Source organism: Pseudomonas sp. NY15181 (assembly GCF_048068055.1).
Classification (GTDB): Bacteria; Pseudomonadota; Gammaproteobacteria; order Pseudomonadales; family Pseudomonadaceae; genus Pseudomonas.
In genome coordinates this window covers 671,596-726,199 of sequence record NZ_JBLUPT010000001.1, presented here as the reverse complement: position 1 = coordinate 726,199, position 54,604 = coordinate 671,596, and the positions used below count along the sequence as shown (strand labels likewise).

Genomic DNA, 54,604 nt, shown 5'->3' with positions numbered 1-54,604 from the left:
CGCCCATGGGCGCGCTCGACCAGGGCCGTCGGGCTGAGAAGTCCGTCGGACGCGGTGCTGTGGCAGTGCAGGTCAACTCGCATGCAGGGGTTCCGTAGGCTGGGGGCGGTTTATTTCTGTATAGACGCTTATGCGCGCCCGCTCTCCCGGTAATCGATTGAAACCATGAGCGGGTGCGGCGTTGGGCGGATGAGGCTTTCAGTTCACCGGCAGGTTGGTATTATGCCGGCTCTACCAGGCTCTGGCTGACGTAATGAAGCAATTCATCGATTTCATCCCCCTCATTCTGTTCTTCTTCGTCTACAAGCTCGACCCGCGCAACGTCGAATTCGCCGGCCAGAGCTTCTCGGTCGGCGGCATCTACAGCGCCACCGCCGTGCTGATCGCCGCCTCCGTGGTGGTCTACGGCGTCCTGCTGATCAAGCAGCGCAAGCTGGACAAGGGCCAGTGGGTCACCCTCGCCGCCTGCCTGCTGTTCGGCGGCATGACCCTGGCCTTCCACAGCGAAACCTTCCTCAAATGGAAGGCGCCGGTGGTGAACTGGCTGTTCGCCCTGGCCTTCGCCGGCAGCCATTTCATCGGCGGCCAACCGCTGATCCAGCGGATCATGGGCCACGCGGTGCAGCTCACCGATTCCCTCTGGGCGAAACTGAACGTCGCCTGGGTGCTGTTCTTCCTGATCTGCGGCTGTGTCCAGCTGTTCGTCGCCTTCACCTTCCAGAGCATCTGGGTGGACTTCAAGGTGTTCGGCAGCCTGGGCATGACCCTGCTGTTCCTGATCGGCCAGGGCGTGTTCCTGGCCCGCCACATGCACGACGAACCTACCGGCGAAAAACCCAAGGACTGACATGCTCTACGCGATCATTGCCCGTGATATCACCGCTTCCCAAGAACGTCGCCTGGCCGCTCGCCCCGCGCACATCGCCCGCCTGGAGCAGCTGAAGGAAGAAGGCCGCCTGGTACTGGCCGGCCCGCACCCGGCGATCGACAGCAACGACCCGGGCGCCGCCGGCTTCACCGGCAGCCTGATCGTCGCCGAGTTCGACTCCCTGGCCGCAGCGCAAGCCTGGGCCGACGCCGACCCCTACCGCGCCGCCGGCGTCTATGCCGAGGTCGTGGTCAAGCCGTTCAAGAAAGTCCTGCCGTAACCGCATCCCCCGTTGCAGCCCCGCGGCAAGGACGTTCGCGGGGAATCGCAGCCGGACACCGCCGGGACGGCCGTGTACGGCGGACCATCATCGAACAAGGAGTCCCGATGCGCCGTCTGCCTCTGCTCGTCTGTCTCGCCCTGCCCCTGGTGGCCCAGGCCGAAGACCCCACTCCGGAACAGCCGCCGGCCGCCGCTGTCGAAGTCATCGACGCGGCGAGCACCAGCGCCCATAGCGACCTCGAACGCCGCCTGGCCGAGAGCGAGCAGCAACGCCAGGCGCTGGCGGCCCGACTGAGTGCCCAGTCCGCAGATCGGGACAACCGGCAGGACGAAGCCGCCATCGGCCGTCTGCGCCAGGAGAACCAGCGGCTGAAGCTGCAACTGCGCGAAACCCAGTCGCAACAGCCGCCGCGCCTGCTGACCGAGCAGCAGACCTGGTACGTCACCGGTGGCGCCACCGCCATGCTCGCCTTCCTCCTCGGCGCGCTGAGCCGTGGCAGTCGCCGCCGGCAACGCCGCGAATGGATCAACTGAAAGAACCGATTTCATGAGTGAACTGCTGCTGATCGACGACGACCGCGAGCTCTGCGAGCTGCTCGGCACCTGGCTGGTCCAGGAAGGCTTCAGCATCCGCGCCGCCCATGACGGCGCACAAGCTCGCGCCGCGCTGGCCAGTCGCGCCCCGGACGCGGTCGTGCTCGACGTGATGCTGCCCGACGGCAGCGGGCTGGAGCTGCTCAAGCAATTGCGCGGCGAGCACCCGGACCTGCCGGTGCTGATGCTCTCCGCCCGCGGCGAACCGCTGGACCGCATCCTCGGCCTGGAACTGGGCGCCGACGACTACCTGGCCAAACCCTGCGACCCGCGCGAACTCACCGCCCGCCTGCGCGCCGTATTGCGCCGCAGCCACCCCGCGCAGCCCAGCGCCCAGCTGGAACTGGGCGACCTGGCGCTGAATCTGTCACGCGGCGTGGCCACCATCGGCACGGAAGAGATCAGCCTCACCCTCTCCGAGAGCCGCATCCTCGAAGCCCTGCTGCGCCAGCCGGGCGAGCCGCTGGACAAGCAGGCCCTGGCGCAGCTCGCGCTGGGCCGCAAGCTGACCTTGTACGACCGCAGCCTCGACATGCACGTCAGCAACCTGCGCAAGAAGCTCGGCGGCCACCACGACGGCCGCCCGCGCATCCTCGCCCTGCGCGGCCGCGGGTATTTCTACGCGCCCTGAAGCGCCCCGAAGCGCCCCGGCGGGAGCTTTCGTAAAGTTCGTAGCGACACCTCACGTAATCTTTACCGAAGCTTTACCTGTGACTGACCGCCCTTGACCTTGCCGACCCTAGACTGGGCCCATCCGGTAACGACCGGTCCCTGAAAGGAGAAACACCATGCGCAAGACCCTGACCGCCCTGCTGATCGCCGCCGCCCTGCCGACCGTCGCACTGGCGGCCACTCCCGCGCCGACCGACGCTCCGCCGCCGGCCCCGTACATGAAAGACCATGAACACGGCATGATGCGTGGCGAACGCGGCGGTATGTTCCGCGAACTGAACCTGACCCAGGACCAGCGCCAGCAGATCGGCAAGCTGATGGGCGACTCCATGAAGAATCGCCACGAGATCACCGAGAAGTACTGGAACAAGCTGCCCGAAGCCGACCGCAAGGCCATGCAGGAAGAGCTCAAGGCCAACCGCGAAAAGTCTGAAGCCAGCATCCGCGGCCTGCTGACGCCCGACCAGCAGAAGAAGTTCGACGAACTGAAACAGCAACGCGAGCAGCGCCACGCCGAATGGGAGAAATCCCAGAAAGGCGCCACGACCAACTGATCGTCCAGCCAAGGCACAGGCGCCGGGATATTCCCGGCGTCCTGCTGTCGATGGCGCCCCTAAGAGTCTGCTCACGATCTCGCGAGCTAGAGCAGAACAAGGCAAAAACAGGCGAGGAAGCGGAGTTTACGAATTGTAAATGAGCATTCCGAGCCTGTTTTTAACGCAGTTATGCCGACGCGCAGCAGATCGCGAACAGGCTCTTACGGATACCCCATGCGGCTGAACAGGAAAACCATGCGCTCACTCTTCTGGCGGATCCTCGCTGCCTTCTGGCTCGCCCTGCTGCTGGTGGCCGGACTGTCGATCCTGCTGGGCCGCGCCCTCAACCAGGACACCTGGGTCATCGCCCGCTACCCCGGCCTGCATGACCTCGCCCGGCAATGGACCCTGCTCTACGAGACGCAAGGTCCGGGCGCCGCGCAGCAATTGCTGGAGAGCCGCCGGCAGCAGTACGAACTCTCGGTGCAGGTGCTCGACGAGAGTGGCCAGCGCCTGGTCAACGGCACCTACCTGCCGCGCCCGCCCCGACCGGATGGCTCGTTCAACCGGGAAAACCTGCCACGCTTCCCCTGGCGCCAACTGAGCCAGGAATACGTCAGCCCGCGCACCGACCAGACCTTCCTGTTCATCTACCGCATTCCCCACCCGGCATTGCAGGCCTGGCATCGCAGCAGCCTGCTCTGGCCGCTCAGCGCGCTGGGCATCGCCCTGGTGGTGCTGACCGTGTTCAGCCTGCTGCTGACGCTCTCCATCACCCGCCCGCTGAACCGCCTGCGCCGCGCCGTGCATGACCTCGGCCAGACCGCCTACCAACAGGACAGCCTCGCCCGCCTGTCGCGCCGTGGCGACGAACTGGGCGTGCTGGCGCGCGACTTCAACCGCATGGGCGCCCGCCTGCAGCGCCTGATCAGCAGCCAGCGCCAATTGCTGCGCGACGTTTCCCACGAGTTGCGCTCGCCGCTGGCGCGCTTGCGCATCGCCCTGGCCCTGGCCGAGCGCGCCACGCCCGAGGAGCGCGCCAACATGTGGCCGCGCCTGGAACAGGAATGCGATCGCCTCGAGGCACTGATCAGCGAAATCCTCGCCCTCGCCCGCCTTGACGCCGACCCCGGTCCGGCCAGCCGGATCGACGTGCTGCCGCTGTTCGAACGCCTGCGCGACGATGCCCAGCTGCTTTACCCGGACCAGCGGATCCAACTGGATATCGCGCCGGACCTGGCGCTGGACGGCTGGCCCGACATGCTCGAACGCGCCCTCGACAACCTGCTGCGCAATGCCCTGCGCTTCAATCCCGCCGAGCGGCCGCTGGAGGTGCACGCCCAGGTCGACGGCGAACGCCTGCACATCAACCTGCGTGACCACGGCCCCGGCGCCAGCGAGGAGCACCTGGCGCAGCTGGGCGAGCCCTTCTTCCGCGCGCCCAACCAGAGCAGCCCCGGCCATGGCCTGGGCCTGGCCATCGCCCGCCGCGCCATCGAACGCCACGGCGGCCGGCTGCGCCTGGGCAATCATCCCGACGGCGGCTTCCAGGCCAGCCTCGACCTGCCTCTTCACCGGCCTGCCGCCTGAGCGACACCCCGATTTCCGGAGACCCAGCATGAGCTTTCCCGCCCTGGCTACCCCGTTCCCGCAAGCCCCCGTGCCGCCCGTCGCGCGGCCATTCGGCGCCCCGCCGGACGACCCGCAGAGCCTGGTACTGGCCGTTGAACTGGCGCGCCTGGCCGCGCAGTGGCGCGAGCGCTGGCCCGGCCTGCGCCTGAACCTGCCGCAATCGGGCACCTGGCCACTGGAAAGCTGGCCCGAGGCCCTGCGCGGGGCACTGGACGCGCTGTTGCAGGCCGCGCTGCAGCGACGGCCGAACGCCGCGCTGGAGCTGACGCTCAGCTCAACGCGGGGGCTCTTGAGAGTGGATCTGCAGGGCCACGACCCGCAGGCGCGGGCCTGGCTGCCGGACGCCCTGCGCCCGGCTCAGCGCCTTGCCGTCTGGCAGGGCGGACGCCTGCTGTGGCGCGCCCACGGCAAGGGCTGGAAGATTCGCCTGGGGCTGCCGCTCAGCCCTGCCAGGCGCTGACGAAGGCCGCCGGGTCGAGCGGTGTCGGCCGGCGCAGCTCGCCGATCGGCGTGCCCAGGTAGATGAAGCCGACGATGCGCTCGTTGGCCGCCAGCCCCAAGCCTTCCCGCACGAACGGATCGAACGCCATGGCGCCGGTGCGCCACATCGCGCCCAGCCCCTGCGCATAGGCAGCCTCGACGATGCCGTAGGCGGCACAGCCGGCGGCCAGCCACTGCTCGATTTCCGGCACCTTCGGGTGCTCCTGCAGGCGCGCCACGGCAACCACCAGGGTCGGCGCGCGCATCGGCATGGCCCGCGCCTTGGCCAGCGCCTCGGGTGCCGCGTCAGGCTGCTCCGCCTGCAACGCACGGGCGAACAACTCGCCCAGGCGCGCGCGCGCATCCCCTTCCACGGTCAGGAAGCGCCAGGGGCGCAGCTGGCCGTGGTCCGGCGCACGCAGCGCGGCACGGAACAGGCCATCCAGCTGTTCGGCGGACGGCGCCGGCTCACCCAGGCGAGCGTGGGATACACGGTTGTGCAACGCGTCGAGAGCCTCCATGGGCTACCTCCAGACAAACTCGAAAGGCGCCATTGTAGACGCAAAGGGTTCGCATTTTCCCAGCGCTCGATGCGCCATCAGGCTACCCGGTCCGGCGACAGTGTCGGCATCACCGGCGGCGTCAGCGGCGGCAACCCGTAGGCGGCGCGGGCGGCATCGCAGTTGGGGTTGTGGACGCCATCGGTCCAGGACGCTTCGAATTCCCGGCAGGTCGAGGAGCGCTGCTCGTACATCGTGCAGCGTACGCCGCAGCCGACGTCGCCGAGCAGGCCGACACAACGCACCGGGCGAACTTCGGTGCCGCGCATGGCGACCATGTGGGGGCTGACCTGGACGACCTGATCATCCGGCACGACGCCACCGGAGGATTGGCACTCGCCAAAATAGAAGGACACACGGAAATGCGCGCAGCAGGCGCCGCAATTCAGACACGGATTGTTATTGGACATGGATGCGGATGCACCAGAGAAACCGGCGAGCGCCGGCGGGCTGCGCAAGATTCTATCCATCCCGTTGCGCTTGTGAAGAGGGCAGATTCACTCGGTTTACACTTGCCCGACGGCAGGTAGAATGGCCGGTTCCCCCGACACCCGAGCTCCGCCGCATGGCCCTGCCGACACTACGCACCCTAGGATTCATCATCGGCATCTTCGTGATCACCCTGGCCGTCGCCATGCTGATCCCGATGGCCACCCTGCTCTACTACGGGCGCGGCAGCGAACTGCATCCCTACATCTGGTCCGCGATCATCACGTTCACCTGCGGACTGGGCATGGTCCTCCCCGGCCGCCCGGAGCAAGTGCACCTGCGCCCGCGGGACATGTACATGCTCACGGTGTCGAGCTGGGTGATCGTCTGCTTCTTCTCCGCCCTGCCCTTCATGTTCGCCCGGCACATCAGCTTCACCGACGCGATCTTCGAGAGCATGTCCGGCATCACCGCCACCGGCTCCACCGTGCTCAGCGGGCTGGACAGCATGTCGCCGGGCATCCTGATCTGGCGCTCGCTGCTGCACTGGCTGGGCGGCATCGGCTTCATCGGCATGGCGGTGGCGATCCTGCCGATGCTGCGCATCGGTGGCATGCGCCTGTTCCAGACCGAGTCCTCGGACCGCTCCGACAAGGTCATGCCGCGCTCGCACATGGTGGCCAAGTACATCGTCGGGGTGTACGTGGGCATCACCATCCTCGGCGCACTGGCCCTTTGGTGGGCCGGCATGGGCCTGTTCGACGCGGTGAACCACGCCATGTCGGCGATCTCCACCGGAGGCTTCTCCACCTCCGACCAGTCGCTGGCCAAGTGGCACCAGCCGGCGGTGCACTGGGTGGCGGTGGTGATCATGATCCTCGGCAGCCTTCCCTTCGTGCTCTACGTGGCCACCCTGCGCGGCCACCGCAAGGCGCTGCTCAAGGACCACCAGGTCCATGGCTTCCTCGCGATACTGCTGTTCACCTGGCTGGTGATGGGCACCTGGTATGCGGTGAACTCCGACCTGGCCTGGCAGGACGCCTTCCGCATCGTCGCGGTGAACGTCACCTCGGTGATGACCACCACCGGCTTCGCCCTGGGCGACTACAGCCTGTGGGGGCATTTCTCGATCATGCTGTTCTTCTACCTGGGCTTCATCGGTGGCTGCTCCGGCTCCACCGCCGGCGGCATCAAGATCTTCCGCTTCCAGGTCGCCTTCACCCTGCTGCGCGCCAGCCTCTACCAGCTGATCCACCCGCGCGCGGTGATCAAGCAGAGCTACAACGGCCACCGCCTGGACGAAGAGATCGTCCGCTCGATCCTGACCTTCTCGTTCTTCTTCGGCGGCACCGTCGGCATGCTTGCACTGGGCCTGTCGTTCCTCGGCCTGGACTGGATGACCGCGCTGACCGGCGCGGCCAGCACCGTGGCCGGCGTGGGGCCGGGCATGGGGCCGATCATCGGCCCGTCGGGCAACTTCGCGCCGCTGCCGGATGCCGCCAAATGGCTGCTCAGCGCCGGCATGCTGTTCGGCCGGCTGGAGATCATCACCGTGCTGGTGCTGTTCACCCCGGCGTTCTGGCGGCACTGAGTTCTGGGAACCCACGCGTAGGGCGTACAACCGTTCGCGGTTGTACGCCGATACACCTGATGCCATCGCTGGTGCCAAGACCAGGCTCGGAGCGCCTTGGGACCAGGGTCAATCGGCGTATAGCGTCGAACGTTATACGCCCTACGCTCTTCCCTACCGGCGCCTAAAGCCCCTCCCGGTACTCCCCCGGCGTCATCCCGAACCAGCGGCGGAACGCCCGGAAGAAATTGCTCGGCTCGGAAAACCCCAGCAGGTACGCGATCTCCAGCAGCGTCATGCGCGGCGTGGCCAGGTACTGCTGGGCCAGTTCGCGGCGGGTATCGTCGAGCAGTTGCTGGTAGCTGGTGCCCTCCTCCTGCAGGCGCCGCTGCAAGGTGCGCTCGGACAGGTACAGCGCCTGCGCCACGCTCTCGCGCCTGGGCTCGCCCTGGGGCAGCAGGCGGCACAGCACCTGGCGGGTCTGGTGGCTGAAGCGGCTGCTGACGAAGCGGGCCAGGTACTCCCCGGCGAATCGGTCGTGCAGGCGCGCCAGCTCCTCGTTGGCGGTAGGCAGCGGCGCGCCCATGTCCTCGTGGGAGAACAGCATGGCGCAGTGCGTGTGGCCGAAAACCAGCGGCGCCTGGAACAGCTCGCGATAAGGCGCGGCATCCCGCGGCGGCTCGCCGGCCAGGTGGACTTCCAGTGGTTTGATCGGGCGCCCGGTGATCCAGCGCAGCATGCTGATCAGGCTGGCCAGCGCACACTCGGCGCTCTGCCTGGGCACCGGCAGGCGGTCGCCATGCACCACGATGCGGTACAGGCAGCCTTCGGGCAGGCGGCGGAAGGTCAGGTCGGCGCCCTCGGCGATGATCCGCTGGTAGCGCTCCAGGCGTTCGAAGCCCTCGCCCAGGTTGCGGCTGGACATCAGCGCATAACCCACCACCGGAAACGCCGGGGTGTGCACGCGGGCGATGTTCAGGCCGATGGCCGGGTTGCCGGACAGCTCCACCGCGCGGTTCCACAGGCGGCTCATGGCGTCCTGCGGGTAGCGTGCATCGGGGTCGTCGAGGGCGGTGAAATCCAGCCCCAGCTCGGCGAACAACGCACGGCTATCCAGGCCTTCCAGCTCCAGCGACTGGACAATCCCCCGCACCCAGCTCGACAGGGTTGTACGCTCAGGCATGCTCGATTCTTCTAGTTATGCTGATGACTCGCGCCAGAGGCGCGGCGTAGCGGGATACTAAACTGGCCCCCTATGTCATCCGCAAGTCCGCAGGCCCGCGCCTACACTGGGCCACCACAACAACAGGAGGTGCGCCATGAGCACCCGGACCGCCGATCGCTTCCAGAGCTTTGCCGAGTTCTACCCCTACTACCTGCAGGAGCACAGCAACCCGACCTGCCGCCGCCTGCACTACGTGGGCAGCCTGCTGGTGCTGTCCCTGCTCGCCTACGCCATCGTCAGCGGGCAATGGCTGTGGCTGCTGGCTTTGCCGTTTGCCGGCTACGGCTTCGCCTGGGTCGGGCATTTCGTGTTCGAGAAGAACCGCCCGGCCACTTTCAAGTACCCGCTGTGGTCCCTCATGGGTGACTGGGTGATGCTCAAGGACGCCTTCACCGGGCGCATCCGCTTCTGAGAACCTGCTTACGATCTGCTGCGCGTCGGCATAACTGCGTTGGAATCGGTCTCGGAGCCGCTTGCGGCTAACGCACTTCAGTGCGGCCCCGAAGGGGCGAGCGAGTCATGCTCATTTACTGCGAGTAAACTCCGCTCCCTCAACCGATTGACTCGCTACGCTCGCCCTTCGGGCCAGCCTAAAGGCTGTTACTCCCGTTAGTCATTGCGCCTTGTTCTGCTCTAGCTCGCGAGATCGTAAACAGGTTCTGAGCCGCTGGTGAGTCCTCAGCGCGCGGCGTTACGCTGCCCCGTGCGCTCGAACAGCATCGCCTGCACTTCCCCGCCGGCATGCTGCGCCACCCGCCGCCAGTTGGCCGGCACGTCGGGAATCTCGTTGTCGTCGTAGCGGCTCATTACCAGCCAGACCCGCCCCTCGTCCTGCGGCAGATCGGCCAGGCGATCGACGAAGGAATGCCGCCGATCGTCGATCAGCGAGCCGAAGCCGTAGTGGGTCGGGCGCCCGGAGGAGCCATCGTCCGCCGGCGCGGTGTACAGCAGCGGCTCGCTGCCGGTGTGGTTGTAATAACGGAAGGCCAGGTACCAGAGGATGTCGTCCACCACGATGCGGTCACCGCCGCGATAGTGCGTGTTGACGTAGGCGACCATACCATCGAACTGCTCGTCCGGGTCGGCGTCGTAGAGACGCCCAAGCCCCGAGCATTCCAGGCCCAGCACCGTCACCAGCAGTGCCGCGCCCAAGACCTGGCGCGATGCCAGCAGGCGGTCCAGCCCCAGCGCCAGGAGCAGCGGCAGGCCGAGGGCGAAGGCCGTCAGATAGCGCTCGACGAACACCGACGAGACGAACGACACGCCATACAGCATCAGCAGCGGCAGGCCGCAGTAGAGCGCCGCCAGCACGCCGACGCGCTGGCGGCTGCGATCTCGGCGCAGCACCAGCAGCATCATCGCCACGAGCAAAACGGGCACGCCCAGCAGCAAGGGCCAGGGCAGTTCGTTGCCATCCGATTGCGCCAGCCATTGCCAGAGCATGGAGGGCACCGACAACGCGTCCACCGGCGGCTCCCAGCCCACGTCACCACCCGCCACCAGATCGGCCATGTGCCGGGCCAGGTCGAGCATCCCCGGGAGCCAGGGCAGGAACAGCGCGGCTACGGCCAGGTTGGCCAGCCACCAGTCGCGCCGCCGCAGCGGGCTGTCCGGCAGCGACGCCAGCCAGAGCCAGTGCACCAGCAGCCCGAACACACTGAAGTAATGGGTGTAGAACGCCGCCGCCATCAGCAGCACATAGGCCACCAGGTAACGCCGCCGCTCCGTGTCCAGCCAGTAGAGCAACGCCAGGGTCGCCGCCAGCAGCCAGCACCCCAGCAGCGAATACATGCGCACTTCCTGGCTGTAGCGCACCGCAGTGGGCAGCAGCGCCAGCAGCAAGGTGGCGAGGAAGGCCGCGCGGCGGCTGGCAAGCCGCCAGGCCAGCCAGCCGCCGAGGAATACCGCCAGCGAGCCGAACACCGCGCTCAGCAGGCGCAACGCCAGCACGCCCTCGCCCAGCACCTGCACCCACAGGTGCAGCAGGAAGAAGTACAGCGGCGGGTGCACGTCGTGGGCGGCGTGATGCCAGAGTTCCAACGGCGAATAGAGGGCCAGGAGCAGGCTGGAGCTTTCATCGCCCCAGATCGCCGATGCGGTCAGCTCGTGAAGGCGCAGGACAGTGGCGAGCACCAGCAGTGGCACAAACCACCATTGGCGCAACAAAGCGGGCAGATTCGGCGGCTCGCGGGACGACATCGCAGTCTCATCGAAAAGAAGTTCCTGTCGCTGAGTGTAAGCCAGCCTCGGCCCGGTTACCGACGGATCAGCAACTCCCGCGCCCGCGCCTGGTCTTCCGGCGCCAACTCCGCCAGCAACTCCACCTCGCCGGCGATCAGCGCGCCCACCGGCACACCCTCGCGGTAGAGCACCCGGTTGCCGGCCAACGCCGGCACCTTGCGCCCCGGCAGCAGGGTGCCGGACAGGTTCAGCGGGTCCACCGCCGAGACCACCACCCACTCACCGCTGGCCCCGCGGCGACGCACCTCGCGCAGCAGGCCGACGGCCTCGGGCAGGGCGAACTGCTCGCCGGTAAGCCCGGCAACGAAGCGCCCACCACGGATTTCCCCGCGCGCCTCCAGGCGGTGATAGACCCGCAGCAGGTCGCGCCACGGCGGCAGCCAGTCGGCCTCGCGGTCGAGCAGGCGCCAGCAGACCACTCCATAGCGGCGCAGCAGGGTCATGGCGACGTGCTCAAGGGTCTCCGCCGGCAGCCGTGCGCCCGGCTCCAGCGTGGTTCGGCGCAACAACGCCCAGCGCCCTGCATCGGCCATGCCGAACAGCGGCGTGCGCGAGCGCCGTTGCGAGTGGCGCCGCGCGGCCGGCATCAGCAGCGCACGCAGGCCGGCAAAGCTGTCGGCATTCACCCGCCCGGCCGCCACCAGTTCACCCAGCACGGTTTCCAGCTCGGTGCGCAGCAGGTGGCTGTCGCTGGCCAGTTCGTCGAAGAAGGACGCGCCGTGCTCCTTGAGCACCTCCAGCACCTTGTTGGCCTTGGCGGACAGCTCGGCCTCCGGCTGCGCCGCGCCCAGTGAACTCCACAGCGCCATCTGCGCGCGCGGCAGCAGGACGATGGGTGTGCTCTTGAGCGGCCCGCTCCGGCCACGGGCCGAACTGCGGCTGGGCAGGCGCGCCCAGACCAGCCGACCGGCGCGGCACAGGTCATCCAGCCAGTTGATGCCGTAATCCGCCACGCGGCTGGGCAGGATGTCGCTCTCCCAGGCGCCGGCGGCGGCCTGGAAGCCCTCCAACTGGCTCAGCACGCCGGCCAGGGACTCCGCGCCACGCACCCGCGAGCCGCTGGAGACGCGTTGCCAGTCGAACAGGAAACGCATGAAATCGGCGCGCTGCACCGGCTCGATCTCCCGGCGCAGGCGCTTGACCGTGTAGCGATGGATGCGCGCCAGCAGGTGACGCTCGCACCACTCCTCCTCGCGCGCCCCCGGCGTGAAGCGTCCGCGCAGCACGTAGCCTTCGCGCTCCAGGCTGGCCAGGGCGAAGCCGGTAGCGCCGCTGGCAATGCCCAGGTCGTCGGCCAACTCGCGCAGCAGACGCGGACCGAAGCCGGTGAGCCGCGCGCGCACCAGTTCGACCTGCGCTTCGTCCGCCGCGCAGGTCTCGCGCAGTGTCGGCGGCAGATCGAGCACAGGCGTCATGGCCACCTGTGGGTGCAACGCCTGCCACTGGCTGAGCCGCTCCGCCGCCACCCAAACCTCTCCAACCGGCAATGACAGACGTGTCGCCCTGCCCACCTTGACCAGCGCCTTGAGCAACTGGGGCCAGCCCTCGTTGGCCTGCGCCTCGCTATCACGGATGCCACCCAGTCCGGTCAGCGCCTCGTGCATCTCGTCGGCATCGCGGGCTTCCGGCCAGGCTTCGGCGCGCACCGCGGCAATGGCTTCCGCATCCAGCGCACCCAGGTCATCGGCGCTCTCCGGATCGGTCCAGCGGCGGCTCTGTACGGCCTGGGTACGACGCTCCTCCAGCGGCGCGTCGTCGAGGAAGGCGTAGGGGCTGGCCGACAGCACTTCCGCCGCCAGCGGCGAAGGCGCCGGCAGGTCGCGCGCCAGTAAGGTCACCTCGCCGCGCTCCATGCGCCGCAGCAGGGCCAGCCAGCCTTCGCAGTCCATCGCCTCGTGCAGGCAGTCATCGAGGGTCTGCGCCACCAGCGGATGATCGGGAATCTCGCGCTCGCCGACGATGTTCTCCAGGCAGGCCACCTGGTCGGGGAACACCGAGGCCAGCAGGTCCTCGCTGCGCATGCGTTGCAATTGCGGGGCGACCTTGCGCCCGCCGCTGTAGCGCGGCAGGGCCAGTGCCGTGGTGGCGTTCCAGCGCCAGCGCACGCCGAACAGCGGTGCATCGAGCAGCGCCTGGATCAGCACCTGTTCGGCGCTGTTGGCGTGCAGGTAGCGCCAGACTTCCTCCAGCGGGAAGCTGTGGCTGGTGGACAGCGACAGGATGATGGCGTTTTCGGTGGCAGCAGCCTGCAACTCGAAATTGAAGGTGCGGCAGAAGCGCTTGCGCAGCGCCAGGCCCCAGGCGCGATTGAGACGGCTGCCGAAAGGCGAATGGATCACCAGCTGCATGCCGCCGGATTCGTCGAAGAAGCGTTCGAGGATCAGCGTCTGCTGGGTCGGCAGTGCGCCGAGGGCGTAGCGGGCGCGGGCCAGGTACTCCACCAGTTGGCGGGCCACGCCTTCGTCCAGCTGCAGTTCGTCCTGCAACCAATCCATGGCCAGAGCCAAGGGCTTGGCATCGCCCTCGCCCTGGGTGAGCAGCTCATCCAGCCGTGCTCGCAGGCGTGCGACGCTGAACGACAGTTCATCGCTGCGGCCGGGCGCCTCGCCGAGCCAGAAGGGAATGTTCGGCGGCTGGCCCTGGGCATCCTCGACGCGCACCCGGCCCGGCTCGATGCGCAGGATGCGGTAGGAGATATTGCCCAGCTGGAACACATCGCCGGCCAGGCTTTCCACGGCGAAATCCTCGTTCACCGTGCCTACGGTCAGGCCCTGGGGCTCCAGCAGCACGGCGTAGTCACCGGTATCGGGGATGGTGCCGCCGGAGGTCACCGCCGTCAGCTTGGCGCCGCGCCGGCCGCGCAGACGCTGGTGCACGGCGTCGCGATGCAGGTAGGCGCCGCGCTGGCCGATGCGGCTGGCGTAGCCCTCGGCGAGGGTACGCAGCAGGGCGTCGAACTGTTTGCGGGTCAGACCGGCATAGGGTTGGGCGGCGGTGAACAGCTCGAACAGCGCGTCCTCGCCCCACTCGCGGCAGGCCACTTCGGCGACGATCTGCTGCGCCAGCACATCCAGCGGCGCGCGCGGAATCGTCAGCGCGTCCAGCTCGTCGCGGCGCACGCTGTCGAGCAGCGCCACGCACTCGATCAGGTCATCCCGCGAAGCCGGGAACAGCCTTCCCTTGGGCGTGCCGCCGACGCTGTGCCCGGAACGCCCGACGCGCTGCAGGAAGGCGGCGATGGAACGCGGCGAACCGAGCTGGCAGACCAGTTCGACCTCACCGATGTCGATGCCCAGCTCCAGCGACGCGGTGGCCACCAGCACCCTCAGCTGGCCGGCCTTGAGCCGCCGCTCGGCGCCCAGGCGCAGCTCCTTGGACAGGCTGCCGTGGTGCGCCGCCACCCAGCCGGCGCCGATGCGCTCGGCCAGGTGCCGGGTGACCCGCTCGGCCTGGCGCCGGGTGTTGACGAACACCAGGGTGGTGCGGTGTTCCTCGGCCAATTCGGCGAGCCGGTCGTAGACCTTGTCCCAGACATCGTGGGACATCACCGCCTCCAGCGGCGCTGGCGGCACTTCCAGGTTCAGGTCGCGCTGGCGGCTGTAGCCGATGTCGATGATCCGGCAGGCCGCATGGCGCCCGACCAGGAATGCCGCCACCGCCGAGAGGGGTTTCTGCGTGGCGGACAGGCCGATGCGCACCGGCGGTGCATCGCACAGTGCCTGCAAACGCTCCAGAGACAATGCCAGGTGGCTGCCGCGCTTGCTCGCCGCCAGGGCGTGGATTTCGTCGACGATCACGCTGCGCGCGCCGGCCAGCATGGCGCGGCCGGAGTCGGAGCCGAGCAGCACGTAGAGCGATTCCGGGGTGGTGACCAGGATGTGCGGCACCTGCCGGCGCATCGCCTCGCGTTCGCTGGAGGGGGTGTCGCCGGTGCGCACGGCGGTGCGGATGTCCACCTCCGGCAGCCTCTGCTCGCGCAAGGCGGCGCGGATGCCGGCCAGCGGCTCCTCCAGGTTGATGCGGATGTCGTTGGACAGTGCCTTGAGCGGCGAGACGTAGACCACGGTGGTACGGTCCGGCAGCGCGCCGCCGTTGGCCAGCCCTTCGCGCACCAGCGCATCGATGGCGGCGAGGAAGGCGGTAAGCGTCTTGCCCGAGCCGGTGGGCGCGGCCACCAGGGTCGAATCGCCGGCCTGGATCGCCGGCCACGCCAACACCTGCGCCTGGGTCGGCGCGGCGAAATGGGCGCGGAACCAGGCGGCCACCGCCGGGTGGAAGGCGGCCAGCGCGTCGTCCCGGCGGCGCGAGGAAAGCGAGGTGGAGGTCATGGCCTCACTATGGTGGCGCGCGAAGCCGCTCACAAGGACCGCCGATCGTGGCTCGCCGCCGACCGCGCTTCCCGCTACGCTGCGCAGAACGGCACCCGGACAGACTGACATGAGCGAAAAAGACCGCGACTGGTACTGGCAGCAGGTCAAGCAACAGAACCAGAAACAGGCCCAGCAGGAAGAGCGTCAACGGCGCAACTGGCGCCAGTGGGTCAGGCCGCTGCTCTGGCTGCTCATCCCGCTGCTGCTCATCGCTGCGGGTACCGCGCTCTGGCGTAACCCTGCCAGCCAGCTCTGGCTGCAGGAGCGCTGGGTGCTGCTGCAAAGCCGCCTGGGCCTGGCCAGCACGACTGAAAGCACCGCCCCCGCCCCGTCTCGCTATACCGACAGCCCGCGCACGCTGGCGCAGTGCATCAAGCCGGGCAATGTGATCGATGACGAGGTGCGGGCCTGCGTGAAGGGGTATCGGCCGAAGACCTGGTGACCGACTTCGGCATGCTTTTGTAGGAGCGGAGCTTGTCCGCGATTTTCCCCTGAAGAAAAGTATCGCGACGGAACTCCAGCCGACCGGTCAACACCTCGCATCGCGCCCGCTGGGGGAGTTAATCCTTCAACACGGGAATGGCGGTGGGACTTCGCGGACAAGGTCCGCTCCTACGAGATACATCTGCGCTGGGGGGCGACCCTCACCCCAGCCCTCTCCCAGGGGGAGAGGGGACTTTTCGGTGCAGGAGAATGCCTTGGCGTCAGCCGGCTCGGACGGCTCCCTCTCCCTCCGGGAGAGGGCTGGGGTGAGGGGAAGCCCCAGGCACACGATCCCCAGCGGACGCTCGCTACGCCCTCTCACCACCTGATTTAGGACTCCTCGCTCTGCCCCAGCCCATGCTGGCGCAGCTTGTTGGCGATGGTGGTGTGCGACACCCCCAGCCGCTTGCCCAGCTGCCGGCTGCTCGGGTGCTCGCGATAGAGGCGCTCCAGCACGGCCTTCTCGAAACGGCCGACGATGACGTCCAGCCCGCCTTCCAGCGAGAAGTCACCCAACGGGTGCGGCGCGCCGTAGTCCGGCAGGCGGATGTGCTCGGACTTGATGGTGCCGCCCTCGCACAGCGAGACCGCCTGGAACAGCACGTTCTCCAGTTGCCGCACGTTGCCCGGCCAGTGATAGCGGCCAAGGCGGTCCAGCGCCTGGGGCGCGAGCTTAGGCAAGGCACAGCCGATCTGCCGGCTGGCCTGGTCGAGGAAGTGCTCCACCAGCGGCTCCAGGCCGTCGAGGCATTCGCGCAAGGGCGGGATTTGCAGCGATAGCACGTTGAGGCGGTGGTAAAGGTCCTGGCGGAATTCGCCCTTGGTGCAGAGCTCGGACAGGTCGACCTGGGTCGCGCAGATCACCCGCACGTCGAGGTACACCTCTTCGTCGCTGCCCACCCGGCGGAAGCAGCCGTCCTGCAGGAAGCGCAGCAGTTTGGCCTGCAGGCGCGGGCTCATCTCACCCACGCCATCGAGGAACAGCGTGCCGCCGGCGGTCAGCTCCAGCAGGCCGAGCTTGCCCTCCGGGCGCGCGCCCTCGAAGGCGCCGGGGCCGTAGCCGAACAGCTCGGTCTCGGCCATGGATTCGGGCAGGCCGGCGCAGTTCAGCGCCATGAATGGCGACTGCCCGCGCGGGCTGGCCAGGTGGCAGGCGCGGGCCAGCAGTTCCTTGCCGGTGCCGGTCTCGCCCTCGATCAGCAGCGGCGCGTCCAGCGGCGCCATGCGCCGCGCCTCGCGCACCACGGCGGCCATCACCCGCGAGCTCTGGAAGATACTGTCGAAGCCGCGCAACTCCAGGCGCCGCACGTTGTAGATGCGCTCGCCGACGCGGTCGGCGCGGTGCAGGGTCAGCACGGCGCCGGCCAGCGCCTCGCTCTCGTCATGTTCGGATTGCAGCGGCGCGATATCGGCCAGGAACACGTCACCCTTCACCTTTACCCGCAGGCCGTTGATGCGCGCCTTGTTGGCCCGCACCAGCTCCGGCAGGTCGAGGTCTTCCACGTAACGCGACAGCGGGATGCCTGGCACCTCGTCGACGCGCACGCCCAGCAATTGCGCGGCCGCGCGATTGCCCGCGACGATCTGCCCGGCCATGTCGATCGACAGCACCGGAAAATCCAGCGCCGCCAGCAGCGCGTTCAGCTCCAGGTGACGGCGCTCGCTGGGCATCAGGCCGACGCGCTTGACGCCGAATACGCCGGGCACCGCTTCGAACTTGGGCTTGAGCGACTGGAACTGGAGATTGATGAGGTTCGGGCAGAGCAAGTAGATGGCGTTGCCCTGCTCGCCGCCGACTTCGCCGCGGTTGACGTTGATGCCGTAGTCGACCAGCAGGTTGAGGATGTCGCGCAGGATGCCGACGCGGTTCTGGCAGTGCACTTTGATACGCATGGCGGGCCCGTGATTGTGGTTCTGATGGGCGTTCCGGCACGGATTTTCGCAAGGCTGCCGGAAATTCCCGTCAAGAATATGTGACACATTGACGCGTCTTCAAGCCGTGGCCGGGTGCTTTCACGCCGAAGCGTAATCATTTCTTTACGGAATTAGCAGTTATCCGGGCCGCCAGGGCTCTATCCGGGGGCTGTGCGCCGACATCGCTCGCGCTATTTCTTAGTCCATCACAACAACAAAGGCCTCGATGCCGGAGGACTCATGAAAGCAACGCAGTACGTGGCCCGCCAACCTGACGAACACGGTTTCATCGACTACCCGGAAGCCGAACACCAGGTCTGGAACACCCTGATCACCCGCCAGTTGAAGGTGGTCGAAGGCCGCGCGTGCCAGGAGTACCTGGACGGCATCGAACAACTTGGCCTGCCCCACGACCGCATCCCGCAACTGGGCGAAATCAACCAGGTGCTGCAAGCCACCACCGGTTGGCGCGTGGCGCGGGTGCCGGCGCTGATTCCCTTCCAGACCTTCTTCGAACTGCTGGCCAGCCAGCAGTTCCCGGTGGCCACCTTCATCCGCACCCCGGAAGAACTGGACTACCTGCAGGAGCCCGACATCTTCCACGAGATCTTCGGCCACTGCCCGCTGCTGACCAATCCCTGGTTCGCCGAGTTCACCCACACCTACGGCAAGCTCGGCCTGGCCGCCAGCAAGGAGGAACGCGTGTTCCTCGCCCGCCTGTACTGGATGACCATCGAATTCGGCCTGCTCGACACCTCCCAGGGCGTGCGCATCTACGGTGGCGGCATCCTCTCCTCGCCCAAGGAGACCGTCTACAGCCTCTCCGATGAGCCCGAGCGCCAGGCCTTCGACCCGCTGGAGTGCATGCGCACCCCGTACCGCATCGACATCCTGCAGCCGCTGTACTTCGTCCTGCCCGAACTCAAGCGCCTGTTCGAACTGGCCCATCAGGACATCATGGCGCTGGTGCGCGAGGCCATGCGCCTGGGCCTGCACGCGCCGAAATTTCCGCCCAAGCAGGCGGCCTGATCCGCTGCATTTACCCCCATCTGTGCCTAGGATGAGACGTGCCCGCGAGCCTAAGATGGTTCGCGAGCCGACTCCTATGCCTCAAACAAGGCCCCCATTCAGGAGAACCCCATGACCGCACTCACCCAAGCCCATTGCGAAGCCTGCCGTGCCGACGCCCCGAAGGTATCCGACGAGGAGCTGGCGGTACTGATCAAGCAGATTCCGGACTGGAACATTGAAGTCCGCGACGGCCACATGGAGCTGGAACGGGTCTTCCTGTTCAAGAACTTCCGCCACGCCCTGGCCTTCACCAACGCCATCGGCGCCATCGCCGAGGAAGAAGGCCACCACCCCGACCTGCTGACCCAGTGGGGCAAGGTCACCGTCACCTGGTGGAGCCATGAGCTCAAGGGCCTGCACCGCAACGACTTCATCATGGCCGCCCGCACCGACGAGATCGCTGCGAAGGCAGAGGGACGCAAATGAGTCATTTCGCCAAGGTCACCCGCGTGCCGGGCGACCCGATCCTGGGCCTGCTCGACGCCTACCGGGCCGACCCGAACCCGGCGCGGCTCGACCTTGGCGTGGGCGTCTACAAGGATGCCCAGGGCCTGACGCCGATCCCCCGCGCGGTGAAGATCGCCGAGCAGCGCCTGGTGGAGACCGAGACCACCAAGAGCTACGTAGGCGGCCACGGTGACGCACTGTTCGCCGCCCGCCTGTGCGAGCTGGTGCTGGGCACCGACTCGCGCCTGCTGGCCACCCAGCGCGCCGACGCCACCCAGACCCCGGGCGGCACCGGCGCCCTGCGCCTGGCGGCGGATTTCATCGCCCGCTGCCTGCCCGGCAGAAGCATCTGGCTGAGCGACCCGACCTGGCCGATCCATGAAAGCCTGTTCGCCGCCGCCGGTGTGCGCGTATCGCACTACCCCTACGTCGACGCCGACAACCGTCTCGACGTGGAAGCCATGATCAGCGCCCTGGAGCGCGTGCCCCATGGCGACGTGGTACTGCTGCACGCCTGCTGCCACAACCCCACCGGCTTCGACCTGGCCTACAACGACTGGCAGCGCGTGCTGGACGTGGTGCGCCGCCGCGAGCTGCTGCCGTTGCTGGACTTCGCATACCAGGGGCTGGGCGACGGGTTGGAAGAGGACGCCCGCGCCGTGCGGCTGTTCGCCGACAACCTGTCGGAACTGCTGATCACCAGTTCCTGCTCGAAGAATTTCGGACTCTATCGCGACCGCACCGGCGCACTGATCGTCTGCGCCGGCAGCGCCGCCAAGCTCACCGACGTGCGTAGCCAGCTGGCGCTGATGGCCCGCAATCTCTGGTCCACCCCGCCCGCCCACGGCGCCGAAGTGGTCGCCACCATCCTCGGTGATATCGACCTCAAGGCACTCTGGCTGGACGAACTGGACGGCATGCGCGCGCGCATCGCCGACCTGCGCCTGGGGCTGGTGGAGGCGCTGCGGCCGCACGGCCTGGCCGAGCGCTTCGCGCACATCGCCATCCAGCGCGGAATGTTCTCCTACACCGGCCTGACGCCGGAACAGGTGCGTCGCCTGCGCGAAGAGCACAGCGTGTACATGGTCGGCAGCGGCCGCGCCAACATCGCCGGGCTCGACGCCGAGCGCCTGGGCGACCTGGCGATGGCCATCGCCAGCGTCTGCCGCTGAAACCGCTTTCTTCCCCCTCGACCGGCCCTTTGGCCGGTCTTTTTTTGCCTGTCGGCAGACCTCCAGGGCGACCTTTTCGGTGAGCCGGAATCCCTCTCCGAATGGCACAGAGACGTAGGGCGTATAACGTTCGACGTTATACGCCGATTGACCTTGGCCATACCCCGCTCGGGTTCGATCTGGGAATCATTGGCCACGTTCAGCCACGAAGTTGGCGATGAGACAGGTGTAACGGCGTACAACCGCGAACGGTTGTACGCCCTACGATGCCGAGACCGTCTGCGACAGCTCAATCGGCGGCGGGCCTTTCAGCCGAATCATCAGGCCGGCGGCAGCGCAGCACCCCGGCGTTTCCAGCGCCCCGGCGTCTGCCCCGTCCAGCGCTGGAACGCGCGGGAGAAACTGGCCGCCTCGGCATAGCCCAGGCACTGGGCAATCTCCTGCAGGTCCATGCGCGACTCCCGCAGCAGACGCTCGGCGAGCCGCTGCTTGATGCCGTCGTTGAGCGCCTGCAGGCTCTGCCCCTCCTCCGCCAGGCGGCGCTGCAGGGTGCGCTCGGACAGGCCCAGCCGCCCGGCCACCTGACCGCCGCCCAGCAGACTGGCGGACTCGCGCAGCAGCAATTGCTGCACCAGGCGCGCGGTAGGCGTGGCGGCGAGGGTCAGCGCCAGCTCGCCGCACAACTGCTCGCACAACTGCTCGCCACTATCGCGAGCGCTGATGTGTGCCTGCGGCAGCGGCGAAAGCAGATCCTGCCGGGCGAACAGCATGGCGTTGCGTGGCGCAGCGAAGCGCGGAACCAGCCCGAACAACTCGCGGAACGGCGTGACATCCGCGGGCTGTGCGCCCTTCAGCTCGATGACCAATGGTTGCAGCGGACGCTGCAGCAGCTCCCGGGACAATTGCAGGCACCCGGCGATGCCACGCTCCACCACGAAAGGCCGCGCATCCTCGGGCAGCACCGTGTCGTCGTAGACCAGCCAGACGCCGCGCGCCTCGGGCTCGCTGCTCACCGGGCAGAGGGTCAGCGCCAGGCTCTGGAAGCGCCCGAAGGTCTCGAACGCTTCCTGCAACGTGCGACTGGCGAGCATGGTGAAGCCCAGGTGGCCGAGGGAGGTCAGGTGATAGCGCTGGCCGGCGACCAGCCCCAGGCCGGGGCAGCCGATGTGCTGCAGCACATTGCGGATCACCGCCAGCTCCTGCCATGCCTGGATGCGTACCGCACGCGACTGCAGATCGGCCAGCGCGATGGCGCTGCCCACCAGGCAGGCCTCCGGCGCCAGCCCGCTTTCGCGGGCGGTATCGAGCAGGTAACGCACCCCGGTGATCTCTCGGACCTGACGCCAATCCATCGCGGACTCCTCGGCTGCACTCGCTGGCGGCTCTCGTTGGCGGAGAAAATCAATTTTTGGCGCTGATCATCATGGAAGAAAGCGCGCATGCTGACCATCCTTGAGTGGCCAATAACACCCACAAGAGGCTTCCCCATGTTCGAGTTCTTCTACGCCTTGCCGAGCCAGAACCGAGCGGCCGAGTACCGCCACTTCGGCATCGTCCCCGCCACCGGCGCCATCGGCGCGGACGTCACCGGCGTCGATCTCCGGCAACTGGGCGAGGACGGTTTCGCCGAACTGCGCCAGGCGCTGCTGGCGCACAAGGTGCTGTTCATCCGCGGCCAGTCGCTCAGCGTGGAAGACCTCGAAGCCGTCACCCTGCACTTCGGCGAGTTCGGCCGGGAACCCTACGTGGTCGGCATGGACGACCACCCCCACGTGGTGCGCGTGGTCAAGGAGGCCAACGAGAAGACGACGGTGGTGTTCGGCGGTGCCTGGCACACTGACTGGTCCTTCCAGGAGCGTCCGCCGGCCTTCACCCTGCTCTACGGTCACGACATTCCACCCTTTGGCGGCGACACCCTCTACGCCAACCTGGCACTGGCCTACGAATGGCTGTCGCCCAAGCTGCGCGCCCAACTGGAAACCCTCGACGCCATCCACAGCCCGGAGCGCGCCTACGGCGCCGAGGCCAAGCACAACGACCTGATGGAAAACATGGCGGTGCGCTACGGCAGCCACGACGGCGAAGTGCGCTCCCACCCGCTGGTCACCCGCCATCCGGAAACCGGCAAGAAAGTCCTCTTCATCAATCCTGCCTACACCAGCGGCATCAAGGGGATGCGCCCCGCCGAGTCGCAGCCGCTGCTGGATTACCTGTTCGGCATCGCCACGCAGCCCGCCTTCACCTGCCGCATGCGCTGGACCCAGGGTACCCTGGCGATCTGGGACAACCGCAGCACCTGGCACTACCCGGTGTCGGACTACCACGGCATGCGCCGCGAGATGTACCGCACCACCGTGGTCGGTGACATCCCTTGCCGCTGAGGAGACGCGCCATGAGCACCGACAACCACCACGCCGCCGCCCGCGCTCTGGCCGACGCACGGGCCAGCCGAACGCCCATCGCCGCGCCGGCGGCCACCTACGCCCTGGCCGGGCTGGACGACGCCTACCGCGTGCAGGCACTGGGCATCGACCTGGCGCTGGCCGCCGGTCAACGCCTGGCGGGCGCCAAGGCCGGGTTGATCTCACCGGTGATGCAGGCCGCACTGAAGGTCGACGAGCCGGTCTACGGCCGGCTGCTCGCCGACCTGCGCTGCCCGAGCGGCGCGCGCATCTCCCGCGAGCGCCTGCTGCAGCCGCGCATCGAAGCGGAAATCGCCCTGCTGGTGGGCCGCGACCTGCCCCTGGGAGAGCCGGACCTCGCCACCCTGCGCGCTTGCCTCGACGGCGCCGTCCCGGCCCTGGAGATCAACGACACCGCCGTGACCAACTGGCAGATCGGCCTGCTCGACTCGGTCGCCGACAACCTCTGCGCGGGCCTCTATCTCACCGGTAGCCAGCCGATCGCGCTGGAGAAGCTGCAAGGTGCGGCGCTGGCGGTGCAACTGCTGCGCAATGGCGCCCCCGCCTTCCCGCCGACCCAGACGAACATCGCGGCGGTGCTCGCTATCGCCCTCTGGCTGGCTCGGCGCATGGCGCGCCTGGGAGCGCCGCTGAAGGCTGGCGATGTCCTGTTGTGCGGGGCGTTGGCGCCGATGTCGCAGGTTGCGCCGGGGGATGTCTTTGAGCTGGAGATCGAGGGGCTCGGGCGGGTGGGTTGCAGCTTCGATGCGTGAAGACTTTCGCCAGCAGGTTCGCCTCTACGAAGTGCGACAGCGCATGACGTAGGGCGAATGATGTTCAGCGTTCTCCGCTGATTGACCGGGCTGCGTACGGAGAATCTCCACACTTCTCACAACCCGTCACACCTCAATAATCCACCTTTCCCCGCCCCGCCTTGATCGTCCCACGCTTGCTCTTGCCGTCGAGACGGCGGGTCTTGGAGCCCAGCGTCGGCTTGGTCGGGCGACGTTTCTTCTCCACCTTCGCGACGCTTCGGATCAGCTCCGCCAGGCGGTTCAGCGCATCCTCGCGATTCTGCTCCTGGGTGCGGTGCTGCTGGGCCTTGATCACCACCACGCCGTCGCTGCTGATGCGCTGGTCGCTCAGGGCGAGCAGGCGCTCCTTGTAGAACTCCGGCAAGGACGATGCGCGGATGTCGAAGCGCAGGTGCACGGCGCTGGACACCTTGTTGACGTTCTGCCCGCCGGCGCCCTGGGCGCGGATGGCGTTCAGCTCGATCTCGGCGTCGGGGATCTGCACGGCGTTGGAAATCTGCAGCATGGCGGGGGTTCTGGCTGGAAATGTTTGCAGCATATCGCGCCTGGGCAGATCTGTCCCCGGACTATCCAGGCCGCCGCGCAAGGCCCGTTCCTGACTTCCGGATCAACTTTTGTATACGAAATTGTGCACAAGTTTTTCTTGCAATGTCCTCAATTCACCATTAGAACCCTCTCCTGTCACCGGCCGCAGCGCGAACTGCGGCACGCGGGCCCCATAACAAAAACAAGATGAGGTGCAGCATGTTTCCAACCGTGTTGGCGCCAGCGGCCACTGATGCCGCCCGCCTCCAACCGCGTTCCAGTCGCCGCCTGAGCAACGGCCGCTGGTTCGCCCTCGGCACCGCGCTGATCGTCGCTCCCTGGGGCGCGGCGCAGGCCGATGATGGTCGTATCTTCGAGTGGACCAGCAACACCCTCGGGTACCGCTACGGCAAGGACTTCACCAACCCGAACAACCCGAACGACATCAGCAAGAACATCTACAGCTTCAGCCACGCAGACGGTTACCGCTACGGCAGCAACTTCTTCCACCTGGACGTGCTGGAGTCCGACAACAACGACCCACGCAAAGGCACCAACGAGGGCAGCAGCGAGGTCTACGGGGTATTCCGCAGCCAGCTGTTCGCCTCGCGGGTGTTCGACCTGCCGCAGGGCAAGGGACTGGTGAAGGATCACGCCTTCACCTTCGGCTTCGACGCCAGCCGCAACAACAACCGCGCTTCGGCGAAGAAGCGCGCGCTGGTGTTCGGCCCCACCGTCAAGTTCAACGGGCCCGGCGTGCTGGACCTCTCGCTGTTCTACTACCGCGAGAAGAACCACTCCGGCATTCCCAACGTGAAACACCCGGACCACACCTTCGACGCCACCTACATGGTCAACCTGACCTGGCTGCGGCCCTTCCAGCTGGGCGACCACGGGGCGAAGTTCCAGGGCTTCCTGAACTACACCGGGGAAAAGGGCGAGGACTACAACGACAACGACACCGCGCCGGAAACGCTGGTGCGCACCTCGCTGATGTTCGCCACCCTGCCGGGCACCAAGCGTCAGCCGAACTTCTGGGTCGGCGTGGGTTACGAGTACTGGCACAACAAGTTCGGCGTGGACGGTGGCCGCGGCAGCCGCACCTCGACGCCGACGGTGAACCTGGAGTTCACCTTCTAGCTTTGAGGACGAGGGTGGTTCGCGAGCAAGCTCACTCCTACGAAAAGCGAACCCAGCGCGGGCCGGCTCATGTAGGAGCGAGCTTGCTCGCGAACCTGCCCGACACCAATCCCAGCGCCAAAATGCACAAGAAAAAGCCCGGCAAATGCCGGGCTTTTTCATTCGTGCGTCGCGTGGAGAATCAGTTCTCCTTGCAGGCCACACCGTCGGCGGGCTCACCGCCCTTCCAGTCCTTGTACAGGGTGGCGTCCTGGCCCTTGGTCCACCACACGTACTGGCCGGCGGCGTACTTGGCGCCGGAGGCTGAGATGACGTTGGCGAACACCAGGGTCGAGGCGTCGGTCACCGGCACCACAGCCAGGCTGTTGTCGCCCTTGTTCAGGTACTGGACGCCAAACTTGCGGCCGTCCTCGCACTTGTACGAGACGCTGCGCGAATCCAGCTTGGCATCGCCGGGCAGGACCAGCGCGTCGACCTGCGGCGCCTTCTTCTCCTCGCCGCCGCAGGCGACGAGCAGGACCGGCACGGCGGCCGCGAGCAGCCAAAGTGCTTTTTTCATGAGTATCCCTCTGACGAAAAATGGCCCGGTCACTCTAGGAAAGGTCGGTCCGCGCGGTCAATCGAGCGCAACCCGACCCACCGTAGGATCAGGCCGTTGCGTCAGTCGGCCAATACCGCACCGTGCTCGCCACGCGGCGCCGGCTGGCGCTTGAGGCGATAGCAGCCGTACATCACCAGCAGCCATACCGGAATGGCGTAGACCGATACCTGGATGCCCGGGGTAAGCAGCATGACGCCGAGGATGAACACCACGAAGCCCAGGCACAGCCAGTTGCCCAGCGGATAGCACACGGCGCGGAAGGCGGTGCGCTTGCCCTCGTCATCCATGCGCGCGCGGAACTTCAGGTGCGCCAGGCTGATCATCGCCCAATTGATCACCAGCGCAGCCACCACAAGGGACATCAGCAGCTCCAGGGCGCGGGCCGGCACCAGGTAGTTCACCAGCACGGCGAGGAAGGTCACCGCCGCCGAGACCACCAGCGAGCGCACCGGCACACCACGGCTGTCCACCTTGGCCAGCGCGCGCGGGGCATCTCCCTGCTCGGCCAGGCCCACCAGCATGCGGCCGTTGCAGTAGGTGCCGCTGTTGTAGACCGACAGCGCGGCGGTGAGCACCACGAAGTTGAGGACGTGGGCGGCGGTGCTGCTGCCGATCATCGAGAAGATCTGCACGAAGGGGCTGCCGCTGTAGGCGTCGCCGGAGGCGTTGAGGGTCTGCAGCAGGCTGTCCCAGGGGGTCAGCGAGAGCAGCACGGTGAGCGCGCCGATGTAGAAGATCAGGATGCGGTAGATGACCTGGTTGATCGCCTTGGGGATCACCGTCTTCGGCTGGTCGGCCTCGGCCGCGGTGAAGCCGAGCATTTCCAGGCCACCGAAGGAGAACATGATGATCGCCATGGCCATCACCAGCCCGCTGATGCCGTTGGGGAAGAAGCCGCCATGACTCCACAGGTTGCTCACCGCCGCCTGCTCGCCGCCCGAACCGCTGGCCAGCAGGTAGCAGCCCAGGGCGATCATGCCGACGATGGCGGCGACCTTGATGATGGCGAACCAGAACTCCGCCTCGCCGAAGGCCTTCACATTGAACAGGTTGATGGCGTTGACCACGACGAAGAACATCGCGGCGGTGGCCCAGGTCGGCACGTCAGGCCACCAGTAGTGGATGTACTTGCCCACCGCGGTGAGCTCCGACATGCCCACCAGGATGTACAGCACCCAGCAGTTCCAGCCGGAGAGGAAGCCGGCGAAGCCGCCCCAGTATTTGTGCGCGAAGTGGCTGAAGGAGCCGGCAACGGGCTCCTCGACGATCATTTCGCCGAGCTGGCGCATGATCAGGAAGGCGATGAAACCGGCGATGGCATAGCCGAGGATCATCGACGGCCCGGCGGACTTGAGCACGCCGGCGGAACCGAGGAACAGCCCGGTACCGATGGCGCCGCCGAGGGCGATCAGCTGGATATGGCGATTCTTCAGGCCGCGCTGGAGCTGGCCTGCGTGTTGAGTTTCACGCGTCATGCGTCACCTGTTGTTTTTATCTGTGACGTGAATCGGCCGCCCGGCTCGTGGCTGGGCGGTGCGGGCAAGGCAAGGCTAAAGAGCGGTGGATCGAGGGGTTACTGGGCGTCCGGCTGCACCTCCGGGGCGGCCTGCTGGAAGGCTTCGAGGGATTCGCAGCGCGCGGCGATGGCGAGCAGGCGTGGGCAACCGGAGAGGTCGCAGTCGAAGCGGCGTGCGTTGTACAGCTGGGGAATCAGGCAGGCCTCGAAGTAGCCGGGGCGCTCGCCGAGGGACAGCGGGTCGCTCCAGCCGGAGACGCCCTCTTCCACCGCGTGCAGGCCGGTCTCGACCCAGTGGCGAATCCAGGCATTCTTCGCTTCGTCCGCCACACCCAGCGGACCACTGAGGTACTGCAGCACGCGCAGGTTGTTCAGCGGGTGGATGTCACAGGCGATGTGCAGGGAAAGCGCGCGGACCTGGGCGCGTTGCAGCGCATCGCGCGGCAGCAGGCTCGGCTGCGGGTGGGTTTCTTCGAGGTATTCGAGAATGGCCAGCGACTGGGCGATGCGCGCCTCCCCGTCCACCAGCAGCGGCACCAGTTCCTGCGGGTTGAGCGCCTTGTAGGCGTCGGCGTGCTGCTGGCCGCCGTCCTTCACCAGGTGCACCGGCACCTGGCGGTAGGCCAGGCCCTTGAGACCGAGGGCGATGCGCACCCGGTAGGCGGCGCTGGAACGCCAGTAGGAATAGAGGGTCAGCATGACGGCTCTCCGGCGCCGACCGCGAATGGAGGCGGTCGGCGCACGTGACGGTTCACTTGGTCTCGGAGATCACGCCACGGCGAATCTGGTCTTCCTCGATGGATTCGAACAGGGCCTTGAAGTTGCCCTCGCCGAAGCCCTGGTTGCCCTTGCGCTGGATGATCTCGAAGAAGATCGGGCCGATCACCGTGTTGGTGAAGATCTGCAGCAGGATGCCGTCGTCGCCCGGTGCGCCGTCGATCAGGATGTTCAGCTCGCGCAAGTCCTTCAGCGATTCGCCGTGGCCGGCGACGCGGGTGTCGACCTTCTCGTAGTAGGTGTCCGGGGTGGTCATGAAGTCCACGCCGTTGGCGCGCAGCTTGCGCACGGTTTCGTAGATGTCGTTGGTGGACAGGGCGATGTGCTGGATGCCTTCACCGTGGTACTCGCGGATGAACTCCTCGATCTGCGACTTGTCGTCCGCCGACTCGTTGATCGGGATGCGGATCTTGCCGCAGGGCGCGGTCATGGCGCGGGACAGCAGGCCGGTGAGCTTGCCTTCGATGTCGAAGTAGCGGATCTCGCGGAAGTTGGCGATGCGCTCGTAGAAGCCGGACCAGACGTCCATCTGGCCGCGCTTGACGTTGTGGGTCAGGTGGTCGATTGCCATGAGGCCGACGGCATTGTCGTTGGCACTGCGGCCTTCGATGAACTCGAAGTCGACGTCATAGATGCTCTTGTCGCCATAACGGTCCACGAGGTACAGCAGCGAGCCGCCGATGCCTTCGACGCAGGGGATGTTCAGCTCGCCGAAGTTGGCGTGGCTGCCCACCAGCTTGGCGCCCTGGGACTCGACGTAGGCGGCGGCCTGGGCGGCGTTCTTCACCCGGAAGGCCATGGCGCAGGCGCTCGGGCCGTGCTTCTTGGCGAACTCATGGACGTGGCCGGTGGGGCTGCCGTTGAGCACGATGTTGATGTCGTTCTGCTGGAACAGGAAGACTTCCTTGGAACGGTGCTTGGCGGTCTCGGTGAAGCCCATGCCGGTGAACAGCTGGCGCAGTTGCTCGATGCCCTGGGCGTCGGGGGCGGTGAATTCGACGAACTCGAAGCCGTCGGTACCGATGGGGTTGTGCTGCTCGATCTTGGACACGGCGTTCATCCGGCCTCCTCATTGTCGTTATCGGCTGTACGGCGCGGGGCCGTCCAGGCGTCTGGAATGCCTTCATCTCAACCGCCCGCGCCGTTGTGGACAAGCCATCCCCCAACCGCGCCGCCCGGCCTCACCCGGGTTACGCGGCAAGAAAACCTTACGCAGGGCAAAGCCCCCTGCGGCGGGCTGCCGCACCGTAAAATTTTCGTTACAAGGCGGTGCGCCAGCGTGCCACCGCATGCGGCCCGGCTCGCCAGCGGGCGCGGCCAGCGGCTACCATGCGGCGCATCTCCGACGCCGAATCCCGCCATGGCCCGCGCCGCTCCCCCCGACTTCGACGCCACCAACGCGTCCCTCCGCGCCCTGGCCCGCAGCTACCCGCGCGGCCTGCACATCGAGCCGCACTCCCACGACTGGGGGCAGGTGCTCTATGCGATGTCCGGGGTGATGTGGGTGGAGACCCCGCAGGAAGCGCTGCTGGTGCCGCCCAACCGCGCCGTCTGGCTGCCGCCGCAGGTACCCCACGGCATCCGGGTGGTCAGCGAGCTGCAGATGCGCAATATCTACCTGCGCCCCGGCACCGCCGACTCGCTGGGCGAGCAGGTGCAGGCCTTCGAGGTCGGCGGCCTGCTGCGCGAGCTGATCGTGAATCTGGTGGAGCACGAGCGCGAACCGGACACCGACTACTATCAGGCGCTGTCGCAACTGGCCGTGCTGGAGTTGCAACGGGCGCGCAGCTTGCTGCTGCGGGTGCCGCTGCCGGACGAGTCCGACCGTCGTCTGCTCAATCTCTGCCATGCGGTGATGGCCGAGCCGTCCCAGGAAATCCCCTTCGAGCAGCACGCCGCCGACGCCGGCGCCAGTGTGCGCACCCTCGCCCGCCTGTTCCAGCGCAGCCTGGGCATGGGCTTCGCCCAGTGGCGCCGGCAGGTGCAGCTGGCCACCGCCGTGGCGCAGCTGAGCGAGGGCGTCCCGGTGAACCAGATCGCCCACGCCCTGGGCTACCAGCCGGGAAGTTTCAGCGAGATGTTCCGGCGGGAGTTGGGGATGGCGCCGTCGGAGTATTGCGCCAGGTAACGCCGCTCTTCGTAGGAGCGGACTCTGTCCGCGATGCTTTTGGGTTTGGGGGTTTCTGCGCCGCTTCGGCGTGCTCGGATGTCTTCTGTTTCGCCCCCTCGGGCGAGTCCCGTTTGTCAAACGTCGGATAGCCGCCCTCACAAAAGGAACCAAAAGGTCTTGCCCCTGCATCCGGGTCCCGCTTCGCGGGACTCCCCTCGTTCCATCGAAGTTTCAGGGACACGCGTCGACGGGCCATCCCTGGCCCAACGACGCTCTCGCGGCATCCATGCCGCTCAACCCCTGAAACTCCGATTCCACTCGGCCTCCTGAAGGGGCGCTCGGAGTGCGCGGATATTTCTCTGGAAGTCCTCAAGAGCCAAAGCAGAGCGACTTATCCCGAGCCGGCTCTGCTCTCGTAGGAGCGGAGCTTCTCCGCCATCCGCCGGCAGGGCCGGCGGATGGCGGGTTCGCGAGCAAGAACTAGGCGTCCCCCTCGATCCTACGAAGAACCATTCAGCATGAAGCAGCCAGAGTCGCAGGCGCGCGCAGAGTCCCGTCAGGAGGCCGAGTGGAGGTATTGCGCAGAGGGGCGAGCGGCATGGATGCCGCGAGAGGCATAGAGGGCCAGGGATGGCCCTTCTACGCCGACCCTCGGAGCAATACCGGAAGGAGGGAAGTCTGAGCGAAGCGAAGACCCGGATGCCGGGACGAGCCCTTTGGGTTCCTTTTGGGGCCCCAAAAGGGACTCGCCCGAGGGGGCGAAACAAAATCTTTCAGCACATGCCGAAGCGGCGCAGAAACGCCGTACGAGACGGCGGATAACGCTACGCGTTATTCGCCCTACAAGAGCATCGCGGACGGAGTCCGCTCCTACGGGAGCCAGTGAGCCAACCCCGTCCATTTCCACCGCACATCTGTCCGATATTCCGAAGCCGATGACCGACGCCAGCCGGTCCCCCGCCCTAGACTTCACTCATCCCACTTCAACCGCCGAGCCTCGCGCGGAGGACTCCATGAGCTACCTAATCTCCCTGGCCATCGGCGTCGCCGTCGGCCTGGCCTACCACTTCCTCGATTTCCGTTCGCCAGCACCGCCGCTGGTGGCGCTGGTCGGCCTGCTCGGCATGCAGCTCGGCGAGAACGCCCTGCCGCTGCTCAGCCGCTGGCTGCACTGACTCGACCTTCCACTCACAGTTACGGACCCGCGCCATGAAAGCCCTGCAATTCGACCGTACCGGCGACCTCGCCGCCCTGAGCTTCACCGAACTGCCCGACCCGGTGCCCGCCGCCGATGAGGTGCTGGTGGAAGTCCACGCCGCCGGCCTCAACCCCAGCGACGTGAAGAACGTACTGGGCCGCTTCCCCTACACCACCCTGCCGCGCGTGCCGGGCCGCGATTTCGCCGGCACCGTGGTGAAAGGCCCGGCCGAGCTGCTCGGCAAGTCCGTCTGGGGCACCGGCAAAGGGCTGGGCTTTACCCGCAATGGCAGCCATGCGCAGTTGATGAGCGTACCGGCCGGCGGCGTGGCGCTGATGCCCGAGCGCATGAGCTTCGCCCAGGCCGCCAGCTGTGGCGTGCCCTACACCACCGCCTGGGACGCACTGGAGCGCAGCCAGGTGACCGCCGGTACGCGCCTGCTGGTGATCGGCTCCGGCGCCGTCGGCGCGGCGGCGATCGCCCTGGCCAAGGCCCGTGGCGCCGAGGTGCTGGGCGCGGTGCGCCGCGCCGAGTCGCTGGCGGAGTTGCAGGCGCAAGGCGTTCCAAGCATTCTTCTGGGCGCTGCCGACGCCCTGGCCGCGCAGGTGGAAGCGCACTTCCCCGGCGGTGCCGAGGTGATCTTCGACACCACCGGTTTCTGGCTGCCCGCCGCCGTCGCCGCGCTGGCCACCTTCGGCCGCATCGCGATCATCGCCGCCCCCGTGGACGGCCACGTGCATTTGCCGGCACTGGCGCTGTACCGCCGCGGCGGCACGGTGGTCGGGGTCAATTCGCTGCTCTACGACCCGGTGGCCTGCGCCAGCATGCTGCGCGCGTTCGGCCAGTGGTTCGACGACGGCAAGCTGCCGTTGCCCGGTGGCCTGCGCGAGGTGCCGTTGAGCGAGGGCGTGCAGCGCTATCGGGAGATCAACGAGGGGAGCAGCGAGAAGATCATCCTGATGCCTTGAAGGGTCTGTAGATCCAGAGCCCCCTCACCCCAGCCCTCTCCTGGAGGGAGAGGGGGCTGATCGGCGCGCGAGGTCGACTCAAGTACCTGCCGGGCAGTGCCAATCGAGCGCTGTCAGCGAGGCACCAGGAGTTCGCCGACCTCGCCGTCCACTGCGGACGGCCCCCTCTCCCCCTGGGAGAGGGTTGGGGTGAGGGCAAGCCCCGCACCGAACCATCCCACGACGTGCACCAGCCGCTCTGAATCGCCCCACTAAATCCAAGCCCCCTCAAGCCTGCTGGCCGTGGCGGACAAGAAAATAAATCAGATAATTCGATCCGGACGGCAACCGCATGGACGTGCGAGGCCGAACGACGCCAAAAGACGGGGGAACGCCGAAAAGCCCTCCCCGCGCCGAACCTACCCCGCCGCCTGCATCGGCCGCCGCCGCGAGCCGCTCTGCGCCTGCTCCAGCGCCATGCAGTGGTCGAGGAACATGCGCATGTAGGCGAAGCTCTTGCAGACCGCCTCTCGTAGCGCCAGACAACGCGGCATGGCGAGCTGCGGGCCGTAGAGGGTGCAGATGATCTCCAGCGCCTCCCACGGGTGATCGTCGTCGTAGCGGGCGTGCACCTTCAGCCAGCGCATCGCGTCCTTGCGGCAGCCCGCCGGCAGGGTGCGCTCGTAGGTGTCGGCGGAGCACACCAGCGCCGCCCACTCGCCGGTGACGCCCTCGATGGCGTAGTTGGTGGCCGCCATGGCCAGCGCCAGCTCATCGCTGGAGCAGGTGTGCCAGCACCAGTGGCCGAGGGCATGCAGCTCGCCCGGCACCAGTTGGGTCTTGAGTTCGGCCAGGGTCACGCCGTAGCTCTCGGCCCAGCGCAGCCAATAGTCGGCATGGTTGAGTTCGACGCGGATGTTGCGCATCAGCCAGCGTCGCGCCATGTCCTCGCCGGGACTGCGGCCGAAGCGGGTCTTGAGCAGATTCTGCGACATGTACAGGGGGAACTGCTCCACCACCGGCCAGCCGCCTATGAGGAAGGCGCGCAGGGTCTGGCGGCTGAGCTGGCCATCCCGCATGCGTGCGTAGAAGGGGTGGCCGACCACCGCCAGGCGACTGCTCTCGCAGTCCTGCACCAGGCGCTGGGCCCAGAGGGGGTAACTGGAAAGCTCCTTGAGCGGCCCACTACGAACAAAGGTCTCGTTCATCCAAGGCTCCGTTGCCGGTCGATCCATGCAAGCACCGGTAAAACTGGCCTCAGATTAGTCCTCCGCGCGCCCGCCGTCACCGTCCGGAGGTTGTGTTCGCCCCAGCGGTCGCCATTTCCGCCTCGCGCAGGAAGCTGCGGTTGAATGGTTGAGGCCGGGCCAGGCCATAGCCTTGAGCATAGTCGACGCCGATTTCGCGCAAGACTTCGAGAATTTCCAGCGATTCGACGAACTCGGCCACCGTGCGCTTGCCCATGACGTGGCCGATCTGGTTGATCACCTGGACCATGGCCCGGTCGATGGGGTCTTCGAGCATATCCTTGATGAAGCTGCCGTCGATCTTCAGGTAGTCCACCGGCAGGTGCTTGAGGTAGACGAAGGAGGACATGCCGGCGCAGAAGTCGTCGAGGGAGAAGCGGTAGCCCAGGGCCTTGAGCTCCTGGATGAAGCGCGTCGCGTTGACCAGGTTGGCGATCGCGCTGGTTTCGGTGACCTCGAAGCAGATGCTCGCCGGGGCGATGCCGTAGCGCGGCTGCAGGTCACGCAGGAAGTCGAGGAAGGTGTCGTCGCCGATGGTCGCCCCGGACAGGTTGATCGCGCAGGTATGGATCGGCTCGTAGTCCCCTTCCAGGGCACGGGCGGCCAGGGTCTTGAAGGCGCTCTCGACCACCCAGCGGTCGATTTCCGGCATCAGGCCGTAGCGCTCCGCGGCGGGGATGAAGTTGATCGGCGCCACCAGCCGGCCGCATTCGTCGTTCAGGCGCAGCAGCAACTCGACATGGGCGCCCTCCTGCGCGTGCGGGTCGACCGGGAAGATCGCTTGCGCGTAGAGACAGAAGCGCTCCTCGTCCAGCGCCAGGCGGATGCGCTGGACCCACGCCATCTCGCCCACCCGGGTAGACAGCTCGGTATCGTCGGGACGGAACACCTGGGCGCGGTTGCGGCCCTTCTCCTTGGCCATGTAGCAGGCCATGTCGGCGCAGCGCAGCGCCTCCTCCACGGACACCAGCATCGACGACACATGCACCACACCGATGCTGACGGTGATGTTGAAGGGCCGGGTTTCCCAGATGAAATGCAGGCCCTGGACCGTCAGGCGGATACGCTCGCTGATCTGTTCCGCCATTTCCGGCGGGCAGTTCTCCAGCAGGATGCCGAACTCGTCGCCGCCCAGCCGCGCCAGGGTGTCGCCGTCGCGCAGGCACTGTTGCAGCACCGAGCACACCTGGCGCAGCAGTTCGTCGCCGGCGGCGTGGCCGCAGGTGTCGTTGACCAGCTTGAACTGGTCCAGATCCAGATACATCAGCGCGTGACGCTCATCCAGATGCACCGAGCGCTCCATCGCCTGCTTGAGGCGGAATTCGAACTCGCGGCGGTTGGTCAGCCCGGTCAGCGCGTCGTGGGTCGCCTGCCACGACAGGCTGGCCATGTACTGGCGCTCACGGGTCATGTCGTGCATCACCAGCACCACGCCGACCACGCTGCCGTCGGCATGGATCGGCGTGCCCACCAGCGTCACCGCCACGCTGGTGCCGTCCAGGCGCTGGATCAGCTTGCTCGACTCACTGCCGCCGTCCACCTCGCCACGCAGGATCTGCCCCACCAGCGGCAGGCCTTCCTCCTGGCTGGACTCGTCGAATACCCGCAGCAACGAGCGCAGCGGCAGGCCGACCGCCATGGCGCTGTCCCAGCCGACCAAGCGCTCGGCGGCCGGGTTGAAATAAGCGATGCACTCCTGGGCGTCGAGGGTCACCACGCCGTCACCGATCGCCGCCAGGGTGGTCTGGGCGCGCTCCTTCTCGGTATCCAGGGCGCTTTCGAAGACCCGCTGCTGACGCACCAGCTTGAGGGTGCGCCAGATCGCCAGGAGGATCAGCGCCAGCCCCGCCAGGCAGTTGACCCCCAGCAGCACCCACATCAGCATCCGCGAGCCCTTGCCCAGGGCGGCGGAGAAGGCCATGGCAGCCGGCGTCACGCCGTCGTTGATGCCCTGGATGCGGCTGTTCCAGTAGCTCAGGTCGCCGGGATTGACGGTGCCGGCACGGATGCTGGCGTGCATCTCGTCGGCCACCTGCAGGAGCTGGTCCAGGTAGGTGTCGCCGACGATCCAGCGCTTCACCGCCTCGTCGAAGAAGCTGTATTCGTGGAAGTAGCGATACAGCCAGATCAGGCTGTTGACGTCATCCGGGTGGTTGCCGCCGTCCAGCGCGCCGCGCCGCGCCTGCTCGATATCCGGCGGGTCCTGGTCGAGGGCCGCGCGGAAGGTGCGGTCGCCCAGCGGAATGGCGATGGCCGCCTGGTAGCGGCGGTAGTCTTCCGGGTCACGGGTCTGGCCATAGCGCTGCAGGTAGTGGATGGCGTCCTTCTGCCCCTTCGACCATAGGCTCTCGCCGCCCACATACGCCCGCACGCCGGAGAGGATGTACAGGCTGCCCGCACCGATCAGCGCCTGCAGCACCACCACAGCCATGAACGGCCATATCAGCCGCAGCAGCCGGGTTCTTCGACGGATCGGCAAAAGTCCCAAGGCATCCATAACGTGCTTCGACTTCCTTCTTCTAGATCCCTGGCAAGCCGCACCGGGCGGTTCAGGCTCGCGCCGCCGAAGGGAATTTCTGCGTTACTACCCTTTACTCATAGCCGATCACGGAAAATCCTCAAACCGCAGAGCAGGGCCCTTGGTCGGCTGACGAAGCGTAATCCCGGCGAAACACTGATGGCACGATGCCATTTTCTGCCCTCTCCGGCCATTCGCCGGGAGTCCTGCGCCTGACCAGCGGCCAGCCACGGCGCGCCTTCCCAGCGCCTTGCGCGAACGGGGGCGATGAGCCATACCTCAGCCCATCGTGCAATCTGCAAGCCCGGAGCGAGCCCATGCAGAGTCGGGATATGGACGTGCTTTACGACCAGTTGGTGGGGCTTTCCTACGAATGCGTGCTTGACGAGAGCGCCTGGCTGCCCCTGCTCTCCGGCCTGATCGACGCCACCGGCCGCCAGCAGGGCGCCCTGCTGTTCTGGGACCAGACCCAGGACGGCGCCCTGGCCAGCGAGATCAACCTGTGCGACCCCGGCGCCATCGAGCTGTACAACCGCGACTACTGCACCATCGACCCGTCCAAGGGCTTCATGCTCCACCGCCCGGTGGGCAACTGGTACCACGACTTGGTGGAGTTCGGCCCGGAGCGCATCCGCCGCGACCCCTACTATCAGGAATTCCAGCTGCCCAACGACATGCTCAACGTGTCCTGCCTGAAGCTCAACGAGCAGTCCAGCGCCGGCATCTACCTGTCGGTGCTGACCAGCGTCGGCGCGCGCTATCCCACGCCCGACGAGCAGGCCCTGCTGAACCGCCTGAGCCAGCACCTGATCCGCGCGGCGCGGATGTTCGAAAGGATCGGCGAGATGCGCCAGGAGCTGGCCAAGCGCGACCTGATGCTCGACCAGCATCCCACGCCGCTCTGGCTGCTCGACGGCGACACCCGGGTGCTCTATGCCAATCAGGCCGCGCAGCAACAGTTGGGGCAGCACAAGGCGGCGTTCTACGAGGTCTTTGGCCGCCTGCACTGCCGCCAGCACAATGCCCGCCTGCAGGCACTGGTGCGCCACGCCGCACCGCGCCAGGGCAAGGGAAAGGCGGGTTGGCTGCCGCTGAGCGATGGCAGCGCCCTGGAGCTGCTGGTCACCCCGGTGCCGGCCGAAGCCGGTTTCAACCAGAACTTCCAGCGCCCACTGGCCCTGCTCGCCCTGCTCGACCCGCAGCGCCAGAGCCGCTTGCTCAGCGAGCTGTTCGGCCTCACTCCGGCCGAGCAGCGCCTGGGCGACCTGCTGGTGCGCGGGCTGTCGCCGGAACAATGCACCGAGCACCTGGGCACCTCCATCAACACCGTGCGCAGCCAGTTGCGCGCGCTGTTCCGCAAGACCCACACCAGCCGCCAGGCCGAACTGGTCAGCTTGCTGGTGCGCCTGGGGCAGCGCTGATCCCCCTTTCATCATTCATTCAGATGATGGACTGGAGCGGAGTCCCCCCTAACGTGGTGACTGGAGCACCGGCCCGGTAAGGGTCGGCCACGCAATCGCCCCCCAGGTGGACGGCAATGGACAATCGGACCCAGCAGAATCCGGACTCGATCACACAGGCCATCGAAGAACTCGAACGGCAACTGCGCCGCATCAAGGACAGCAACTCCGAGTTGCTGGCGCTGGCCACCGGCCAGTCAGTGCCTCTGGAGCAATCCCGGGTACTGCCCTTCCCCCGCCGGCGGGAACGGCCAATGGGCGAAGGCGCCGGCAATGCCGTGCTGATGGATTACCTCTACGGCATCGAAAGCACCTTGCCCGCGCTGCTGCCCGACGGGCCCACCGACGAGCTGTTCCGCTACGCCAGCTCCGCGCCAGCCGCGCGGGCCCTGCGCTCGCGCCGCCAATTGCTGGCACGGGAGATCGACCGCACCTGCGAGCAGCTCAGCGGCCAGGCGCGCATCCTCTGCGTGGGCTGCGGTCACCTGCGCGAGGCGGACCTTTCGCGGGCCCTGCGCGACGGGCACTTCCGCGAGTTCGTGGCCCTCGACACCCATCTGCAGTCGCTGCAGACCGTGGAGTCCTGCTACGCCTCGCAAGGCGTACGCGCCTTGCAATGCTGTCTCGACGAGCTGTTCTACAGCCGGACCGACCTGCGTCATTTCGATCTGATCTACTGCGCCGGGCTCTATGAAGTCCTCAACGACCAGGACGCCAGCGACCTCACCCGCAACCTGTTCGCCCGACTGCTGCCGGGCGGGCGCCTGCTGCTGAGCAACTTCCTGCCGGGAATACCGGATATCGCCTACCTGGAAGCACTGCTGGACTGGGAGCCGCACTACCGCAGCGACACCGAGCTGCTCGAGTTGTTGCAGGGGATCGCCTACAACGACATCAGCCACACGCGGGCCTTCCACGACCTGGGCAACTGCGTAGGCTTCCTCGAAGCCACCCGCTACGGCTGATCAGTTCTGCTGCAGATGGCCATACAGACGGGCATAGAGCCCGCCTTCGGCGATCAGCTGCTGATGGTCGCCATCCTCGGCGATACGCCCGCCATCGAACACCAGCACCCGGTCAGCCTGCTTAACCGCCGACAGGCGGTGGGCGATGATCAGCGTGGTGCGCCCCTCGAGGAAACGCCCCAGTGCCTGGTGCAAGGCGTACTCGGTGGCCGCGTCCAGTGCCGAGGTCGCCTCGTCGAGGATCACCACCTTGGGCTCGGCCAGCACCATGCGGGCGATGGCCAGGCGCTGCCGCTGGCCGCCGGAGAGACGCACGCCGGAGCGGCCCACCACACTGTCCAGCCCTTGCGGCAGAATGCGGATGGTGTCTGCCAGCTGCGCGACTTCCAGCGCGCGCCAGCAGGCTTCGTCGCTGCGTTCGCGGCCCATGGTCAGGTTGGCGCGCACCGTGTCGTTGAACAGCGCCGGGTGCTGCAGCACCACAGCCACATGCTCGCGCACGCACTCCAGGCCGATCTCCTCCAGCGCCACGCCGCCGTAGCGGATGCTGCCGGACTGTGGCTGGTAGAGGCCGAGCAGCAACTGCACCAGGGTGCTCTTGCCGCCGCCACTGGCGCCGACGATGGCGACCTTCTCGCCGGCGACGATGTCCAGGTCCAAGCCATCGAGCACGGGTTCGTCGCGGTAGGCGAAGCTCAGGTCACGCACCTGGATGCCGACGGTGCCCTGACCGACGAAGGGATCGCGGCGCGGCGGGTACTGCGGCTCGTCGGCGCGGGCCAGCAGCTCGTTGATGCGGGTCAGCGCGCCGCCGGCGGCGTAGAAGGCGTACTGCAGGTTCAACAGCTGCTCCACCGGGCCGATCATGAACCAGAGGTAGCTGAACACCGCCAGCATCTCGCCGATGGAGAGGTCGGAGAACAACACCGTGAGCATCGCGGCGGCGCGGAACAGGTCGATGCCGAACTGGAACAGCAGCCCGCTGGCGCGCCCGGCGGCGTCGCTCTTCCACTGCGAGGCGACGGCGTAGTCGCGCACCTCGCGGGCAGACACGCCGAGGCGGCCGAGGAAGAAGCCCTGGCGGTTGCCGGCGCGCACTTCCTGGATCGCTTCGAGGGTTTCGGTGAGGGCCTGGGTGAAGCGCGCGGTGCTGTCGTTCTCCAGCTTCTTCAGGTGCTTCACGCGCTTGCCCAGCTGCACCGTGGCGAAGATCACCAGCGGGTTGAACAGCAGGATCAGCAGCGCCAGCTGCCAGTGCATCCAGATCAGGATGGCGGCGGTGCCGCAGAGGGTCAGCAGCGCCACCAGGAAGCGGCTCAGGGTGTCGCCGACGAACTTGTCGAGGGTGTCCAGATCGGTCACCAGGTGCGCGCTGACCGAGCCGCCGCCGAGGGTCTCGTACTCGCTCAGGGCGATGCGCTTCAAGCGCTCGATCAGGCGCAGGCGGATGCGGTACACAAGGTCCTTGGACAGCCGCGCGAACAGGCGCGCCTGCAGCACGTTGAAGACCAGCGCGCAGCTTCGCAGCGCCAGGGTCGCCAGCAGCATCAGGCCGATGTAGCCGGCCGGCTTGTGCCAGGCCTGCGGCAGCCACTGGTTCATCACCCGCAGCGCGGCGTCGCCCTTGCCCAGCAGCACTTCGTCCACCAGCAACGGCAGCAGCAACGGGATGGGTACGCTGCAGGCGGTGGCCAGCACGGCGACGAGGTTGGCGAGGAGCAGGGCCTTGCGGTGATGGAAAGCGAGCCGGCGAATCTCCACCCAGCTCAGGCGGTCAGCGGACAGCTCAGGCATGCCGCCCGCGCTCCAGCCAGCGCTCCAGCAACGGCGCCAGTTCACTCAGCGGCTGGTAGCCGTTGGTCAGCAGGGCCAGCTGGCCATCGCGCTCGGCCAGTAGCGTGGGGAAGCCGGCGATGCCCAGGTCACGTGCCCAGGAGAAATCGGCGAGGGTCGCCAGGTGGTTTTCCTGGCTGTCGAAGGCTTCGGCGAACTCGATGCGCGGCAGGCCGACGCGCTCGGCCAGCTCGGTGAGCACGCTGGCCTGGGTCACGTCGCGGCCTTGGGCGTAGAACGCCTGCTGGATCTCGCCGACCAGCGCCCAGGCGCAGTCTTCGTCGAGGCGGCGGGCGGTAACCACCGCCCGGCAGGCCGGCTCGGTGTCGTAGACGAAACCATCGGGTAGCGCGCCTTCGAAGCGGAACGGCTGGCCGGTGGCGTCATGCACCGCGTGCCAGTGTTCGAGGATGTAGCGCTTGGTGGCCGGCTCCAGGGCCGCGCCCTGGCCGGTGCGCAGCCCGCCCATCACCAGCGCCAGCGGCACGCCGGCGGCGCGCGCCTGCTCCACCAGCTCCCGCGCAACCGGAGCGAAGCCCCAGCACCAGGAGCACATCGGGTCCATCACATAGAGCAGGCGGCTGGTCATGGATCAGTTCTCCGCGCGGGGGTCACGGCCAATCGGGTGCGGCTGGTTGCGCTCGCGCGCCAGCTCGATCTGCTTTTGCCGCTCACGGGCGCTGGCACGGGTCTTCTCCGGCAGCGAATCCCAGCAGTGCGGGCAGCTGATGCCCGGCGCGTAGTGCTCGGAGGCACGGTCCTCGACGGAGATCGGGTTGCGGCAGGCATGACACTGATCGTAGTCGCCTTCGGAGAGGTCATGGCGCACGGTCACGCGGTTGTCGAAGACGAAGCAGTCGCCGCGCCAGAGGGTCTCGGCCTCGGGCACCTCTTCCAGGTACTTGAGGATGCCGCCCTTGAGGTGGAACACCTCCTCGAAGCCTTCGCTGAGCATGTAGCTGGAGGCCTTCTCGCAACGGATACCGCCGGTGCAGAACATGGCGACCTTCTTGTGCCTGGCCGGGTCGTAATGCTCGCGGATGTAGTCGGGGAATTCGCGGAACGACTTGGTCTTCGGGTCGATGGCGCCTTCGAAGGTGCCGATGGCCACTTCGTAGTCGTTGCGGGTGTCGATCAGCAGCACTTCAGGATCGGAAATCAGCGCGTTCCAGTCCTTGGGTTCGACGTAGGTGCCGACCTTGGAGTTGGGGTCCACGCCCGGTACGCCGAGGGTGACGATTTCCTTCTTCAGCTTCACCTTGGTGCGGTAGAAGGGTTGCTCGTCGCAGTAGGACTCCTTGTGGTCCACGTCGGCCAGGCGCGGGTCGTTGCGCATCCAGGCCAGCAGGCCGTCGATGCCGGCGCGGGTGCCGGAGACGGTGCCGTTGATGCCCTCTTCGGCGAGCAGCAGAGTGCCCTTCACGCCGTTGTCCAGCAGGCTCTGCAGCAGGGGCTCGCGCAGGGCGACGTAGTCGGGCAGGGAGACGAACTTGTACAGCGCCGCGACGACGATTCTTTCGGTGGTCATGCATCACTCCAGTGGTCGCCCGCGTAAAGGGCGGACCGGCTTCTTTGAAACGACAACAAAAAAACTGAAAACGACAGCGCCGGCAAAGGCCGGCGCTGGGTGTAGCATTCTACCGGAGCGGGACGAGGCCCGCATCCTGCCGCCGATCAGAGCGGCGCGTAGTCAATGCAGATCGTGCTTGCTGCCGCCACGGCAGGTCGGCGACTCCGGTGCCGCGCCCTGCCCGGCCCACTCCTCGGGGGTGTAGGTGTGCAGGGCCAGGGCATGGAACTGCCCCATCAGGTCGCCGAGGGTGGCGTAGACCTTCTGGTGCCGCTTCACCGCGTTCAGCCCGGCGAACACCGGGCTGACGATCACGGCCTTGTAGTGCGTTTCCTGCCCGCGGCTGTGCATGTGGCTCTCGTCGAGCACCTCCAGGTGCTGTGGTTCGAGGGCGCCCAGGGCGGATTGGATACGGTCACGCATGCTCATGTCGGGTCTCGCTGGCAATCAGGCAGTCAATACAGGTCGGGATGATCAGGGCTTCTTGGCCGGAGCGGCCGGGGCTTTCACGCCCAGTTCCTTGTCCATGTCAGCCATCAGCTTGTTCACCGGCTCCACGGCGGTCTGCAGCTTGGCCTGGGTCAGCTGGGCGGATTCGGCGGTCAGGCGCGGCATCTTCTCCAGCATCTTGCGGCCCACCGGCGAGGCGTAGAAGTCGTTGATCTGCTTGAGCTCGGACTCGCTGAAGTTGCTGGTGTAGAGCTTGACCAGCTCAGGCTTGAGCTTGTCCCAGCCCACCGCGCGATCGAGCTCGGCATTGGCCTTGGCCTGATAACGCTCCAGCACCGGCTTCTTGCTCTCGGGGGCGTTGGACTGGGCGAAACGCTGGGCGAGCATCTGCTGGACCTGCGCATAGACCGGCACGGTGAGCTTGTCGGCGTGAACCTGCTTGAGGAATTTCTCCGCCTCGGTGTTGGCGTCGGCCAGGGCGATAGAGCTGAAGCCCACCAGTAGAGCTGCGGTGCAGAGAGTACGAAGAGCGGTCATGGGGCAGTCCTTGAGTCTGAAAGTGTGTCCGGGTGGGACCCGCCATTCTGCGCCTAAGTTCGGAAAGTGCTCAAGAGACCGCCGAACTGCACGGAAGTGACCCTCATCCCTTGTCGACTATTCGGCAAACCGGCATGCTGCATCGCGTTGCCACATGGATGTGTCCAATGAATACCTTTACCTACGTGCCGCCGTACGCGAACTCGCCGCCCCTGTGCGATCCACGGGGCCGCCTGAACGACGCCGCCATCGGCTGGTCGAGCCGACCGCAGACGGTCTGCAGCCTGCCGGGCAATCCGGGACGCCGCAAACGCTGGAACCACTGGTGCATCAACGCACCGGGCTGGATGCTCTCGCTGACCATCGCCGACCTCGATTACCTGGGCTACGGCGCCATCTACTTCCTGGACCTGGAAACCGGCCGCTCGGTGCACCGCACCCAGATCACGCTGCTGGGCCGCGGCTGCACGCTGCCCGACGTGCCCAACCAGAGCCACAGCTTCCAGCATGGCGACTTGCGCCTGAGCTTCGTCGAGCAACCCGGCCAGCTGCGTATCACCGCCAGCGCCCCCGACCTCGGCGGCCAGCCGCTGGACCTGGCGCTGGAAGTCCAGCGCCCCGCCCACCTGGAGTCGGTCAATCTGGTCGTGCCCATGGCCGGCCAGTGCTTCCACGCCTGCAGCCGACAGATGGGCCTGCCGGTGCGCGGCAGCCTGCAGCTCGGCCGTCGCGTATACCCGTGCAGCGCCGGCGAGAGCTTCGCCGCCCTGGATTTCGGCCGTGGCGTGTGGCCCTTCCGCACCCACTGGACACGCGCCGCCTTCGCCGGCCCCGGCGGCATCGCCGGCAACTTCGGCAGCGGCTGGACGGATCACACCCCGCTCAAGGAAAACGCACTGTGGTTCGGCGGCGAGCTGCAGCGCCTGGAGCACGACGTCGAGATCCACCAGGCGCCCCACGATCCCCTGGCGCCGTGGCGCCTGCGCAGCCCCTGCCAGCGGGTCGACCTCACCTTCACGCCGCGCAAGCTGCACCGCGCCTGCCCACGCCTGGGGCCGCTGTTCGCCGAGACCAGCCAGTGGTTCGGCCACTTCGACGGCTCCCTGCGCAGCCTGGACGGCGAGCATGTGCCGGTGCGCGAAGCGCTGGGCTGGGTCGGCGCAACCCAGGCACGCTGGTGAAACCCCTCTATCACGGCAATTGAACAGGGGCTGTTGATGTTTTGACGCGAGCCGCGTTGCCGCGACAAATCACGCCAGGCTAGACGTGGGACGACGGCAATGGCATTCCCTTGTCTAGTCCCGCAACGACGCATGGCGTGATTTGCCGCGCAACCCGAAGGGACGGGCCGCATTTTGCGCAGCGCTTCGTTGCTCATCATTCATTTGGAATGACCAAACCACACGATTCGCGCCTCGCCCTGCGCAAAATGTGGCGCCGTCGCGGCCGCGTCAAAACATCAACAGCCCCTGATTCGGAACCCGGAGCGCCGACAACGGCCTAAACTGGCCGAGTCATTCCAGGAGGATCGCACCATGAGCCGCACCGAAACCGACAGCCTCGGTCCCATCGACGTCCCCGACGATGCCTATTGGGGGGCGCAGACCCAGCGTTCGCTGGAAAACTTCGCTATCGGCGGGCAACGCATGCCACTGGCCGTGGTGCATGCCCTGGCGTTGGTGAAAAAGGCCGCGGCCCGCGTGAACGCACAGCTGGGCGAGCTGCCGGAGAACATCACCAGCCTGATCGAAGAGGCCGCCGATGAAGTCCTCGCCGGTGAGCATGACGACCAGTTCCCGCTGGTGGTCTGGCAGACCGGCAGCGGCACCCAGAGCAACATGAACGTCAACGAAGTGATCGCCGGGCGCGCCAACGAGATCGCCGGCAACGGCCGTGGCGGCAAGAAGCCGGTGCACCCCAACGACCACGTCAACCGCGCGCAAAGCTCCAACGACAGCTTCCCCACCGCCATGCACCTCGCCGCCGCCCGCGTCGTGCATGACGACCTGCTGCCGGCCATCGCCGAGCTCAGCGGCGGCCTGGCCCAGCAGGCCGTGCGCCACGCGACCCTGGTGAAGACCGGCCGCACCCACCTGATGGATGCCACGCCCGTCACCTTCGGCCAGGAGCTTTCCGCCTTCGTCGCCCAGTTGGATTACGCCGACCGCGCCATCCGCGCGGCCCTGCCGGCCGTCTACGAGCTGGCCCAGGGCGGTACCGCCGTCGGCACCGGGCTGAATGCGCCGAAGGAGTTCGCCGACGCCATCGCCGCCGAGCTGGCCGACCTCACCGGCCTGCCCTTCGTCTCCGCGCCGAACAAGTTCGCCGCCCTCGCCGGCCACGAGCCGCTGGTGATCCTCTCCGGCGCCCTGAAGGCCCTGGCCACCGCGTTGATGAAGATCGCCAACGACCTGCGCCTGCTCGGCTCCGGCCCGCGCGCGGGCTTCGCCGAGGTGAAGCTGCCGGCCAACGAGCCGGGCTCCTCGATCATGCCCGGCAAGGTCAACCCGACCCAGTGCGAGGCCCTGTCGATGCTCGCCTGCCAGGTGTTCGGCAACGACGCGACCATCACCTTCGCCGCCAGCCAGGGCCACCTGCAGCTGAACGTGTTCAAGCCGGTGATCATCCACAACCTGCTCGAATCGGTGCGCCTGCTCGCCGACGGCTGCCGCAACTTCAACAGCCACTGCGTGGCCGGCATGGAGCCGGATGCGGCGAAGATGCGCGAGCACCTGGAGCGCGGCCTGATGCTGGTCACCGCGCTGAACCCGCACATCGGCTACGACAAAGCCGCCGAGATTGCCAAGAAGGCCTACGCCGAAGGCAAGACCCTGCGCGAAGCGGCGTTGGAGCTGGGCTGCCTGACCGATGCCGAGTTCGACCAGTGGGTACGCCCGGAAACCATGCTGGAGGCGGGGCAGAATGGTTGATGTGGCCAAGTCCGGGGCTACGCCCATCGAGGGCGACGGCAAGCGCGTGTTGTTGGTGCTCGGCTCGCCAAAGCCCGGCGGCTTCTGTCATGCAGTGGCGGAAGCTTACGCCCAGGGCGCCCGCGCCAAGGGCCATGTGGTGCACACCCTGAAGCTCGGCGAGCTGAACTTCGACCCCGTGTTGCGCGGCGGCTACGAGCAGGGCCAGAACCTGGAACCCGACGTGCTCGAAGCGCAACGGCAGATCCATTGGGCGCAGCACCTGGCGTTCATCTATCCGGTCTGGTGGGGTGGCCTGCCGGCGCTGTTGCAGGGCTTCTTCGACCGCGTGCTGCAACCGGGCTTCGCCTTCCGCTACCGCTCGGCCGAATCCCGCGAGTTCGAACCGCTGCTGGGCGGGCGCAGCGCCGACCTGCTGGTCAGCCACGACCAGACCCACTGGCACTACCGCCTGCGCCAGGGCGCCCCGGCGCATCGCCAGATGACCCGCTGCATCCTCGCGCCCTGCGGTATCGAGCTGCACCATCTGGAGGAGTTCAGCCCAATCCGCGGCTCCAGCGAGGAGCAGCGCCAGACCTGGCTGCGTCGGGCGGAGCAGTTGGGCACGCAGGCCTGAATCGCAGGAGGGCGGTCCGCCGCCCTCCACTTCGGCGCCATCAGTTTTTTTCCGACGGTATTCGGAAATCACCTACACCCTCACCTTCAACCGCTTCCCTAGCATGCGCACTCCCCAATTCCGGGGCCTTTCTTGCCTCTGGAGGCAGCATGCTTCGCAAACTTTCCGCCGAAATGATCGGCACTTTCTGGCTGGTTTTTGGTGGCTGCGGCAGCGCCATCTTCGCCGCCCACGCCATTGGCGTACTGGGCGTTGCCCTGGCCTTCGGCCTGACCGTGGTCACCATGGCCTATGCCATCGGACCGATATCCGGTTGTCACCTCAACCCCGCCGTCAGCCTCGGCCTGTGGGCCGGCGGTCGTTTTCGCACCGCTGAGCTGATCCCCTACATCGTTGCCCAGGTGATCGGCGCGATCGTTGCCGGCGCCGTGCTGTACTACATCGCCAGCGGCAAGCCGGGCTTCGACGCCCTGGCCGGTTTCGCCGCCAACGGCTTCGGCGAAGGCTCGCCGACCGGCTACAGCATGGTTTCGGCGCTGGTGACTGAAGTGCTGCTGACCGCGTTCTTCCTGTTCGTGATCATGGGCGCCACCGACAGCAAGCTAGCCCCGGCGGGCTTCGCGCCGATCGCCATCGGCCTGACCCTGACGCTGATCCACCTGATCAGCATCCCGATCGACAACACCTCGGTGAACCCGGCGCGCAGCCTGGGCGTGGCGCTGTTCGCCGACCCGCTGTTCATGAAGCAGCTGTGGCTGTTCTGGGTCGGCCCGCTGGTGGGCGGCGTGATCGGTGCGCTGGTCTACCGCATGGTGCGTCCGGCGGCCTGAGGCACCGAGATCATCTGAATACGAGACTGGCGCCTGACGGCGCCCGTTTTCGTTGGCGGTTACCGAGCCCCAAAGGCGTAGGGCGTATAACGCTCCGCGTTATACGCCGTTTGACCGTGGCCCCAGTGTGCTTCGAGCTCATCTCCGGCGCGCCGGCAAGCCGAGGAGTAACGGCGTACAACCGCGAACGGTTGTACGCCCTACGGATGCGCCTACCAACGGTCCGTGGTTCAGGAAACTCAGGTATCCGCCAGGCGCTGCCGGCGGGCCCGGTAACTGCGCAGCAGCGAGGGTGCCAGGGCGGTCAGCGCCGAGCCGCTCACTACCAGCAGCGCGCCGGCGTAGGCCAGGCGGTTGAGGTTTTCCGGGTGCACGTAGTCGGGCCACAGCGAAGCCGCCAGCGCCACCGAGGCGAAGGTCACCAGCGGTGTGATGGCGAGCGTGGCGCTGACGCGGGACGCCTCCCAATGCGCCAGGGCCTCGGCGAAGGCGCCATAGGCGACCAGGGTGTTCAGGCAGCAGGCCAGCAGCAGCCAGCCCTGCAACGGGCTCAGCTGCAACGCCTCCAGCGGATGCGCCCAGGGCGTGAGCAACGCGGCGCAGCCCAGGTAGATGACCATCATCACCTGCACCGAGGTCCACTGCGTCAGCAACTGCTTCTGCGCCAGGCCATAGGCGGTCCAGATGAACGCGGCGAACACCACGATCAGCACGCCGGTGGTGTAGTTGCCCAGCGAGCCGAACAGCTCCGCCAGGCGCTGGTTGAAGAACAGCCCGAAACCCAGCAGCAGCACCGCAAGCCCGAGGCCCTGGCCGACGCTGAAACTTTCCTTGAACACAAACAGGCTGCCCAGCAGCAGGAGGATCGGCGCGATCTGGATCACCAATTGCGTGGTGCCGGGCGTGAGCATGCGCAGGCCGATCAGGTAGAACACATAGTTGCCGGTCAGGCCGAGAATGGCCGCCAGCACCAGCCCCGCGCCGCGCCGGCCGATGGGGCGCAACGCCGGCAACTGGCGGGTCAGCGTCAGGTAGACGAGCAGCACGCCGCCGGAGACCACCAGGCGATACCAGGTCACGGTGACCGGGTCCATGGTCTTCAGGACTTCCTTGAGCTTGATCGGCAGGATGCCCCAGAGCACGGCGGTGATCAGGGCGAGAAACAGGCCGAATTGCCAGCGGCCGGAGGAAACGTGCATGGGAGCCTCGACGCGTGTGCGGTTCGCCATGCTAAGTCATGGCGGTATCACGCCATAGGAACAGTTGCGCTACGCAACTGTTCCGGTCGCCCGGCGACAACGCCGCGTCGCTCCCGGTCAAGGCGCTAGATCAGCGTAGACAGTCGCAGCAGCCACCAGATCAGGATCAGCAACTGGACGAAGAACCCGGCAAAGCGAATCCACACCGCCAGCGCCGAGGTGCTGATCAGGTGCACCACCGACTGCGCGATGCGCGCGCCCAGCAGGGCCGGAGCCAACGGATCGGTCACCAGGGTCTGGCCGGTGACCATCGCGTAGAGCAGCACGGCGGCGAACAGCGGCACATTCTCCACGCAATTGGCGTGGGCCCGCGCCAGGCGCTGGCCGAAAGCGCCGGGGGTATTGCTGCCGTCGGCGGCGAAGGCGTTGACCGCCATGCGCCCGGACATCACCAGCAGGCCGCGCTGGTTGACCAGCAGCAGGACCAGCAGCACGGTCCAGGCGACCAGGCCGAGCAGGGTGAAGGCGGAGGAACTCAGGGGCATGCGGGACTCCTTTTTTTTGTTGGTTTGCGCGGGAGTCTAGGGAAAGTGGAGCAATTGCTCTAGCCAATGCTTACAGGTCCAAAGGTGAGCCAGTTGATGTAGGAGCGAGCTTGCTCGCGAACATGCCCAACTCCAGAGCTGCCGGGGAATGTGTTCGCGAGCAAGCTCGCTCCTACGAAGAGCTCAAATGAAAACGGGCAGCCCGTCGCCGGACTGCCCGCCCTCCTCTGCCGCCGCATTCAGAGCTTGGCGATGGACACCTCGGTGGACTTCACGAAGGCAATCACCTCGCTGCCGATGCCGAGTTCCAGCTCGCGCACGGAACGGGTGGTGATCACCGAAGTGACGATGCCGGCGGCGGTCTGCACGTCGATTTCCGACAGTACCGGGCCTTCGATGATTTCCTTGATGGTGCCTTTGAACTGGTTGCGGACGTTGATGGCTTTGATGGTCATGGCATTTCTCCTTGGGGAATGGCGTTACACGATTGGACGTTGGATCAGAGCGCCCAGCGCAGTTGCGTGGGCAGTGGGGATACGGGGTCCGGTTCGGGCGGCTGCGCCGGCAGCGACAGCACGCGTTCGAGCACCTCGACTTCCAGCGCGGCCAGGCGCGCCGAGCCACGGGCGCGCGGCCGAGACAGTTCGACGTTGAGGTCCAGGCCGATCTCGCCGTCCTCGATGAGGATCACCCGGTCGGCGACGGCCACGGCCTCGCTGACGTCGTGGGTGACCAGCAGCACGGTGAAGCCATGCTGCTGCCAGAGGCGCTCGATCAACTGCTGCATCTCGATGCGGGTCAGGGCATCCAGCGCACCCAGCGGCTCGTCGAGCAGCAGCAGGCGCGGCTGGTGGATCAGGGCGCGGGCCAGGGCCACGCGCTGCTTCTGGCCACCGGACAAACTGGCCGGCCACTCGTTGGCGCGGTCGGCCAGGCCCACGGCCTCCAGCGCGTCCAATGCCTGCTTGCGCCAGTCGCCTTTCAGGCCGAGGCCAACGTTGTCGATCACCCGCTTCCAGGGCAGCAGGCGCGAATCCTGGAACATCAGGCGAGTTTCCTCGCGGGCGCTCTCCAGCGGCGCCGCGCCGGCCAGCAATTGGCCGGCGCTGGCGTTGTCGAGCCCGGCCAGCAGGCGCAGCAAGGTGCTCTTGCCGCAGCCGCTGCGGCCGACGATGGCGACGAACTGGCCGGCGGGAATGCGCAGGTCGATGCCCTTGAGCACCTCGCGCTCGCCGAAGCGCTTGACCACGCATTCCACCACCAGCGGAATGCCTTTCTTGAGTTGCTGAGGCAGCTGCTTTTGAGACAGAGAGTTCACGGCGTTCATGCCGCACCTCCCTTGCTCTGGTAAGCCGGGTGCCAGCGCAGCCAGATGCGTTCCAGGCCACGGGCGGCGAGGTCGGCGAGCTTGCCGAGCACGGCGTACAGGAGGATCGCCAGCACCACCACGTCGGTCTGCAGGAACTCCCGGGCGTTCATCGCCAGGTAGCCGATGCCGGAGTTGGCGGAGATGGTCTCGGCGACGATCAGGGTCAGCCACATGAAGCCCAGGGCGAAGCGCACGCCGACCAGGATCGAGGGCAGCGCGCCGGGCAGGATCACCTGGCGGAACAGCGCGAAGCCGGACAGCCCGTAGCTGCGCGACATTTCCAGCAGGCCCGGATCGATGTTGCGGATGCCGTGGTAGGTGTTGAGGTAGATCGGGAACAGGGTGCCGAGGGCGACCAGGAAGATCTTCGCCGACTCGTCGATGCCGAACCACAGGATCACCAGCGGGATCAGCGCCAGGTGCGGCACGTTGCGGATCATTTGTACCGAGCTGTCGAGGAAGCGCTCGCCCCATTTCGACAGGCCGGTGATCAGCCCCAGCACCAGGCCGATGCTGCCGCCGATGACAAAGCCGACGGCGGCGCGCCAGGTGCTGATCGCCAGGTGCTGCCACAGCTCACCGCTGACCACCAGGTGATAGCCGGCTTCGGCCACGGCGCTGGGCGCCGGCAGGATGCGGCTGGACAGCCAGCCGGTCGCCACGGCCAGTTGCCAGATCAGCACGAGGGCCACCGGCAGGGCCCAGGGCGCGAGGCGCTGGGCGAGGTTGTTGGTAACGCTCATCTCTTCTCTCCGAATGCTTCGTAGGGCGCATGAAGCGGCACGCTTCATCCGCCGTTCAGGATCGACGGCGGATAACGCTGCGCGTTATTCGCCCTACGGTCTTGTCAGCTCGCCGACGCGGCCTTCGGCAGGATGTCGTTGGCCACCATCTCGCCGAACGGGCTGACGTAGCCGCGCGCCTGCGGTTGCTGCGGCTGGGCGAGGTCCAGGTGCGGGAAGAGCAGCTCGGCGACCCGGTAGGACTCTTCCAGGTGCGGGTATCCGGAGAAGATGAAGGTGTCGATCCCCAGGTCCGCGTATTCCTGCACGCGCGCCGCCACGGTCGGGCCATCGCCGACCAGCGCCGTGCCAGCCCCCCCGCGCACCAGACCGACGCCGGCCCAGAGGTTGGGGCTGACTTCCAGCTTGTCCTTGCTGCCGCCGTGCAAGGCGGCCATGCGCTGCTGGCCGACGGAATCGAAGCGCGCCAGGGACGCCTGGGCGCGGTCGATGGTGTCCTGGTCCAGGTGGGAGATCAGGCGGTCAGCGGCCTGCCAGGCTTCCTCGTTGGTCTCGCGGACAATGACGTGCAGGCGAATGCCGAAGCGCACGCTGCGGCCCTGCTTGGCGGCTTTCTCGCGCACCTGGGCAATCTTCTCGGCAACGGCGGCGGGCGGCTCGCCCCAGGTCAGGTACAGCTCGACCTGCTCGGCGGCGAGGTCCTGGGCGGCATCGGAAGAGCCACCGAAATACAGCGGCGGACGCGGCTGCTGGATCGGCGGATAGAGCAGCTTGGCGCCCTTCACTTGCAGGTGCTTGCCGTCATAGTCGACGGTCTCGCCTTCCAGCACGCGGCGCCAGATGCGGGTGAATTCGACCGAGGCTTCGTAGCGCTCGGCGTGGCTCAGGTGCAGGCCGTCGCCGGCCAGCTCGTCCGGGTCGCCGCCGGTCACCAGGTTGAACAGCGCGCGCCCGCCGGAGAGCCGGTCGAGGGTGGCGGCCTGGCGGGCGGCCACGGTCGGGGAAATGATGCCCGGGCGCAGGGCGACCAGGAATTTCAGGCGCTGGGTCACCGGGATCAGCGAGGCGGCGACCAGCCAGGAATCCTCGCAGGAGCGGCCGGTGGGGATCAGCACGCCGCCGAAACCGAGACGGTCGGCGGCCTGGGCGACCTGGTGCAGATAACCGTGGTCCACGGCGCGGGCACCTTCGGCGGTGCCCAGGTAGTGGCCGTCGCCGTGGGTCGGCAGGAACCAGAAGATGTCGAGACTCATCGCTGTAACTCCAGATAAGCGCGCCGGCGTGGCGTAGCCGCGCGATGAAGGGATTCGTGTACGTCTTGATGCTGTTCTTCGTAGGAGCGAGCTTGCTCGCGAACAGATTCCCCGGCAGCTCTGGAGCTGGGCGGGTTCGCGAGCAAGCTCGCTCCTACAAAAAGCGGATCAGTTGCTGGTGGCGACCTTGGCCGGCGCCGTCCACACCACATCCTTGATGCTCAGCTTTTTGGGGATCAGCTTCAGGTCGGTGAAGGTGTCGGCGATCTTCTGTTGCGCGGCGGTGACGTCCGGGGTGATCGGCTGGGCGCCATAGCCCTGGCGTTTCACCGCGGTGAGGGTGATGTCCGCCGGCAGGCCGAGCAGAGGCGCCACCTGGTCGGTGACTTGTTGCGGGTTGTGCTGCGACCACTCGCCCACCTGGCGCACTTCGTCGATCAGGGTGGTGATCACCTGCGGATGGTTGTTCGCGTACGGGCGGGCGGCGAGGTAGAACTGGTGGTTGTCCACAAGGCCGGTGCCATCCACCAGGGTGCGGGCAGAGAGCTGCTTCTCGGCGGCGGCCTGGTACGGGTCCCAGATCACCCAGGCGTCGACGCTGCCGCGCTCGAAGGCGGCGCGGGCATCGGCCGGCGGCAAGTACACGGGCTGGATGTCGGTGTATTTCAGGCCGGCTTTCTCCAGCGCGCGCACCAGCAGGTAGTGCACGTTGGAGCCTTTGTTCAGGGCGACTTTCTTGCCCTTGAGTTCGGCGACGGATTTGATCGGCGAGTCCTTGGGCAACAGGATCGCTTCGCTGGTCGGAGCCGGCGGCTCGTGGGCGACGTAGACCAGGTCGGCGCCGGCAGCCTGGGCGAATACCGGCGGGGTTTCGCCGGTGACGCCGAAGTCGATGCTGCCGACGTTCAGGCCTTCCAGCAGCTGAGGGCCGCCGGGGAATTCGGTCCATTGCACCTTGACGCCCTGCTCGGCCAGGCGCTTCTCCAGCGTGCCGCGGGCCTTGAGCAGCACCAGGGTGCCGTACTTCTGGTAACCGATACGCAGGGTACCGGGTTGTTCGTCTGCCTGGGCGTTGTAGGACAGGGCCGCGATCAGCAGGGCCGCCAGTCCACTACGCAAAGTGAGGGTCCGCATGGGAGTGCTCCTTCGTCGAGTGTGCTTGCCGGACCTGCGGTCCCGTTGACGGGACGGTGAGGGCCTTGTCGTGTCGTTCGGAAGTCGTCGCCTGCCGGGTCGGGGCTTGGCGGTCGGCTCCCTGGAATGCGTGGGTTCAGATGCTCCAGCGGGCGTTGATCAGCCGTTCGTTGAGCAAGTTCGGGTCGATGGGTCCGGGGCGACGCGCCAGGGCGCCGTGGAACTGTTCCAGAGCGTCCAGCAGGCGATGTTCCAGGGTCGGCTCCAGGCGTGCCGGCGTGTTGCCTTCGGCGTACTGCACCTGGTTGTCTTCGGCGAACACGCCGTGCAGGGTCTCCTGGGCCTTGAGCGCAGCGAGCACCGGCTTGAGCGCGTAATCCACCGCCAGCATGTGGGCGTTGCTGCCGCCGGTGGCCAGGGGCAACACCACCTTGTGACTCAGTGCCCGCTCCGGCAGCAGGTCCAGCAGGACCTTCAGGGCACCGGCGATAGAGGCCTTGTAGACGGGCGTGGCGATGACCAGGCCATCGGCGCGGGCCACCTGCTCGATCAGCTCGATCACCCGCGGGCTGTCGAAGCGCGCATGCAGCAGGTCCTCGGCCGGGAAGTCGCGCACCCCGTAGGAACGCACTTCGGCGCCACGCTCGTGCAACCAGTTCCGTGCGACCTCCAGAAGGACGCCGGAACGGGAACGCTGGCTCGGGCTGCCGGCAAGGGTGACTACGTACATTTACGCGATTCCTTATAACGATAAGAGTGATTCATGCATCACCCTGCTAACCAATGTGCATAGACCTTAACAGCCCATCTCATATTCCAATAAATGTT

General features: G+C 67.0%; 52 protein-coding genes and 1 pseudogene (1 of these 53 cut by a window edge). 25 read left to right on the top strand and 28 right to left on the bottom strand.

Translation table 11 applies throughout. The annotated features are described in order from the left end of the window. Positions 1-83, bottom strand: partial view of a PHP domain-containing protein gene (locus ACNFBT_RS03370; protein WP_416746427.1) — the beginning only. The gene continues 793 nt to the left of window position 1, outside the view; only the first 83 of its 876 coding nucleotides appear in the window; it begins with the start codon at positions 81-83; the stop codon falls past the left edge of the window. A 170-nt stretch (positions 84-253) separates the two neighbouring features. Here ACNFBT_RS03370 and ACNFBT_RS03365 point away from each other — a divergent pair, with 170 nt between their 5' ends. The 7 genes from ACNFBT_RS03365 to ACNFBT_RS03335 all read left to right on the top strand — a co-directional run bounded on the left by ACNFBT_RS03365 (position 254) and on the right by ACNFBT_RS03335 (position 5,044). Next, complete coding sequence (locus ACNFBT_RS03365) at positions 254-847, top strand: septation protein A (protein ID WP_416746425.1); 594 nt, start codon at positions 254-256, stop codon at positions 845-847. A gap of 1 nt (position 848) precedes the next feature. Further along, positions 849-1,148, top strand: coding sequence for a YciI family protein (locus tag ACNFBT_RS03360; protein ID WP_037011035.1), 300 nt, complete (start codon positions 849-851; stop codon positions 1,146-1,148). 107 nt (positions 1,149-1,255) lie between these two features. Continuing rightward, positions 1,256-1,684 carry a translation initiation factor 2 (IF-2, GTPase) gene (locus ACNFBT_RS03355; protein WP_416746424.1) on the top strand — a complete coding sequence of 143 codons (429 nt, stop codon included), beginning with the start codon at positions 1,256-1,258 and terminating at the stop codon, positions 1,682-1,684. A gap of 13 nt (positions 1,685-1,697) precedes the next feature. Continuing rightward, positions 1,698-2,375: a response regulator transcription factor gene (locus ACNFBT_RS03350; RefSeq protein ID WP_416746422.1), complete on the top strand. Its 678-nt coding sequence runs from the start codon at positions 1,698-1,700 to the stop codon at positions 2,373-2,375. A gap of 157 nt (positions 2,376-2,532) precedes the next feature. Beyond that, positions 2,533-2,970 carry a Spy/CpxP family protein refolding chaperone gene (locus ACNFBT_RS03345; protein WP_416746421.1) on the top strand — a complete coding sequence of 146 codons (438 nt, stop codon included), beginning with the start codon at positions 2,533-2,535 and terminating at the stop codon, positions 2,968-2,970. Between the two features lie 237 nt (positions 2,971-3,207). After that, positions 3,208-4,542 carry a sensor histidine kinase gene (locus ACNFBT_RS03340; protein ID WP_416746419.1) on the top strand — a complete coding sequence of 445 codons (1,335 nt, stop codon included), beginning with the start codon at positions 3,208-3,210 and terminating at the stop codon, positions 4,540-4,542. Between the two features lie 28 nt (positions 4,543-4,570). Beyond that, positions 4,571-5,044 carry a hypothetical protein gene (locus tag ACNFBT_RS03335; protein ID WP_416746418.1) on the top strand — a complete coding sequence of 158 codons (474 nt, stop codon included), beginning with the start codon at positions 4,571-4,573 and terminating at the stop codon, positions 5,042-5,044. On the opposite strand, the gene ACNFBT_RS03330 is transcribed toward ACNFBT_RS03335, so the two are convergent. Next, the gene (locus ACNFBT_RS03330) at positions 5,025-5,585 is read right to left on the bottom strand and encodes a nitroreductase family protein (protein WP_416746417.1); all 561 of its coding nucleotides are present in this window, start codon (positions 5,583-5,585) and stop codon (positions 5,025-5,027) included. The two genes, ACNFBT_RS03335 and ACNFBT_RS03330, sit on opposite strands and share 20 nt — an antisense overlap. Positions 5,586-5,662: 77 nt before the next feature. Beyond that, complete coding sequence (locus ACNFBT_RS03325; protein ID WP_416746416.1) at positions 5,663-6,034, bottom strand: YkgJ family cysteine cluster protein; 372 nt, start codon at positions 6,032-6,034, stop codon at positions 5,663-5,665. A 155-nt stretch (positions 6,035-6,189) separates the two neighbouring features. Between ACNFBT_RS03325 and ACNFBT_RS03320 the strand changes: the two genes are divergently transcribed. Continuing rightward, a complete protein-coding gene (locus ACNFBT_RS03320; RefSeq protein ID WP_416746415.1) occupies positions 6,190-7,644 on the top strand; it encodes a TrkH family potassium uptake protein in 1,455 nt (484 codons plus the stop codon). 163 nt (positions 7,645-7,807) lie between these two features. Here ACNFBT_RS03320 and ACNFBT_RS03315 read toward each other — a convergent pair whose 3' ends face one another. Continuing rightward, positions 7,808-8,806 (bottom strand): AraC family transcriptional regulator, encoded by a 999-nt coding sequence (locus tag ACNFBT_RS03315; RefSeq protein ID WP_416746414.1) that lies wholly within the window; start codon positions 8,804-8,806, stop codon positions 7,808-7,810. Positions 8,807-8,942: 136 nt separating this feature from the next. Here ACNFBT_RS03315 and ACNFBT_RS03310 point away from each other — a divergent pair, with 136 nt between their 5' ends. Then, positions 8,943-9,260: an Mpo1-like protein gene (locus ACNFBT_RS03310; RefSeq protein ID WP_416746413.1), complete on the top strand. Its 318-nt coding sequence runs from the start codon at positions 8,943-8,945 to the stop codon at positions 9,258-9,260. 266 nt (positions 9,261-9,526) lie between these two features. Here the strand turns inward: ACNFBT_RS03310 and ACNFBT_RS03305 are convergent, their stop codons facing one another. Together ACNFBT_RS03305 and ACNFBT_RS03300 are read right to left on the bottom strand one after the other, a co-directional pair. Continuing rightward, complete coding sequence (locus ACNFBT_RS03305; protein WP_416746412.1) at positions 9,527-11,047, bottom strand: glycosyltransferase family 39 protein; 1,521 nt, start codon at positions 11,045-11,047, stop codon at positions 9,527-9,529. A gap of 56 nt (positions 11,048-11,103) precedes the next feature. Continuing rightward, positions 11,104-15,417, bottom strand: a complete 4,314-nt coding sequence (locus ACNFBT_RS03300; protein ID WP_416746411.1) for a DEAD/DEAH box helicase — start codon at positions 15,415-15,417, stop codon at positions 11,104-11,106. Between the two features lie 109 nt (positions 15,418-15,526). Between ACNFBT_RS03300 and ACNFBT_RS03295 the strand changes: the two genes are divergently transcribed. Continuing rightward, positions 15,527-15,901 (top strand): hypothetical protein, encoded by a 375-nt coding sequence (locus ACNFBT_RS03295; RefSeq protein WP_416746410.1) that lies wholly within the window; start codon positions 15,527-15,529, stop codon positions 15,899-15,901. A gap of 371 nt (positions 15,902-16,272) precedes the next feature. Here the strand turns inward: ACNFBT_RS03295 and ACNFBT_RS03290 are convergent, their stop codons facing one another. Beyond that, entirely contained in the window at positions 16,273-17,835 is a 1,563-nt protein-coding gene (locus ACNFBT_RS03290) for a sigma-54-dependent transcriptional regulator (RefSeq protein WP_416746409.1), read from the bottom strand. Positions 17,836-18,096: 261 nt separating this feature from the next. Here ACNFBT_RS03290 and phhA point away from each other — a divergent pair, with 261 nt between their 5' ends. The 3 genes from phhA (at position 18,097) to ACNFBT_RS03275 (ending at position 20,546) form a co-directional block, all read left to right on the top strand. Beyond that, positions 18,097-18,885 carry a phenylalanine 4-monooxygenase gene (phhA, locus tag ACNFBT_RS03285; RefSeq protein WP_416746408.1) on the top strand — a complete coding sequence of 263 codons (789 nt, stop codon included), beginning with the start codon at positions 18,097-18,099 and terminating at the stop codon, positions 18,883-18,885. A 111-nt stretch (positions 18,886-18,996) separates the two neighbouring features. After that, positions 18,997-19,353 carry a 4a-hydroxytetrahydrobiopterin dehydratase gene (locus ACNFBT_RS03280; protein ID WP_416746407.1) on the top strand — a complete coding sequence of 119 codons (357 nt, stop codon included), beginning with the start codon at positions 18,997-18,999 and terminating at the stop codon, positions 19,351-19,353. Next, positions 19,350-20,546 carry an amino acid aminotransferase gene (locus tag ACNFBT_RS03275; protein ID WP_416746406.1) on the top strand — a complete coding sequence of 399 codons (1,197 nt, stop codon included), beginning with the start codon at positions 19,350-19,352 and terminating at the stop codon, positions 20,544-20,546. The genes ACNFBT_RS03280 and ACNFBT_RS03275 overlap by 4 nt, the downstream gene beginning before the upstream one ends. A 320-nt stretch (positions 20,547-20,866) precedes the next feature. Here the strand turns inward: ACNFBT_RS03275 and ACNFBT_RS03270 are convergent, their stop codons facing one another. After that, positions 20,867-21,898: an AraC family transcriptional regulator gene (locus ACNFBT_RS03270; RefSeq protein WP_416746405.1), complete on the bottom strand. Its 1,032-nt coding sequence runs from the start codon at positions 21,896-21,898 to the stop codon at positions 20,867-20,869. A gap of 135 nt (positions 21,899-22,033) precedes the next feature. Between ACNFBT_RS03270 and ACNFBT_RS03265 the strand changes: the two genes are divergently transcribed. Both ACNFBT_RS03265 and ACNFBT_RS03260 read left to right on the top strand, forming a co-directional pair. Further along, positions 22,034-22,927: a TauD/TfdA dioxygenase family protein gene (locus tag ACNFBT_RS03265; RefSeq protein WP_416746404.1), complete on the top strand. Its 894-nt coding sequence runs from the start codon at positions 22,034-22,036 to the stop codon at positions 22,925-22,927. 11 nt (positions 22,928-22,938) lie between these two features. After that, complete coding sequence (locus tag ACNFBT_RS03260; protein ID WP_416746403.1) at positions 22,939-23,721, top strand: 2-keto-4-pentenoate hydratase; 783 nt, start codon at positions 22,939-22,941, stop codon at positions 23,719-23,721. Positions 23,722-23,854: 133 nt separating this feature from the next. On the opposite strand, the gene arfB is transcribed toward ACNFBT_RS03260, so the two are convergent. Continuing rightward, a complete protein-coding gene (arfB, locus tag ACNFBT_RS03255; protein ID WP_416746401.1) occupies positions 23,855-24,268 on the bottom strand; it encodes an alternative ribosome rescue aminoacyl-tRNA hydrolase ArfB in 414 nt (137 codons plus the stop codon). A gap of 239 nt (positions 24,269-24,507) precedes the next feature. Here arfB and ACNFBT_RS03250 point away from each other — a divergent pair, with 239 nt between their 5' ends. Continuing rightward, positions 24,508-25,428, top strand: coding sequence for a nucleoside-binding protein (locus ACNFBT_RS03250; protein WP_416746400.1), 921 nt, complete (start codon positions 24,508-24,510; stop codon positions 25,426-25,428). A gap of 181 nt (positions 25,429-25,609) precedes the next feature. On the opposite strand, the gene ACNFBT_RS03245 is transcribed toward ACNFBT_RS03250, so the two are convergent. From ACNFBT_RS03245 to hppD, 4 genes are all read right to left on the bottom strand, one after another. Then, positions 25,610-25,987, bottom strand: a complete 378-nt coding sequence (locus ACNFBT_RS03245) for an MliC family protein (protein WP_416746398.1) — start codon at positions 25,985-25,987, stop codon at positions 25,610-25,612. Between the two features lie 101 nt (positions 25,988-26,088). Next, positions 26,089-27,504, bottom strand: a complete 1,416-nt coding sequence (locus ACNFBT_RS03240; RefSeq protein WP_416746396.1) for an amino acid permease — start codon at positions 27,502-27,504, stop codon at positions 26,089-26,091. A 98-nt stretch (positions 27,505-27,602) separates the two neighbouring features. Continuing rightward, positions 27,603-28,244, bottom strand: a complete 642-nt coding sequence (gene maiA / locus ACNFBT_RS03235) for a maleylacetoacetate isomerase (RefSeq protein ID WP_416746394.1) — start codon at positions 28,242-28,244, stop codon at positions 27,603-27,605. Between the two features lie 52 nt (positions 28,245-28,296). Continuing rightward, complete coding sequence (hppD, locus tag ACNFBT_RS03230) at positions 28,297-29,382, bottom strand: 4-hydroxyphenylpyruvate dioxygenase (protein ID WP_416746393.1); 1,086 nt, start codon at positions 29,380-29,382, stop codon at positions 28,297-28,299. 300 nt (positions 29,383-29,682) lie between these two features. Between hppD and ACNFBT_RS03225 the strand changes: the two genes are divergently transcribed. The 3 genes from ACNFBT_RS03225 (at position 29,683) to ACNFBT_RS03215 (ending at position 32,598) form a co-directional block, all read left to right on the top strand. After that, entirely contained in the window at positions 29,683-30,450 is a 768-nt protein-coding gene (locus ACNFBT_RS03225) for an AraC family transcriptional regulator (RefSeq protein WP_416746391.1), read from the top strand. A gap of 995 nt (positions 30,451-31,445) precedes the next feature. Continuing rightward, positions 31,446-31,607 carry a DUF1427 family protein gene (locus tag ACNFBT_RS03220; protein WP_416746389.1) on the top strand — a complete coding sequence of 54 codons (162 nt, stop codon included), beginning with the start codon at positions 31,446-31,448 and terminating at the stop codon, positions 31,605-31,607. A gap of 34 nt (positions 31,608-31,641) precedes the next feature. Then, positions 31,642-32,598, top strand: a complete 957-nt coding sequence (locus ACNFBT_RS03215) for a quinone oxidoreductase family protein (RefSeq protein ID WP_416746387.1) — start codon at positions 31,642-31,644, stop codon at positions 32,596-32,598. A gap of 398 nt (positions 32,599-32,996) precedes the next feature. On the opposite strand, the gene ACNFBT_RS03210 is transcribed toward ACNFBT_RS03215, so the two are convergent. Both ACNFBT_RS03210 and ACNFBT_RS03205 read right to left on the bottom strand, forming a co-directional pair. After that, on the bottom strand, positions 32,997-33,785 hold the full coding sequence (locus ACNFBT_RS03210; RefSeq protein ID WP_416746385.1) for a TenA family transcriptional regulator: 789 nt from the start codon (positions 33,783-33,785) through the stop codon (positions 32,997-32,999). A 76-nt stretch (positions 33,786-33,861) separates the two neighbouring features. Beyond that, positions 33,862-36,255, bottom strand: a complete 2,394-nt coding sequence (locus tag ACNFBT_RS03205) for an EAL domain-containing protein (protein WP_416746383.1) — start codon at positions 36,253-36,255, stop codon at positions 33,862-33,864. 404 nt (positions 36,256-36,659) lie between these two features. On the opposite strand from ACNFBT_RS03205, the gene ACNFBT_RS03200 reads away from it, so the two are divergent. Both ACNFBT_RS03200 and ACNFBT_RS03195 read left to right on the top strand, forming a co-directional pair. Further along, complete coding sequence (locus ACNFBT_RS03200; RefSeq protein ID WP_416746381.1) at positions 36,660-37,763, top strand: helix-turn-helix transcriptional regulator; 1,104 nt, start codon at positions 36,660-36,662, stop codon at positions 37,761-37,763. Positions 37,764-37,879: 116 nt separating this feature from the next. Beyond that, entirely contained in the window at positions 37,880-38,767 is an 888-nt protein-coding gene (locus ACNFBT_RS03195; protein WP_416746379.1) for a class I SAM-dependent methyltransferase, read from the top strand. Here ACNFBT_RS03195 and ACNFBT_RS03190 read toward each other — a convergent pair whose 3' ends face one another. The 5 genes and pseudogenes from ACNFBT_RS03190 to ACNFBT_RS03170 all read right to left on the bottom strand — a co-directional run bounded on the left by ACNFBT_RS03190 (position 38,768) and on the right by ACNFBT_RS03170 (position 43,203). Then, complete coding sequence (locus ACNFBT_RS03190; protein ID WP_416746377.1) at positions 38,768-40,561, bottom strand: ABC transporter ATP-binding protein; 1,794 nt, start codon at positions 40,559-40,561, stop codon at positions 38,768-38,770. It abuts the gene before it with no gap. Next, a complete protein-coding gene (locus tag ACNFBT_RS03185) occupies positions 40,554-41,189 on the bottom strand; it encodes a DsbA family protein (RefSeq protein ID WP_416746375.1) in 636 nt (211 codons plus the stop codon). Before ACNFBT_RS03185 ends, ACNFBT_RS03190 begins: the two co-directional genes overlap by 8 nt. A 3-nt stretch (positions 41,190-41,192) precedes the next feature. Then, entirely contained in the window at positions 41,193-42,128 is a 936-nt protein-coding gene (locus ACNFBT_RS03180) for a rhodanese-related sulfurtransferase (RefSeq protein WP_416746373.1), read from the bottom strand. Between the two features lie 162 nt (positions 42,129-42,290). Beyond that, entirely contained in the window at positions 42,291-42,599 is a 309-nt protein-coding gene (locus ACNFBT_RS03175; protein ID WP_416746371.1) for a BolA family protein, read from the bottom strand. A gap of 45 nt (positions 42,600-42,644) precedes the next feature. After that, positions 42,645-43,203: pseudogene (locus ACNFBT_RS03170) on the bottom strand (DUF2059 domain-containing protein). A gap of 121 nt (positions 43,204-43,324) precedes the next feature. Here ACNFBT_RS03170 and ACNFBT_RS03165 point away from each other — a divergent pair. The 4 genes from ACNFBT_RS03165 (at position 43,325) to aqpZ (ending at position 47,533) form a co-directional block, all read left to right on the top strand. Next, positions 43,325-44,338: a DUF2804 domain-containing protein gene (locus ACNFBT_RS03165; protein WP_416746369.1), complete on the top strand. Its 1,014-nt coding sequence runs from the start codon at positions 43,325-43,327 to the stop codon at positions 44,336-44,338. Between the two features lie 354 nt (positions 44,339-44,692). Continuing rightward, positions 44,693-46,087 carry a class II fumarate hydratase gene (locus ACNFBT_RS03160; RefSeq protein WP_416746367.1) on the top strand — a complete coding sequence of 465 codons (1,395 nt, stop codon included), beginning with the start codon at positions 44,693-44,695 and terminating at the stop codon, positions 46,085-46,087. Then, on the top strand, positions 46,080-46,703 hold the full coding sequence (locus ACNFBT_RS03155) for an NAD(P)H-dependent oxidoreductase (protein WP_416746365.1): 624 nt from the start codon (positions 46,080-46,082) through the stop codon (positions 46,701-46,703). The genes ACNFBT_RS03160 and ACNFBT_RS03155 overlap by 8 nt, the downstream gene beginning before the upstream one ends. A gap of 149 nt (positions 46,704-46,852) precedes the next feature. Continuing rightward, positions 46,853-47,533, top strand: coding sequence for an aquaporin Z (gene aqpZ / locus ACNFBT_RS03150; protein WP_416746363.1), 681 nt, complete (start codon positions 46,853-46,855; stop codon positions 47,531-47,533). Positions 47,534-47,772: 239 nt separating this feature from the next. On the opposite strand, the gene ACNFBT_RS03145 is transcribed toward aqpZ, so the two are convergent. The 8 genes from ACNFBT_RS03145 to ssuE all read right to left on the bottom strand — a co-directional run bounded on the left by ACNFBT_RS03145 (position 47,773) and on the right by ssuE (position 54,506). After that, complete coding sequence (locus tag ACNFBT_RS03145; RefSeq protein ID WP_416746361.1) at positions 47,773-48,732, bottom strand: DMT family transporter; 960 nt, start codon at positions 48,730-48,732, stop codon at positions 47,773-47,775. A gap of 125 nt (positions 48,733-48,857) precedes the next feature. Then, positions 48,858-49,277, bottom strand: a complete 420-nt coding sequence (locus ACNFBT_RS03140) for an MAPEG family protein (RefSeq protein ID WP_416746359.1) — start codon at positions 49,275-49,277, stop codon at positions 48,858-48,860. A 239-nt stretch (positions 49,278-49,516) separates the two neighbouring features. Then, positions 49,517-49,732: a TOBE domain-containing protein gene (locus ACNFBT_RS03135; protein WP_003455791.1), complete on the bottom strand. Its 216-nt coding sequence runs from the start codon at positions 49,730-49,732 to the stop codon at positions 49,517-49,519. 44 nt (positions 49,733-49,776) lie between these two features. After that, positions 49,777-50,604 carry an aliphatic sulfonates ABC transporter ATP-binding protein gene (gene ssuB, locus ACNFBT_RS03130; protein ID WP_416746356.1) on the bottom strand — a complete coding sequence of 276 codons (828 nt, stop codon included), beginning with the start codon at positions 50,602-50,604 and terminating at the stop codon, positions 49,777-49,779. Further along, entirely contained in the window at positions 50,601-51,389 is a 789-nt protein-coding gene (gene ssuC, locus ACNFBT_RS03125) for an aliphatic sulfonate ABC transporter permease SsuC (protein WP_416746354.1), read from the bottom strand. The genes ssuB and ssuC overlap by 4 nt, the downstream gene beginning before the upstream one ends. A gap of 104 nt (positions 51,390-51,493) precedes the next feature. Beyond that, on the bottom strand, positions 51,494-52,642 hold the full coding sequence (ssuD, locus tag ACNFBT_RS03120; RefSeq protein ID WP_416746352.1) for an FMNH2-dependent alkanesulfonate monooxygenase: 1,149 nt from the start codon (positions 52,640-52,642) through the stop codon (positions 51,494-51,496). Positions 52,643-52,810: 168 nt separating this feature from the next. Then, complete coding sequence (locus tag ACNFBT_RS03115; protein ID WP_416746350.1) at positions 52,811-53,776, bottom strand: sulfonate ABC transporter substrate-binding protein; 966 nt, start codon at positions 53,774-53,776, stop codon at positions 52,811-52,813. Positions 53,777-53,912: 136 nt separating this feature from the next. After that, positions 53,913-54,506, bottom strand: a complete 594-nt coding sequence (gene ssuE, locus ACNFBT_RS03110) for an NADPH-dependent FMN reductase (protein ID WP_416746348.1) — start codon at positions 54,504-54,506, stop codon at positions 53,913-53,915. Between the last annotated feature and the right edge of the window lie 98 nt (positions 54,507-54,604).

What these genes read in the sequence shown, in the direction of transcription:
- ACNFBT_RS03365 (WP_416746425.1), top strand. Translation starts at nt 254, where the DNA reads ATGAAGCAATTCATCGATTTCATCCCCCTCATTCTGTTCTTCTTCGTC.
- ACNFBT_RS03360 (WP_037011035.1), top strand. Translation starts at nt 849, where the DNA reads ATGCTCTACGCGATCATTGCCCGTGATATCACCGCTTCCCAAGAACGT.
- ACNFBT_RS03355 (WP_416746424.1), top strand. Translation starts at nt 1,256, where the DNA reads ATGCGCCGTCTGCCTCTGCTCGTCTGTCTCGCCCTGCCCCTGGTGGCC.
- ACNFBT_RS03350 (WP_416746422.1), top strand. Translation starts at nt 1,698, where the DNA reads ATGAGTGAACTGCTGCTGATCGACGACGACCGCGAGCTCTGCGAGCTG.
- ACNFBT_RS03345 (WP_416746421.1), top strand. Translation starts at nt 2,533, where the DNA reads ATGCGCAAGACCCTGACCGCCCTGCTGATCGCCGCCGCCCTGCCGACC.
- ACNFBT_RS03340 (WP_416746419.1), top strand. Translation starts at nt 3,208, where the DNA reads ATGCGCTCACTCTTCTGGCGGATCCTCGCTGCCTTCTGGCTCGCCCTG.
- ACNFBT_RS03335 (WP_416746418.1), top strand. Translation starts at nt 4,571, where the DNA reads ATGAGCTTTCCCGCCCTGGCTACCCCGTTCCCGCAAGCCCCCGTGCCG.
- ACNFBT_RS03330 (WP_416746417.1), bottom strand. Translation starts at nt 5,585, where the DNA reads ATGGAGGCTCTCGACGCGTTGCACAACCGTGTATCCCACGCTCGCCTG.
- ACNFBT_RS03325 (WP_416746416.1), bottom strand. Translation starts at nt 6,034, where the DNA reads ATGTCCAATAACAATCCGTGTCTGAATTGCGGCGCCTGCTGCGCGCAT.
- ACNFBT_RS03320 (WP_416746415.1), top strand. Translation starts at nt 6,190, where the DNA reads ATGGCCCTGCCGACACTACGCACCCTAGGATTCATCATCGGCATCTTC.
- ACNFBT_RS03315 (WP_416746414.1), bottom strand. Translation starts at nt 8,806, where the DNA reads ATGCCTGAGCGTACAACCCTGTCGAGCTGGGTGCGGGGGATTGTCCAG.
- ACNFBT_RS03310 (WP_416746413.1), top strand. Translation starts at nt 8,943, where the DNA reads ATGAGCACCCGGACCGCCGATCGCTTCCAGAGCTTTGCCGAGTTCTAC.
- ACNFBT_RS03305 (WP_416746412.1), bottom strand. Translation starts at nt 11,047, where the DNA reads ATGTCGTCCCGCGAGCCGCCGAATCTGCCCGCTTTGTTGCGCCAATGG.
- ACNFBT_RS03300 (WP_416746411.1), bottom strand. Translation starts at nt 15,417, where the DNA reads ATGACCTCCACCTCGCTTTCCTCGCGCCGCCGGGACGACGCGCTGGCC.
- ACNFBT_RS03295 (WP_416746410.1), top strand. Translation starts at nt 15,527, where the DNA reads ATGAGCGAAAAAGACCGCGACTGGTACTGGCAGCAGGTCAAGCAACAG.
- ACNFBT_RS03290 (WP_416746409.1), bottom strand. Translation starts at nt 17,835, where the DNA reads ATGCGTATCAAAGTGCACTGCCAGAACCGCGTCGGCATCCTGCGCGAC.
- phhA (WP_416746408.1), top strand. Translation starts at nt 18,097, where the DNA reads ATGAAAGCAACGCAGTACGTGGCCCGCCAACCTGACGAACACGGTTTC.
- ACNFBT_RS03280 (WP_416746407.1), top strand. Translation starts at nt 18,997, where the DNA reads ATGACCGCACTCACCCAAGCCCATTGCGAAGCCTGCCGTGCCGACGCC.
- ACNFBT_RS03275 (WP_416746406.1), top strand. Translation starts at nt 19,350, where the DNA reads ATGAGTCATTTCGCCAAGGTCACCCGCGTGCCGGGCGACCCGATCCTG.
- ACNFBT_RS03270 (WP_416746405.1), bottom strand. Translation starts at nt 21,898, where the DNA reads ATGGATTGGCGTCAGGTCCGAGAGATCACCGGGGTGCGTTACCTGCTC.
- ACNFBT_RS03265 (WP_416746404.1), top strand. Translation starts at nt 22,034, where the DNA reads ATGTTCGAGTTCTTCTACGCCTTGCCGAGCCAGAACCGAGCGGCCGAG.
- ACNFBT_RS03260 (WP_416746403.1), top strand. Translation starts at nt 22,939, where the DNA reads ATGAGCACCGACAACCACCACGCCGCCGCCCGCGCTCTGGCCGACGCA.
- arfB (WP_416746401.1), bottom strand. Translation starts at nt 24,268, where the DNA reads ATGCTGCAGATTTCCAACGCCGTGCAGATCCCCGACGCCGAGATCGAG.
- ACNFBT_RS03250 (WP_416746400.1), top strand. Translation starts at nt 24,508, where the DNA reads ATGTTTCCAACCGTGTTGGCGCCAGCGGCCACTGATGCCGCCCGCCTC.
- ACNFBT_RS03245 (WP_416746398.1), bottom strand. Translation starts at nt 25,987, where the DNA reads ATGAAAAAAGCACTTTGGCTGCTCGCGGCCGCCGTGCCGGTCCTGCTC.
- ACNFBT_RS03240 (WP_416746396.1), bottom strand. Translation starts at nt 27,504, where the DNA reads ATGACGCGTGAAACTCAACACGCAGGCCAGCTCCAGCGCGGCCTGAAG.
- maiA (WP_416746394.1), bottom strand. Translation starts at nt 28,244, where the DNA reads ATGCTGACCCTCTATTCCTACTGGCGTTCCAGCGCCGCCTACCGGGTG.
- hppD (WP_416746393.1), bottom strand. Translation starts at nt 29,382, where the DNA reads ATGAACGCCGTGTCCAAGATCGAGCAGCACAACCCCATCGGTACCGAC.
- ACNFBT_RS03225 (WP_416746391.1), top strand. Translation starts at nt 29,683, where the DNA reads ATGGCCCGCGCCGCTCCCCCCGACTTCGACGCCACCAACGCGTCCCTC.
- ACNFBT_RS03220 (WP_416746389.1), top strand. Translation starts at nt 31,446, where the DNA reads ATGAGCTACCTAATCTCCCTGGCCATCGGCGTCGCCGTCGGCCTGGCC.
- ACNFBT_RS03215 (WP_416746387.1), top strand. Translation starts at nt 31,642, where the DNA reads ATGAAAGCCCTGCAATTCGACCGTACCGGCGACCTCGCCGCCCTGAGC.
- ACNFBT_RS03210 (WP_416746385.1), bottom strand. Translation starts at nt 33,785, where the DNA reads ATGAACGAGACCTTTGTTCGTAGTGGGCCGCTCAAGGAGCTTTCCAGT.
- ACNFBT_RS03205 (WP_416746383.1), bottom strand. Translation starts at nt 36,255, where the DNA reads ATGGCTGTGGTGGTGCTGCAGGCGCTGATCGGTGCGGGCAGCCTGTAC.
- ACNFBT_RS03200 (WP_416746381.1), top strand. Translation starts at nt 36,660, where the DNA reads ATGCAGAGTCGGGATATGGACGTGCTTTACGACCAGTTGGTGGGGCTT.
- ACNFBT_RS03195 (WP_416746379.1), top strand. Translation starts at nt 37,880, where the DNA reads ATGGACAATCGGACCCAGCAGAATCCGGACTCGATCACACAGGCCATC.
- ACNFBT_RS03190 (WP_416746377.1), bottom strand. Translation starts at nt 40,561, where the DNA reads ATGCCTGAGCTGTCCGCTGACCGCCTGAGCTGGGTGGAGATTCGCCGG.
- ACNFBT_RS03185 (WP_416746375.1), bottom strand. Translation starts at nt 41,189, where the DNA reads ATGACCAGCCGCCTGCTCTATGTGATGGACCCGATGTGCTCCTGGTGC.
- ACNFBT_RS03180 (WP_416746373.1), bottom strand. Translation starts at nt 42,128, where the DNA reads ATGACCACCGAAAGAATCGTCGTCGCGGCGCTGTACAAGTTCGTCTCC.
- ACNFBT_RS03175 (WP_416746371.1), bottom strand. Translation starts at nt 42,599, where the DNA reads ATGAGCATGCGTGACCGTATCCAATCCGCCCTGGGCGCCCTCGAACCA.
- ACNFBT_RS03165 (WP_416746369.1), top strand. Translation starts at nt 43,325, where the DNA reads ATGAATACCTTTACCTACGTGCCGCCGTACGCGAACTCGCCGCCCCTG.
- ACNFBT_RS03160 (WP_416746367.1), top strand. Translation starts at nt 44,693, where the DNA reads ATGAGCCGCACCGAAACCGACAGCCTCGGTCCCATCGACGTCCCCGAC.
- ACNFBT_RS03155 (WP_416746365.1), top strand. Translation starts at nt 46,080, where the DNA reads ATGGTTGATGTGGCCAAGTCCGGGGCTACGCCCATCGAGGGCGACGGC.
- aqpZ (WP_416746363.1), top strand. Translation starts at nt 46,853, where the DNA reads ATGCTTCGCAAACTTTCCGCCGAAATGATCGGCACTTTCTGGCTGGTT.
- ACNFBT_RS03145 (WP_416746361.1), bottom strand. Translation starts at nt 48,732, where the DNA reads ATGCACGTTTCCTCCGGCCGCTGGCAATTCGGCCTGTTTCTCGCCCTG.
- ACNFBT_RS03140 (WP_416746359.1), bottom strand. Translation starts at nt 49,277, where the DNA reads ATGCCCCTGAGTTCCTCCGCCTTCACCCTGCTCGGCCTGGTCGCCTGG.
- ACNFBT_RS03135 (WP_003455791.1), bottom strand. Translation starts at nt 49,732, where the DNA reads ATGACCATCAAAGCCATCAACGTCCGCAACCAGTTCAAAGGCACCATC.
- ssuB (WP_416746356.1), bottom strand. Translation starts at nt 50,604, where the DNA reads ATGAACGCCGTGAACTCTCTGTCTCAAAAGCAGCTGCCTCAGCAACTC.
- ssuC (WP_416746354.1), bottom strand. Translation starts at nt 51,389, where the DNA reads ATGAGCGTTACCAACAACCTCGCCCAGCGCCTCGCGCCCTGGGCCCTG.
- ssuD (WP_416746352.1), bottom strand. Translation starts at nt 52,642, where the DNA reads ATGAGTCTCGACATCTTCTGGTTCCTGCCGACCCACGGCGACGGCCAC.
- ACNFBT_RS03115 (WP_416746350.1), bottom strand. Translation starts at nt 53,776, where the DNA reads ATGCGGACCCTCACTTTGCGTAGTGGACTGGCGGCCCTGCTGATCGCG.
- ssuE (WP_416746348.1), bottom strand. Translation starts at nt 54,506, where the DNA reads ATGTACGTAGTCACCCTTGCCGGCAGCCCGAGCCAGCGTTCCCGTTCC.